At 64.7% G+C, this 42,271-nt stretch carries 34 protein-coding genes and 1 pseudogene; 2 read left to right on the top strand and 33 right to left on the bottom strand.

Going from position 1 to position 42,271, the window contains the following annotated elements:
* Nucleotides 1-259 precede the first annotated feature (259 nt).
* Nucleotides 260-2,173 carry a tetratricopeptide repeat protein gene (locus ACYP5B_RS07120; protein WP_459569106.1) on the bottom strand — a complete coding sequence of 638 codons (1,914 nt, stop codon included), beginning with the start codon at nt 2,171-2,173 and terminating at the stop codon, nt 260-262.
* Nucleotides 2,174-2,538: 365 nt separating this feature from the next.
* Here ACYP5B_RS07120 and ACYP5B_RS07115 point away from each other — a divergent pair, with 365 nt between their 5' ends.
* Nucleotides 2,539-2,697 carry a hypothetical protein gene (locus ACYP5B_RS07115; protein WP_459569105.1) on the top strand — a complete coding sequence of 53 codons (159 nt, stop codon included), beginning with the start codon at nt 2,539-2,541 and terminating at the stop codon, nt 2,695-2,697.
* Between the two features lie 176 nt (nt 2,698-2,873).
* Here the strand turns inward: ACYP5B_RS07115 and ACYP5B_RS07110 are convergent, their stop codons facing one another.
* The 22 genes from ACYP5B_RS07110 to ACYP5B_RS07005 all read right to left on the bottom strand — a co-directional run bounded on the left by ACYP5B_RS07110 (nt 2,874) and on the right by ACYP5B_RS07005 (nt 30,119).
* Nucleotides 2,874-4,025: a branched-chain amino acid ABC transporter substrate-binding protein gene (locus ACYP5B_RS07110; protein ID WP_267604770.1), complete on the bottom strand. Its 1,152-nt coding sequence runs from the start codon at nt 4,023-4,025 to the stop codon at nt 2,874-2,876.
* Between the two features lie 145 nt (nt 4,026-4,170).
* Nucleotides 4,171-8,172, bottom strand: a complete 4,002-nt coding sequence (putA, locus tag ACYP5B_RS07105; protein ID WP_400091700.1) for a trifunctional transcriptional regulator/proline dehydrogenase/L-glutamate gamma-semialdehyde dehydrogenase — start codon at nt 8,170-8,172, stop codon at nt 4,171-4,173.
* A 182-nt stretch (nt 8,173-8,354) separates the two neighbouring features.
* A complete protein-coding gene (locus ACYP5B_RS07100) occupies nt 8,355-10,664 on the bottom strand; it encodes a primosomal protein N' (RefSeq protein ID WP_459569104.1) in 2,310 nt (769 codons plus the stop codon).
* Between the two features lie 571 nt (nt 10,665-11,235).
* Entirely contained in the window at nt 11,236-12,333 is a 1,098-nt protein-coding gene (gene hemE / locus ACYP5B_RS07095; protein WP_400091695.1) for a uroporphyrinogen decarboxylase, read from the bottom strand.
* A 47-nt stretch (nt 12,334-12,380) separates the two neighbouring features.
* Nucleotides 12,381-13,337: an alpha/beta hydrolase gene (locus tag ACYP5B_RS07090; protein ID WP_400091694.1), complete on the bottom strand. Its 957-nt coding sequence runs from the start codon at nt 13,335-13,337 to the stop codon at nt 12,381-12,383.
* 59 nt (nt 13,338-13,396) lie between these two features.
* A complete protein-coding gene (locus ACYP5B_RS07085) occupies nt 13,397-13,819 on the bottom strand; it encodes a CoA-binding protein (RefSeq protein WP_459569107.1) in 423 nt (140 codons plus the stop codon).
* Between the two features lie 5 nt (nt 13,820-13,824).
* Nucleotides 13,825-14,847: an RsiV family protein gene (locus ACYP5B_RS07080; RefSeq protein ID WP_459569103.1), complete on the bottom strand. Its 1,023-nt coding sequence runs from the start codon at nt 14,845-14,847 to the stop codon at nt 13,825-13,827.
* Nucleotides 14,848-15,596: 749 nt separating this feature from the next.
* Nucleotides 15,597-16,013, bottom strand: coding sequence for a F0F1 ATP synthase subunit epsilon (locus tag ACYP5B_RS07075; protein WP_267604782.1), 417 nt, complete (start codon nt 16,011-16,013; stop codon nt 15,597-15,599).
* A gap of 141 nt (nt 16,014-16,154) precedes the next feature.
* On the bottom strand, nt 16,155-17,558 hold the full coding sequence (gene atpD / locus ACYP5B_RS07070; protein ID WP_267604783.1) for a F0F1 ATP synthase subunit beta: 1,404 nt from the start codon (nt 17,556-17,558) through the stop codon (nt 16,155-16,157).
* Between the two features lie 33 nt (nt 17,559-17,591).
* Nucleotides 17,592-18,467: a F0F1 ATP synthase subunit gamma gene (gene atpG, locus ACYP5B_RS07065; protein ID WP_318233575.1), complete on the bottom strand. Its 876-nt coding sequence runs from the start codon at nt 18,465-18,467 to the stop codon at nt 17,592-17,594.
* A 74-nt stretch (nt 18,468-18,541) separates the two neighbouring features.
* The gene (gene atpA / locus ACYP5B_RS07060) at nt 18,542-20,083 is read right to left on the bottom strand and encodes a F0F1 ATP synthase subunit alpha (protein ID WP_459569102.1); all 1,542 of its coding nucleotides are present in this window, start codon (nt 20,081-20,083) and stop codon (nt 18,542-18,544) included.
* A gap of 49 nt (nt 20,084-20,132) precedes the next feature.
* Nucleotides 20,133-20,672, bottom strand: coding sequence for a F0F1 ATP synthase subunit delta (locus ACYP5B_RS07055; protein ID WP_459569101.1), 540 nt, complete (start codon nt 20,670-20,672; stop codon nt 20,133-20,135).
* A 2-nt stretch (nt 20,673-20,674) separates the two neighbouring features.
* Nucleotides 20,675-21,145 carry a F0F1 ATP synthase subunit B gene (locus tag ACYP5B_RS07050; protein WP_043350775.1) on the bottom strand — a complete coding sequence of 157 codons (471 nt, stop codon included), beginning with the start codon at nt 21,143-21,145 and terminating at the stop codon, nt 20,675-20,677.
* Nucleotides 21,146-21,244: 99 nt separating this feature from the next.
* Complete coding sequence (gene atpE / locus ACYP5B_RS07045) at nt 21,245-21,511, bottom strand: F0F1 ATP synthase subunit C (RefSeq protein ID WP_006157246.1); 267 nt, start codon at nt 21,509-21,511, stop codon at nt 21,245-21,247.
* Nucleotides 21,512-21,574: 63 nt separating this feature from the next.
* Nucleotides 21,575-22,438: a F0F1 ATP synthase subunit A gene (gene atpB / locus ACYP5B_RS07040; RefSeq protein ID WP_459569100.1), complete on the bottom strand. Its 864-nt coding sequence runs from the start codon at nt 22,436-22,438 to the stop codon at nt 21,575-21,577.
* A 241-nt stretch (nt 22,439-22,679) separates the two neighbouring features.
* A complete protein-coding gene (locus tag ACYP5B_RS07035) occupies nt 22,680-23,180 on the bottom strand; it encodes an ATP synthase subunit I (RefSeq protein WP_459569099.1) in 501 nt (166 codons plus the stop codon).
* Between the two features lie 435 nt (nt 23,181-23,615).
* A complete protein-coding gene (locus tag ACYP5B_RS07030; RefSeq protein WP_267604789.1) occupies nt 23,616-24,518 on the bottom strand; it encodes a ParB/RepB/Spo0J family partition protein in 903 nt (300 codons plus the stop codon).
* 52 nt (nt 24,519-24,570) lie between these two features.
* The gene (locus ACYP5B_RS07025) at nt 24,571-25,344 is read right to left on the bottom strand and encodes a ParA family protein (RefSeq protein ID WP_400091683.1); all 774 of its coding nucleotides are present in this window, start codon (nt 25,342-25,344) and stop codon (nt 24,571-24,573) included.
* Between the two features lie 68 nt (nt 25,345-25,412).
* Nucleotides 25,413-26,120, bottom strand: a complete 708-nt coding sequence (gene rsmG, locus ACYP5B_RS07020) for a 16S rRNA (guanine(527)-N(7))-methyltransferase RsmG (RefSeq protein WP_318233570.1) — start codon at nt 26,118-26,120, stop codon at nt 25,413-25,415.
* Nucleotides 26,121-28,061, bottom strand: a complete 1,941-nt coding sequence (mnmG, locus tag ACYP5B_RS07015) for a tRNA uridine-5-carboxymethylaminomethyl(34) synthesis enzyme MnmG (RefSeq protein ID WP_400091681.1) — start codon at nt 28,059-28,061, stop codon at nt 26,121-26,123.
* A gap of 196 nt (nt 28,062-28,257) precedes the next feature.
* Complete coding sequence (locus tag ACYP5B_RS07010; RefSeq protein WP_459569098.1) at nt 28,258-29,118, bottom strand: N-formylglutamate amidohydrolase; 861 nt, start codon at nt 29,116-29,118, stop codon at nt 28,258-28,260.
* A gap of 5 nt (nt 29,119-29,123) precedes the next feature.
* A complete protein-coding gene (locus tag ACYP5B_RS07005; RefSeq protein WP_267604795.1) occupies nt 29,124-30,119 on the bottom strand; it encodes a tripartite tricarboxylate transporter substrate binding protein BugE in 996 nt (331 codons plus the stop codon).
* A 127-nt stretch (nt 30,120-30,246) separates the two neighbouring features.
* Here ACYP5B_RS07005 and ACYP5B_RS07000 point away from each other — a divergent pair, with 127 nt between their 5' ends.
* Nucleotides 30,247-31,191, top strand: a complete 945-nt coding sequence (locus tag ACYP5B_RS07000; RefSeq protein ID WP_459569097.1) for a LysR substrate-binding domain-containing protein — start codon at nt 30,247-30,249, stop codon at nt 31,189-31,191.
* A 263-nt stretch (nt 31,192-31,454) separates the two neighbouring features.
* Here ACYP5B_RS07000 and ACYP5B_RS06995 read toward each other — a convergent pair whose 3' ends face one another.
* The 10 genes and pseudogenes from ACYP5B_RS06995 to ACYP5B_RS06950 all read right to left on the bottom strand — a co-directional run.
* On the bottom strand, nt 31,455-32,198 hold the full coding sequence (locus ACYP5B_RS06995; RefSeq protein WP_267604798.1) for an ABC transporter ATP-binding protein: 744 nt from the start codon (nt 32,196-32,198) through the stop codon (nt 31,455-31,457).
* Between the two features lie 10 nt (nt 32,199-32,208).
* Nucleotides 32,209-33,996, bottom strand: a complete 1,788-nt coding sequence (locus tag ACYP5B_RS06990; RefSeq protein WP_459569096.1) for a branched-chain amino acid ABC transporter ATP-binding protein/permease — start codon at nt 33,994-33,996, stop codon at nt 32,209-32,211.
* Between the two features lie 10 nt (nt 33,997-34,006).
* On the bottom strand, nt 34,007-35,059 hold the full coding sequence (locus tag ACYP5B_RS06985; RefSeq protein WP_459569095.1) for a branched-chain amino acid ABC transporter permease: 1,053 nt from the start codon (nt 35,057-35,059) through the stop codon (nt 34,007-34,009).
* Between the two features lie 417 nt (nt 35,060-35,476).
* Nucleotides 35,477-36,628: an ABC transporter substrate-binding protein gene (locus ACYP5B_RS06980; protein ID WP_318233563.1), complete on the bottom strand. Its 1,152-nt coding sequence runs from the start codon at nt 36,626-36,628 to the stop codon at nt 35,477-35,479.
* 406 nt (nt 36,629-37,034) lie between these two features.
* The gene (locus ACYP5B_RS06975; protein WP_459569093.1) at nt 37,035-37,793 is read right to left on the bottom strand and encodes a TSUP family transporter; all 759 of its coding nucleotides are present in this window, start codon (nt 37,791-37,793) and stop codon (nt 37,035-37,037) included.
* A 73-nt stretch (nt 37,794-37,866) separates the two neighbouring features.
* Nucleotides 37,867-38,385: a hypothetical protein gene (locus tag ACYP5B_RS06970; RefSeq protein WP_459569092.1), complete on the bottom strand. Its 519-nt coding sequence runs from the start codon at nt 38,383-38,385 to the stop codon at nt 37,867-37,869.
* Between the two features lie 311 nt (nt 38,386-38,696).
* A complete protein-coding gene (locus tag ACYP5B_RS06965; protein WP_267604806.1) occupies nt 38,697-39,725 on the bottom strand; it encodes a branched-chain amino acid ABC transporter permease in 1,029 nt (342 codons plus the stop codon).
* A complete protein-coding gene (locus ACYP5B_RS06960; protein ID WP_043350832.1) occupies nt 39,725-40,609 on the bottom strand; it encodes a branched-chain amino acid ABC transporter permease in 885 nt (294 codons plus the stop codon). The genes ACYP5B_RS06965 and ACYP5B_RS06960 overlap by 1 nt, the downstream gene beginning before the upstream one ends.
* A 213-nt stretch (nt 40,610-40,822) precedes the next feature.
* Complete coding sequence (locus ACYP5B_RS06955; protein ID WP_459569091.1) at nt 40,823-42,031, bottom strand: ABC transporter substrate-binding protein; 1,209 nt, start codon at nt 42,029-42,031, stop codon at nt 40,823-40,825.
* Between the two features lie 95 nt (nt 42,032-42,126).
* Nucleotides 42,127-42,271 (bottom strand): annotated as a pseudogene (locus tag ACYP5B_RS06950) (ABC transporter ATP-binding protein); the annotation flags it as partial.

The raw sequence follows: 42,271 nt of genomic DNA, 5'->3' as shown, positions 1-42,271 counted from the left end.
TCGCAACGTAGCGGGTTGGTTACCGCTTTGCCTGGTCAACCCGAGCTTGTTCAGTTGCCTTTGCAAGCTCCGGCCTTTAGGCCGGGGTAGTTGACGGCTTATATGGTAGCGGAGGCACATGACATTCCATGTCGGAGTTTGTCCGACAAGGCACGGAAGTTGCTGCCAACGTGATGTGTTCACACGTAAAAAAACGCCATCTTACAGGGATGGCGTTTTATTATCGTGACTGAGCCGCGGATGCGGCTGGCTCCCGAGGCTACACGCCCCAGAACTTCCATCCCGGCCGGGTAGCGCGCAGGCCGGTTTCCATGCGGGCATACAGCGAGCGCGTCTTGCCCTCCGCGGCACCGCTTGCGCGGGCCTTGTCGAAGTAGCCCAGCGCGGTCTCGCGCTGCTCCAGCCCTAGCGCGGCCTCGACGGCGCCGAGGTAAGCCTCGCCGTCCCAGCGGTCGCGCGCGGCAAAGGCGGCCTCGAAATCGGTCAGCGCCTGCGCGTATTGCTTCTCGCCGTTGCGGATCAGCGCGCGCTGCAGGCGCGGGAAGGCCTGGTCCACGGGATCGTCGGCGGTCAGCGCGATGGCTTGCTCGAACAGCGGCAGCGCACGCTCCGGCGCGCCCAGGTCGCGCCAGATCATGCCGAACTGATTGCACAGCCACGCGTCCTCGATCAGCAGCGCGCGGCGCTGCAGGGCCTCGATCTCGGCCTTCGCGTCGGTGCGGTCGTGCTGGTCCATGCTGCCGATCGCGTCGCGCAGCAGGCTCGCGAAGTGCGCGCGGGCGTGAGCCAGCGCGTGGGCGGTCTGGCTACGTTCCTCCACCGGCAAGGCGTCGGCGCGGGCATCCATGTGCGCCAGCGCATCACGGGCCGCCGACGTCACTTCCGCGCCGCCGATGGCCTTCCAGCTGCTCATCAGCCGGCTGAAGATCCAGCCCACATTGGCGGGGTCGCGCTCCAGCGGATAGCGGTTGAGCACATCGCCGGCGACTTCCACGGCTTTGCCGTGCTGCCCGGCTGCCTCGAGGCATTCAAGCAGGTCGATCCAGTGCTCGATGAATTCGCTGACCGCGATGCCCTTCTCGTGCAGCGCGATGCGCTCCGCGCGGTTGCCGTCGCCTTCCAGCCGGGTGGCCAGGTTGTGGCACAGCAACGAAAAAATATGGGGATCGGCGTCATCGTAGCCGCCCTCGCCGGTGGCGAAGTAGGCCTCGAAGCGCGCCAGGCCCAGGCGGTAGGCCTGGATCAGGTGCGGGGTCAATGCGGCCTCGGCGGCCGGCACCGCGTCCATGAACTCGGCCAGCGCCACGCCAGCGTTGTAGTAGCCGGTCGCGTCGGTGGCCTTGTCCACAAAGGAGAAGCGCAGCCACGGCTCGGCCTCGCCGGACTGGTGGCGCCATTCCAGCTCGCGCACCTGCGCCTTCGGGTCCGGCGCGTGGCGCTGGTAGGTGGCAAAGTCGTCCCAGGCGCCGTCCAGCTCGCCAGCCCGGTAGCGCAACGGCGCGCGGATGCGGCGGGCGTGCGGGTGGTCCGGCTGGCTGGCCAGCACGATGGCGGCCTGCTCCGCGGCCAGGGCGTCGCCCGCGGCTTCGTCCAGTTCGAGCAGGTCCGGGTTGTCCAGGCCGATCCGCGCCAGGCACAGGCGCAGCATCGGCTCGGCCTGCTCGCCGGCGGCATTCACATGCGCCAGGGCCTGGGCCAGGATGTCTTCGACGCCAAGGTCCGGCGCGCGATAGAGCAGGTCATACCAATAGGCGCCGGCCGCGGCGAAATTGCCCAGCCGGTAATGCACCAGCCCGGCATGCAGGCGGGCGCTCCACTCGCCGGAGGACAAGCCGTTGCGCAGCGCGGCTTCTTCCAGCCAGGGCAGCGCCTCCTGGAAGCGCTCCATCGCCATCAGCAGCATGCCGTAGCGGTGCGCGATCACGCCGCGCGAGGACCAGCGGTGCGCCGGGTGCAGCGGCAGCCCGGGCAGCTTGGCCAGCGCCGCATCGAGCACGGCAAAGGCGGCTTGCGCGTCGCCGCGATCGAAGTGCACGCGTGCCCGCAGGCAATCGAAATCCACCACTTGAGGCTGCGCCTGCGAAAGCTGGTCGAGAATGACCAGCGCTTCATCGTAGCGCTCTGCGTTGGCTAGCTCGATGGCGTGGTCGTAGCTGACTTCCTGCACGGACACGGACTGCTCCTTCGGGGTGGATGTGCGAGTGCGGGATTATGCGCCATGGAGGCCCCCTCCCGCTTGTGAGAACAAGGGGCCATTCCGGCCGCAAGCGCAGCACTAGACATCGGCCTGCTCCCCATGTATGTCACAAACGACAACGCCGCCCGCCAGCCTTGGGAATGCAGAAATAGGGCGTAATATAGGTCTGAATTTAGACCTATCCGGAGCTTTTGATGGAAATCATCCATAGCCTGCTGACCGTCAGCATCTCGGAATTCAAGCAAAATCCCAGCAAGGTTCCCAAGGCCAGCCTGTGGCTGTCCTGAACCACAACCGGCCCGCGTTCTACACGGTATCTCCGGAATTCATGGCCAATCAAGTTGCGTGGCGTCGGGTACCGACTGGTCTACCTGGTCCGCGACAACGAAAACCCGCCCGACATCATCGTTCTGGCGGTAGGCCGGCGCGATGGTGGCATCTACGAGGATGCAGCGGCTGCGTGGGAGGGTGGCCGGGACTTCGACGTCGAGGAGGACTGAGGGCATGTGGCGTCAGGACAGGCCCGCCCCCCTGGGTCACGGCAGATCCTACCTTGGGAAAAGAAACGCCCCAGTCGTTGACTGAGGCGTATTGCGCCCCCTCGAGGGCGCGATCAACGCTTTGACCGAGCGGCTAAGCCAGCAGGCTGGCGTTGTCGTTCCATGGAGAGGATGGCTTACTTGCCGCCCACCGTCTCCAGCACGGTCCATTTCCCGCCAACCACCTTGTAGACGGTAATGCCGCCGTCCTTCAGGTCGCCGCGCGCGTCGTAGGCCAGGGTCTTGGTGGTCACGCCTTGCATGTTGGTGGCCGCCAGCACCGGCAGGTACCGCGCCGGATCGGCCGAGCCGGCCTTGACCATGGCGGTCATCATGGCCGTGGCACCGTCATAGGCGTACGGCGAGTAGGTCTGCACCTTGCCGCCGAAGCGCTTCTCGTACTTCTTCTCGTAGGTGGTGCCACCGGGCATCTGCTCCAGCGGCAGGCCGGCCAGCGACACGACCGTGCCCTCGGCAGCAGGGCCGGCCAGCTTCAGGAAGTTGTCGGTCTTCGACATTTCGCCCGACACCACCGGCGACTTCATGCCGAGTTCCTTGACCTGCTTGGCCATCGGTGCGGATTGCGTCTCGGCGCCGCCGAAGAAGATCACGTCCGGGTTGCTGCGCTTGATGTTGGTCAGCACGGCCTTGAAGTCCACCGCCTTGTCGTTGGTGAACTCGCGGCGCACGATCTTGCCGCCGGCAGCCTTGGCGGCCTTCTCGAACTCGTCTGCCAGGCCTTGGCCGTAGGCAGTGCGGTCGTCGACGATGGCGATGCTCTTGGCGCCCAGCTTCTTCACCACGAAGGCACCGATCACCGAGCCCTGCTGGGTGTCGGAGGTCATCATGCGGAAGGTGGTCTTGAAGCCCTGGCGGGTGTACTCAGGCGCCGTTGCCATGGCGATCTGGGGGATGCCGGCGCGGTTGTAGACCATCGAGGCGGGGATGCTGGTGCCGGAGTTGAAGTGGCCCAGCATGCCCTGGATGCCGTTGTCGACCAGCTTCTGCGCGACCACCGAGCCGGTCTTGGGGTCAGCTGCGTCGTCCTCGGAGAGCAGTACGAACTTGACGTCCTTGCCGCCGATCTTGGGCTTGGTCGCGTTCATTTCCTCGATGGCGAGGACGACGCCGTTCTGCATGTCCTTGCCGTATTGCGCTTGGCCGCCGGTCATCGGCGCGGCAAAGCCCAGCTTGATTTCCTGCGCCTGGGCGAAGGCAGCCGAGGTGGCGCAAAGGCCAGCGACGGACAGGGCAACGGTCAGGGCCGTCTTGTGGAAAGTCGAGTTCATCTGTTCTCCTTGGTGGCTATTCTCTATAGCCTTTGCTGCGTTTTTGGACGCGTCCGGGTGTGGCGCGAAACGCTTCCCGATTTTCAAATACGCGAGGTCTGCGGGATCGCCGCTGCCTCGCGTCGCTTCGATCAACGCCCGGCGGTTAGCCGATCGTCATCAAACTGGCATTGCCGCCCGCTGCCGCCGTATTGACGGACAGCGAACGCTCGATCAACAAACGCTCGATGGCTACATTCGGTTCACCGTGCGCCAGGCCTTGCACCGAAATAATGGGGCCCGGGCGCGTGGCCAGCTGCTCGCACACGGCGCGCAACTGGTCGGAATCGCCATGGTGCAGGACCGCGTCGAAGCCGGTGTCGCTGGCCGACCAGTCGGCCACCAGGCGGACGCGCGATTGTACTGCCTTGGGCAGGCGGGCAAACAGGGCCCGGGCCATGGGGCTTTCAACCCACACAGCCTGGCTGCCGGCCGCCAGTACCGCCGCCAGCTGGACGGCCAGGTCGGCCTCCTGCTGGGCCAGGCACAGCACCGCTGCACGCGGCAGCAGGGTATAAGTGTTGCGCTCTCCGGTGGGGCCGGGCAGCGTGACCGACAGGCCGGCCGCCGAGGCCGTGGCAAAGCGCTCGCACGCCGCCGCCAGTTCGGGCAGCGCCGCGCTCTCGCGCTGCGCCCATTCCTTGAGCGTACCCAGTGCCTCGGTCAGCGTGCGGCGCACCGGGCTGGTCTCGTCGGCGCCGCCGAGGGTGTCGGAGGCGCGCACCACGCGGGCCACGGCGTCCTGCGGGCAGACCGACAACAGGCGGTGCAGGTACAGCGGGCCGCCCGCCTTGGGGCCGGTGCCGGACAGGCCTTCGCCGCCGAAGGGCTGCACGCCCACCACCGCGCCCACGATATTGCGGTTGACGTAGAGGTTGCCCACTTCCGCGCGCTCGACGATGTGCTCGATGGTCTCGTCGATGCGGGTGTGGATGCCCATGGTCAGGCCGTAGCCGGTGCCGTTGATCTGCTCAAGCAGCGTGTCGAGGCCGGCGCGCGGGTAGCGCACCACGTGCAGCACGGGGCCAAAGACTTCGCGCTGCAGCTCTTCGATGCTGTCGAGCTCGATCAGCGTCGGCGAGACGAAGGTGCCATTGCGGCAGGCCGCGCTGGCCGCGCCATCCGGGTCGGCCTGGTGGACACGGCGGCCCTTGGCACGCATGGCGTCGATATGGCGCACGATGTTGCCGCGCGCCTCCTCGTCGATCACCGGGCCGACGTCGGTGGACAGGCGGTCCGGGTTGCCCATGGTGAGCTCATTCATGGCGCCTTTGAGCATTTCCAGCACGCGGTCGGCCACCTCTTCCTGCAGGCACAGCACGCGCAGCGCGGAGCAGCGCTGGCCGGCCGAGTCGAAGGCGGAGTTCACCACGTCGCCAACCACCTGCTCGGCCAGTGCGGAGGAGTCCACGATCATCGCGTTCTGGCCGCCGGTCTCGGCGATCAGCGGCACCGGGCGGCCGGCAGCGTCCAGGCGGCCGGCCACGCTGCGTTGCAACAGGCGCGCCACTTCGGTGGAGCCGGTGAACATCACGCCCTTGACACGGGCGTCGCCCACCAGCGCTGCGCCCACGGTTTCGCCACGGCCCGGCAGCAGTTGCACCGCGCCGGCCGGCACGCCGGCCTCGCGCAGCAGGCGCACGGCCTGGGCGGCAATCAGCGGGGTCTGCTCGGCGGGCTTGGCCAGCACGGTGTTGCCGGCAGCCAGCGCGGCCGCGACCTGGCCGGTAAAGATGGCCAGCGGGAAATTCCACGGGCTGATGCAGACCACGGGGCCGAGCGGGCGATGGGTGTCGCTGGAGAACGTTTCACGCACCTGCGCGGCGTAATAGCGCAGGAAGTCCACCGCCTCGCGCACTTCGGCGATGGCATTGGAGAACGTCTTGCCGGCCTCGCGCATGATGATGCCCATCAGGGACTGCATCTGCGCTTCCATCAGTTCCGCGGCGCGTTCCAGCGCGGCGGCGCGCACATCGGCCGGGGTCGCCTGCCAGATCGGCGCGGCGTTGACGGCGGCCTGCAGCGCGGCTTCCACTTCGGCCATGCTGGCTTCGGTGACATGGCCGACCACGTCGCGCAGGTCGGATGGGTTGCGCACGGGCGCCGGCTGGTTGGCGTCCTCGCCGGTGGCGGCTTGCGTGCCCAGCAGCGGCACGGCGGTGACCGCCTCGCTGGTGCCGGCCAGCAGCGCGGACGACAGCGAAGCCAGGCGATGCTCGTTGGACAGGTCGATGCCGGCGGAATTGGCGCGCGACTCGCCGTAGAGGTTGCGCGGCTGCGCAATGCGCGGGTGCGGCAGGCCCAGCGTGCCTTCCTCGGCGTGCATCTGCTCGACCACGGCGACCGGATCGGCCACCAGCTCGTCCAGCGAGATGGTGTCGTCGGCGATGCGGTTGACGAAGGATGTGTTGGCGCCGTTTTCCAGCAGGCGGCGCACCAGGTAGGCCAGTAGCGTCTCGTGCGTGCCGACCGGCGCGTAGATCCGGCACGGGCGGTTGAACTTGCCGTCGGCCAGCGGGCCGACCACCTGGTCGTACAGCGGCTCGCCCATGCCGTGCAGGCACTGGAACTCGTACTGGCCAGGATAGTAGTTGTGGCCGGCGATCTGGTAGATGGCCGCCAGCGTGTGGGCATTATGGGTAGCGAACTGCGGGTAGATCACGTCCGGCACCGACAGCAGCTTGCGCGCGCAGGCCACGTAGGACACGTCGGTATAGACCTTGCGCGTGTAGACCGGATAGCCCTCCAGCCCGTCCACCTGGGCGCGCTTGATCTCGCTGTCCCAGTACGCGCCCTTGACCAGGCGGATCATCAGGCGGTGGCGGCTGCGGCGGGCCAGGTCGATCAGGTAGTCGATCACGAACGGGCAGCGCTTCTGGTAGCCCTGCACCACGAAGCCGATGCCGTTCCAGCCGGCCAGCTCGGGCTCGAAGCACAGGCGCTCGAGCAGGTCGAGCGAGATTTCCAGGCGATCGGCTTCCTCGGCGTCGATATTGATGCCGATGTCGTACTGGCGGGCCAGCAAGGTCAGCGACTTGAGGCGGCCGTACAGCTCGCTGATGACGCGCTCGTGCTGCGCGCGGCTGTAGCGCGGATGCAACGCCGAGAGCTTGATCGAGATGCCCGGGCCTTCATAGATGCCGCGCCCGCGCGAAGCCTGGCCGATGGCGTTGATGGCCTGCTGGTAGGAGGCCAGGTAGCGCTGCGCGTCGGCCTCGGTCATGGCCGCCTCGCCCAGCATGTCGTAGGAGTAACGGAAGCCCTCGGCCTCGTACTTGCGCGCGTTGGCGAGCGCCTCGGAAATGGTCTCGCCGGTGACGAACTGCTCGCCCATCAGGCGCATCGCCATGTCCACGCCCTTGCGGATCAGCGGCTCGCCGCCCTTGCCGATGATGCGGGTCAGCGCCTTGGACAGGCCGGCCTCGGTATGGGTGGCCACCAGCCTGCCGGTAAACAGCAAGCCCCAGGTGGCGGCGTTGACGAACACCGACGGGCTCTGGCCCAGGTGGGACTGCCAGTTGGCGCCGCTGATCTTGTCGCGGATCAGCGCGTCGCGGGTGGCCTTGTCGGGAATGCGCAGCAGCGCCTCGGCCAGGCACATCAGCGCCACGCCTTCCTGCGACGACAGCGAGAATTCCTGGATCAACCCCTGCACCAGCCCTTCGCGGCCGGTGCCGACCTTGCGCTCGCGCAGCCGCGTGGCCAGGGTCCGGGCCATGGCCAGCGCGGCTTCGGCCTGCTGATGCGGCAGCCGGGCCTGCTCCAGCAGCACCGGCACGCACTCGGACTCCGGGCGGCGGTAACCGGCTGTGATCGCCGCGCGCAGCACCGACTGCGGCTGCACGCTCTGGGCGAATTCCAGGAAAGGCTGCACGGCGCCGTCGCCGGTGGCGCCGTCAAAGCCATCGGCGCCATCCGCCGCACCCTCGCTCCCCGTACCGGCGGCACTGGTCTCATGCGGGATGTGGCCCCGCTCGACTTGCTCAAGGTAGGTGAAGATCGCCTGCTTGATCAGCCAGTGCGGCGTGCGGTCGATCGACTGGGCAACACGCTTGAGGCGCTCGCGGGAGGCGTCGTCGAGTTTGACGCCGAGGGTGGTGGTGGCCATGCGCTTGATTCTCCGTAAGACGCGGACGCTGGTTTCCGTTACCGCGGGGAAACCTGCAGATTGGCGCGATCATACTCCGGGGCAAACCAAAGGTGCAACTAGGTACAACCACTCATGTCCTGTTGAAAATGTGGTTGCACCGTACCATGTGCTGCGCTGGCCCGAGCGCTTCCGAACGTCACTCAGATTCGCAAGGGATCAATCTCCAGTTGCCAGCGAACGCCCTTGGCATCGGCCAGCGCCTCGCCGAAAGTTTGCACCCACTCGCTGATGAATCGTTGCAACGCAAGGCGTGAAGTGCTTTCCACCAACATCTGCGCCCGCTCCCGGTTAGCCACCCGCACCATCGACATCGGTACCGGATCATGGAGTTGCACCTCCGGCGCCATCCGGCACGCATCGGCACGATTCCGTGCGCTCTGGAGGAACGCCAGCGCACGCTCCAGCTCGGCATGGTCGGCCGTGACGAGCACCTGGTAGGCAAACGGGGGCAACCCGGCCTGGCGGCGCTCGCGCAACTGGGTCGCCGCGAATCCATCATAGTCATGGCGTACCAATGCCTGCAATGCCGATGCATCGGGATAGCGGGTCTGGATCAGCACCTCGCCTGCCAGCCCCGCCCTTCCGGCGCGCCCTGCCACCTGCATCAGGGAGGCAAACAAGTGCTCGGCCGCGCGGAAATCGTGGCTGAACATGGCGGCGTCCGGATGGACGATGCCGACCAGGGTCACGCGCTGGAAGTCGTGCCCCTTGGCCACCATCTGGGTGCCGACCAGGATGTCGACCTCGCCCGCGTGGACCTCATCGAACATGGCCTGGGCACTGCCCTTGCGGCGCGTGGAATCGGCATCGATGCGGGCAATGCGGGCTTGCGGGAAGCGGGCGGCCAGGGCTTCCTCGATGCGCTGAGTGCCTCGTCCAAGCGGCGCTACGTCCACATTTCCGCAATCCGGGCAGTGATGCGGCACCGGGGATTCCAGGCCGCAATGGTGGCAGCGCAGGCGGCGCTCAGGCCGGTGCAGCACCATATAGGCCGAGCAGCGCGGGCAGCCGGAGAGCCAGCCGCAGCTGTCGCAAGCGAGCACCGGGGCGTAGCCGCGCCGGTTCAGGAACAGCAGGCTCTGTTCGCCGCGCTGCAGGCGGGCCTCGATGGCGTTGAGCAACGGCACCGACAGGCCTTCGTAGAGAGCGCGCTGGCGCTGACGTTCCTGGTTGATATCGATCAGGCGTACCGTGGGCAGCGTGGCGTCGGTCTGGGCACGCTCGCGCAGCACCAGCTTGCGGTAGGTGCCCTGCTCCGCGCGCCACCAGGACTCCATGGACGGCGTGGCGGAGCCCAGCACCACGGCCGCGCCGAGCTGCTTGGCCCGCCATACGGCCAGGTCGCGTGCGGAGTAGCGCAGGCCTTCCTGCTGCTTGTAGGAGGTGTCGTGCTCCTCGTCGACCACGATCAGCGCCAGGTGCGGCAGCGAAGCCAGCACCGCCAGCCGCGTGCCCAACACGATGCGGGCCTCGCCGCGGTGCGCGGCCAGCCACTGCAGGGTGCGCTCCTGGTCGGCCAGGCCGCTGTGCAGCACTGCGAGCGGCAGATGGGGGAAGCGCGAGGCAATCCGGCCTTGCAGCTGCGGGGTGAGGTTGATCTCGGGCACCAGCATCAGCACCTGCGCCTGCGCATCGCGCGCCAGCACTTCGGCCATGGCGTGCAGGTAGACCTCGGTCTTGCCGCTGCCGGTGACGCCATGGAGGAGGAAAGGCGCAAATCCCTTGGCCTGCCCGATCGCCTCCACGGCCACGCGCTGCTCTTCGTGCAGCGGCGGCGCGGTGGACGGCTCGGCAGCCGAGGGCGCGCCCAGCAAGGGCTGGTCGGCCCGCTCGGAGGTCACCCAGCCGGCCTCGGCCCACTCCGCCAGGCGCGACGGCGCCGCGCTGCAGAGCACGCGCGCCTCGGCGGCGGATACCGCCTGCCCTTGCCTGGCTGCAGCCACCAGCGCCTGAGCCAGCGCCAGCACGGTGCGGGCGCGCGGCGGCACCGCCGCCAACAGCGCCTCGCCCTGCCCCGGGGCTATGCGGTAGTGTTCGCTGCGGGCACGCAGTGCCAGCCGCGCCCAGCCGTCGGCCTCGCGCAATGCGGGGGGCAGCGCGGGCAGCATGACTTCGCCGAGGCAGCGGTGGTAATAGCGAGCGGCAAAACCCGCCAGCGCGATCCAGTGGGCGCCAAGCGGCGGCAGCCAGTCCAGGCGCTGCGCCACGGCGCGCAGCTTGTCGGCGGGTACATCGGAGTGCGCGCAACGCGATACGGCCACGCCGACCAGCGTACGGCGGCCGAACGGCACCGTGACCAGTTCGCCGGGCTGCACTTCCGGGCCAGCAAGGTAATCGAAGACATCGTCAGCCGGCGTATCGAGCGCCACCTGCACCACGGCAAGCGGTGCTCGGCCGGAGGGCTCTGTGGCGGCCGCCCCGGCTTCGTCGGGGATCGCCGGCGACGTCACGCCGCGCCTCCCGGGCCGATCGTCCAGCGCAGCGGTGGGTACGGTCCAGATTGGGGCGAGCAAGCCCAATGTGTGTGCAGACCGGGACTGAGCCGCTTTCCAGACAAAATAAGTGTGCGGTGCAACATCAACTTAAAGTAACGCTTCAAATGTGCCCCTAAGTCGATGATAGATGGCTGGTTTTCCCGGCCCCGGGCACCGCCTGTGGATAACTTTGTTGAAAACTCGTCCGGAGTTCCCGCCAAGCCCCGTAAAACAAGGCTCCCACGGGCATTCCAGCCTGTGCGTGGCTAGATGCAATGCCTTGTAAATCAAGGACTTGGCGACCTCCCTCAGATGAGTTAAGGACTAACCCGGTCTTGCACTGCGGAAAACCCATTGATGTGCATAAGTCAAGCCTTGACAAGCGCGAACCGGCACCGAAAGGGCGAAATATTGCAAAATAGTTTACTTGACAGCGCTTCGGGCAAGCCTCCCCCGGCACCCGAGCGTCCCGATGCGGCGCGCGAGGCTGGCTCGCTGCGCCGCACAGGCGGTACCCCCGGGAGGGAGGGAAGACGTGCATCCGCTGTCACCTTGCCGCGGTGCGCAGCTGCCGGCTGTAGCGATGCACCTCGTCCACCAGCACCGTCACATTCTCCGGCGGGGTGAACTGGGAGATGCCATGGCCGAGGTTGAAGACGTGTCCGTCGCAGCCGCCGCCGGCGGCGTAGCTGTCGAGCACGCCACGCACCTGCTCGCGAATCGCGGCTTCCGGCGCAAACAGCACATTGGGGTCGATGTTGCCCTGCAGGGCCACCTTGCCGCCAGTGCGGCGGCGCGCCTGCGCCAGGTTGACCGTCCAGTCCAGGCCGAGCGCATCGGCGCCGATCTCGGTGAGCGCTTCCAGCCACAAGCCGCCGCCCTTGGTGAACACGATGGCCGGCACCTGCTCGCCGTTGTGCTCGCGCTTCAGTCCGGCCAGCACCTTGCGCATATAGGCCAGGGAGAACGCCTGATACATGCCGTCTGCCAGCGTGCCGCCCCAGGTATCGAACAGCATCACGGCCTGGGCACCTGCCTCGATCTGCGCATTCAGGTAGGCCGACACGGCCTGCGCGTTGATCTCCAGGATGCGGTGCATCAGGTCGGGGCGGCTGTACATCATGGCCTTGACCGTGCGGAAATCGGAGGAGCCGGCGCCCTCGACCATGTAGCAGGCCAGCGTCCAGGGGCTGCCCGAGAAGCCGATCAGCGGCACGCGCTGGCGGCCGTCCTGCACCAGCGCCCGGCGAATCTCGCTGACCGCGTCGAACACGTAGGACAGCGAGGCCATATCCGGCACCGCCAGCTTCTTGACGTCGCCCTCGGTGCGCAGCGGGTGGGCAAAGCGCGGGCCTTCGCCCTGCGCGAACGACAGCCCGAGCCCCATGGCATCGGGCACGGTCAGGATGTCGGAGAAGAGGATGGCCGCGTCGAGCGGATAGCGCTCGAGGGGTTGCAGGGTAACCTCGGTCGCGTAGGCCGGGTTCTTGGCCAAGCCCAGGAAGCTGCCGGCGCGAGCGCGCGTGGCATTGTATTCGGGCAGGTAGCGCCCCGCCTGACGCATCAGCCACAGCGGGGTGTACTCGGTCGGTTGCCGGCGCAGCGCGCGCAGGAAGGTATCGTTCTGCAATGCGGTCATGGTCATCCTCGTAAGACCGCCATTTTACGGGATGGCCGGCCGCTGCCGGCAGCTTAGATATCCGCCGCCAGTTCCTTGAAGGCCTGCGCGGCGCGGCGCATCCATTCGCGCGCGCGCGGGGCGTCGGGCTGCAGGCGGGCAAAGCCGTGCGTCATGCCGCTTGCCTCCAGCGTGATCACCGGCGCGCCGTAGCGCACCAGGTAGTCGGCGTAGGCCAGGCCGTCGTCGCGCAGCACGTCGTGGGCGGCAACCATCACCACGCTGGCCGGAGGCAGGTGCTGTGGCGCGGCGCCCATCAGGTGGATGCGCGTGTCTTCGATGGCGGCGCCGGCGGCAAGGCGCTCGGCGCCGATGAATGCCGTCCAGAACCAGGCCATCTCGTCGCGGGTGAGTCCGGGGCCATCCGCGAAGGCGCGATAGCTTTCGCTGGCCAGCACCGGCGCGGCCACTGGATAGATCAGCAACTGGGCGTTGACCAGGCCGGGGCGCCCGTGCGCATTGGCCCAGCGCGCGGCCTGCGCCGCCAGGTGCCCGCCCGCGCTGTCGCCCGCCACGGCCAGGAAGCCTGCGTCCAGGCGCAACCGGACACGTTGCTCGGCAAACCACAGCACCGCCTGCAGCGCGTCATCGCACGGTGCGGGGAACGGATGCTCCGGCGCCAGCCGGTAGTCAACGCTGGCCACCGCGCAGCCGGTGTCGGCGGCGAGCATCGCTGCCACGCTGTGATGCGTGTCATGCGAGCCCAGCACCCAGCCGCCACCGTGGAAATAGACGATCAGGCGCGGCTCGGCCACGCCCCCCGGGCGGAACAACCGCGCCGCCAGCGTGCGGCCGGGCAACGCCAGCTCCATGTCGGTGGCCTGGATGCCTTCCGGGTCGGGCACGACCGAAGTTGCCGCGATCTCGGCGAAGCGCGCGCGGCGGCCCGCGGCGTCGGCCGGCTCGGGCTGGCCGGCGTAGCGTTCGGAGAGCCGGCGGTAGTAGTCGAGAAGCTGGGGATCGATGGCCATGGCTGCTTGGGGCTGGATTGGGAGCGGGATTGGGAGCTAGGGTGGCTAGTTTAGCGGGATCAGGCAACCTGGCGCATCAGCTCGATCTTGCTGCAGCGATCCTGCACCGCCAGCAACCCGGCGGCAGTGGCCCGGGCAAAGGCCTCGTCGTTGACGATGCCGAGTTGCAGCCAGACGCCTCGCGCGCCGATCGCGATGGCATCCTCGACCACCGGCGGCACATCGGGGGCGCGGCGGAAGATATCGACCCACTCGATCCGCTGCCCCGACTTGGCCAAGGCCGCAGCAGCCTCGGCCAGGCTGGCGTGGCAGGTCTCGCCCAGGATGTGCTCGCCCGCATGGCGCGGATTGACGGGGACAATGCGATAGCCGTGGCGCTGCAGGTAGGCGGCGACTTCATGGCTGGGCCTGTCCGGGTGCCCGGACAGGCCGGCCACGGCTACCGTCTTCATCGCCAGCATGCCGCGTATGGCAGTCTGCATCTCGCTCACGTCGATTCCTTCTCGTTGGGTTCGGGGGACTGATCGCGGCCGGTGCCCCCCGGGCGGGCACAGCTGCCCAGCCGCGCGAACGGCACCGCCACCTGGTAAGAGCCCTGTGCAAACGGGCCGACCGCATAAGGGGCGTAGTGCAACACCACGCCACCGCGGTACAGGGTAAACGGGACGCGCGATTCGTGCAGGGCAGGTGCGTCGAACACGCCACGCGCGGGCTCGGCTGCGCCCTGCCGCTTCAGTGCGGCCTGTATCTCGTCGTTGAATTTTTGCAGGCAGGCCTCGCCCGGCTGCAGGAGATCGGCCAGCCCGACCGGGCGATAGACCGGCCGGGCAGCTGGCGCGGATGCCGTTGCACTCTCAGGGGCATGACGCCGCGAGGTGCCACTCACGTAGTCGAGGCTGCCATGCGCGCCACCGCTGTAGCGCCAGGTGGTACGCAGCAGGCTGACATTGCCGGCATCCAGCCGCATCAGCTCGATCGCGCTGCGGCACTCCTGCTCTCCCTGGCCGCAGCCGCCGGCACGCAGTGACGTAATCAGCGCGTCCAGGCGTGGGCGGCCGGTTTCGGGATAACGTTCGGTAAGACGCGCACCAGCCACATCCATGGTGCGCTCGCGATAGATTGCCTTGCGCGTGAGCGTCAACGCCTGGCGGCGGGTACCGTCGGTATTCATCCATTCCCCGCTGACACTCAACCCATCGGAGGAGACGATGCCCTCGAAACGTGCACCATCGCGGGCTTCGGGATACTCAACAGGCGCCTGGCCGGTAGCGCGCTCGTGCACACTCAACCGTCCATCGGATGTCAATTGGCCATCGAGTTGACGCGGCGCGGCGGCGAGCATTGAATCGTAACGGGCCGTGCCGTCGATCCCGCCAGTCCCCGCGCGTGGAAATATCGTTAGCGATACCTGTACGTGGCCGTCGAGCTCCCCCTGCCAAAGCACACCGGCGGGCGCTTGCGGCTCGGCCGCGCCAACCTGGCCAGCCGCGATGAAAGACGTGGCCAGCAACGCCGCCAGCCTATGCTGGACAAGGCCTCTCGCGATATGGCCGGGGGCCTGGGCAAAGGGGCAAAAGGAGTAAAAGGGGAAGGAAAGCGGCATGGCAGTCGGTGGCCGGACCGCAAGGCGGATGGCAGGATCAGCGAATGCTATCGGACCCGCGCCGCATGGTGATGTTCCCGCCGCCTGGCAGCGAGCGCGGTGACATGTGGTCTAACATGCCTATTTAGACACTTATTTAGTTACCGCGCTTTCAACTTCTTGCAAACCGATACATTTTGTTACTGCCATCCCCAAAAGTTTCCCCCACAATGCTTTAACACAATCAGTTTTTGTGAAAGGCGTTCCCTCCCCCAAACAGAAAGGGAGGGCGTCAGTGAAGAAAGCCTAAGGAAGCATTCCCACCCAGATTGACCGGATCGCAGGCGATGCCTGTGATCGGTGTACCAGGTTGAGATGATGTTGGCGCTTGCCGGTTCCGGCTGGTTGGATCGTCTGAATGCGATCAATGCCGCCTGACCGGGTGCTGGGCCACAAAGAATGTGGTTAGCGCCTGTTGGTTGACCTGGACCTTACCCGTTCCTTCGAATTGACCCCTCGAAGGGATTTTCCCGTCCGCGCGGAGCCTCCCCGGCCCGCGCGCTTTTTTTTTGTCCTGAGCCGACAGAATAGTCGTTGGCATAAAAAAAAGGCAGCCTCGCAGCTGCCTTTTTTTCGCCGCCGCCAAAAAAACAACAGCTGCGGCGGCCCTGCTTTTCTTACCGTTTCCGGCGCAGGCGCGCGATGGCAGCCAGCTGCGCAGTAGCCACAGCCAGCTCGCCCTGCGCACGTGCCAGGTCGAGATCGCCGCTCTGGTTCTGCATCAGCTCCTCAGCGGCGCGCTTGGCTTGCTGCGCCTTGGCTTCGTCGAGGTCGCTGCCGCGGATAGCGGTGTCCGCCAGCACGGTGACGTGCTTGGGCTGGACTTCGAGAATGCCGCCGGCCACGAACACGAACTCTTCGCTGCCGTCTTCCTTCTCGATGCGCACCGCGCCCGGCTGGATACGCGTAATCAGCGGCGTATGGCCCGGCAGGATACCCAACTCGCCCGACTCGCCCGGCAGCGCCACGAACTTCGCCTGACCGGAGAAGATCGACGATTCGGCGCTGACGACGTCTACAAGAATGGTTGCCATGTGAATTCCTTTAGTCCCTGAAAGCTTCGGCTCCCTGTTGCCAGGAAGCAAGTATTCCGCTGGCAGGCTGAGCGCGGCCGCCCCGGACATTGCTGTCCGTGGCTAGACCGCCACTACGGCGCCGGCAGCGAAAAACGCCGCTTACTGGAGCTTCTTGGCCTTCTCGAAGGCTTCGTCGATCGAGCCGACCATGTAGAACGCTTGCTCCGGCAGGTGATCGCACTCGCCGTCCACCAGCATCTTGAAGCCGCGGATGGTTTCCTTCAGCGTGACGTACTTGCCCGGCGAACCCGTGAACACTTCCGCAACGTGGAAGGGCTGCGACAGGAAACGTTGGATCTTACGAGCGCGCGACACCGACTGCTTGTCTTCCGGCGACAGTTCGTCCATGCCCAGAATCGCGATGATGTCGCGCAGTTCCTTGTAGCGTTGCAGCGTTTGCTGCACGCGACGGGCCACGTCGTAGTGCTCTTGACCCACGACTTGCGGGTCCAGCTGACGCGAGGTCGAGTCGAGCGGATCGACTGCCGGGTAGATACCCAGCGCGGCGATGTCACGCGACAGCACGACGGTCGAGTCCAGGTGCAGGAAGGTGGTGGCAGGCGACGGGTCGGTCAAGTCATCCGCAGGCACGTACACGGCCTGGATCGACGTGATCGAGCCGGTCTTGGTCGAGGTGATGCGCTCTTGCAGCTTGCCCATTTCCTCGGCCAGCGTCGGCTGGTAACCCACTGCGGAAGGCATACGGCCCAGCAGTGCGGACACTTCGGTACCGGCCAGCGTGTAGCGGTAGATGTTGTCGACGAAGAACAGGATGTCACGGCCTTCGTCGCGGAACTTCTCGGCCATGGTCAGGCCGGACAGTGCCACGCGCAGACGGTTGCCCGGCGGCTCGTTCATCTGGCCGAACACCATGGCCACCTTGTCGAGAACGTTCGAGTCCTTCATTTCGTGGTAGAAGTCGTTCCCTTCACGGGTACGCTCGCCCACGCCGGCGAACACCGACAAACCGCTGTGCTGCTTGGCGATGTTGTTGATGAGCTCCATCATGTTCACGGTCTTGCCGACGCCGGCGCCACCGAACAGGCCAACCTTACCGCCCTTTGCGAACGGGCAGACCAGGTCGATCACCTTGATGCCGGTTTCCAGCAGGTCGACCGAAGGCGACAGTTCGTCGAACTTCGGGGCCTTCTGGTGGATCGAGCGCAGCTCGTCCGATTGGATCGGGCCAGCTTCGTCGATGGGACGACCCAGCACGTCCATGATCCGGCCCAGCGTGCCGTGACCGACGGGCACCGAGATCGGGGCGCCAGTGCCCTTCACTGCCATGCCGCGGCGCAGGCCGTCCGACGAGCCGAGGGCAATGGTACGCACCACGCCGTCACCCAGCTGTTGCTGCACTTCGAAGGTCAGGCCCTTCTCGGCGAACGAGGCTTCGTTGCTGTCTTCCAGCACGAGCGCTTCGTACACCTTCGGCAGCGCGTCGCGGGGGAACTCGATGTCCACCACGGCGCCAATACACTGCACAATATTTCCGATACTCATTTCGTATCTCCGATAGCTTGAATACTTGACGCCTTAGACGGCTGCCGCACCGCTGACGATTTCCGACAGTTCCTTGGTGATCGCTGCCTGACGGGTCTTGTTGTAGACCAGTTGCAGTTCGCCGATCACGTTCTTGGCATTGTCGGATGCCGCCTTCATGGCCACCATGCGCGCCGACTGCTCGGACGCCATGTTCTCGGCCACGGCCTGGTACACCAGCGCTTCGACGTAGCGGACCAACAGTTCTTCCACTACGGTCTGTGCGTCGGGCTCGTAGATGTAATCCCACGAGTAGGCGCGCTTTTCATCTTCGGTCTGGGCAAACTTGTCGGCGGGGAGCGGCAGCAGCTGCTCCACCATCGGCTCCTGCTTCATCGTATTGATGAACTTGGTGTAAGCCAGGTACACAGCGTCCACCTCACCATTGGTGAAGGCGTCGAGCTGGACCTTGATCGCACCGATCAGTTTTTCCAGATGCGGGGTGTCACCGAGGTGCACCACGTGCGAAACCACCTTGGCGCCGATGCGGCCCAGGAACTGCATGCCCTTGGAGCCAATGGCGGTGCTTTGCACCTGCACGCCGCGGCCTTGCAGCTCACGCAGTTCATTGGTCACCGCGCGCAGCACGTTCGTGTTCATGCCGCCGCACAGCCCCTTGTCGGTCGTCACCACGATCATGCCGGCGCGCTTGACTTCGCGTGCCACCATGAAGGGGTGCTTGAACTCGGGGTTGGCTTCAGCCAGATGCGCCGCGATATTGCGCACTTTCTCGGCGTAAGGACGGGCGTTACGCATCCGTTCCTGCGCCTTGCGCATCTTGGACGCGGCGACCATCTCCATCGCCTTGGTGATCTTGCGCGTGTTTTGCACGCTCTTGATCTTGGTTCGAATTTCTTTCGTTCCGGCCATATCTTCCTCTCCATTCGTGCTGCCCCGGCGCCGTCATGGCAACGGCACCGGCGCAGTTTCGTGGAATTGCGCGGTTAGAACGCGGCGGACTTCTTGAAATCCTCGATCGCGGCACGCAGCGTGGCTTCATCTTCCTTCGAAAGATCCTTGGTATCTTCGATGCGGTTGATGAGGTCGGCGTACTTGGTCTTCAGATGGTCGTGCAGGCCCTTCTCGAACGGGAGAATGTCCTTCACTTCCACGTTGTCGAGGAAGCCGTTATTGGCTGCGTACAGCGACGCGGCCAGCTGCCACACCTGCAGCGGCAGGTATTGAGCCTGCTTGAGCAGTTCCGTCACGCGGCGGCCGCGCTCCAGCTGCTTGCGGGTGGCATCGTCCAGGTCGGAAGCGAACTGCGCGAACGCAGCCAGTTCACGGTACTGGGCCAGGTCGGTACGGATACCGCCGGACAGCTTCTTGATGACCTTGGTCTGGGCGGCACCACCAACGCGCGACACCGAGATACCGGCGTTGATTGCGGGGCGGATACCAGCGTTGAACAGGTCGGTTTCCAGGAAGATCTGGCCGTCGGTGATCGAGATCACGTTGGTCGGCACGAAAGCGGACACGTCGCCAGCCTGCGTTTCGATCACGGGCAGCGCGGTCAGCGAGCCGGTCTTGCCGGTCACGGCGCCCTTGGTGAACTTCTCGACGTAGTCGGCGTTCACGCGGGCTGCGCGCTCGAGCAGACGCGAGTGCAGGTAGAACACGTCGCCGGGGTAGGCTTCGCGGCCCGGCGGGCGGCGCAGCAGCAGCGACACCTGGCGGTAGGCCCAGGCTTGCTTGGTCAGGTCGTCATAGACGATCAGCGCGTCTTCGCCGCGGTCGCGGAAGTACTCGCCCATCGTGCAACCGGCGTAGGCAGCCAGGTACTGCATGGCGGCGGAGTCCGAAGCCGTGGCTGCGACGACGATGGTGTATTCCATCGCGCCCAGTTCTTCGAGCTTGCGCACCACGTTGTTCACGGTCGAAGCCTTCTGACCGATTGCCACGTAGACGCAGAAAACGCCCTTGCCCTTCTGGTTGATGATGGCGTCGACAGCGACGGCGGTCTTGCCGGTCTGGCGGTCGCCAATGATCAGCTCGCGCTGGCCACGGCCGATCGGCACCATCGCGTCGATCGACTTCAGGCCGGTCTGCACCGGCTGGCTCACCGACTGACGTGCGATCACGCCAGGGGCAACCTTTTCGATCACGTCGGTTTCTTTGGCGTTGATCGGGCCCTTGCCGTCGATCGGCTGACCCAGCGTGTTGACCACGCGGCCCAGCAGTTCCTTGCCAACCGGCACTTCCAGAATGCGGCCGGTGCACTTGACCGGGTCGCCTTCCGAAATGTGTTCATACTCGCCCAGCACCACGGCGCCGACAGAGTCGCGCTCGAGGTTCAGTGCGAGACCGAACGTGTTGCCGGGAAATTCCAGCATCTCGCCCTGCATCACGCCGGACAGGCCGTGCACGCGGCAGATACCATCGGTCACGGAGATTACCGTGCCGGTGTTGCGCACTTCAGCGGCGGCGCCAAGACCCGAGATGCGGGACTTGATCAGCTCGCTGATTTCTGAGGGGTTCAGTTGCATCACAATGCTCCTAATTCTTCAATCCGTCGGCTGGTGCGCTTCTCGCGCATCATGCGGTCAGCGCCACTTGCATTGCTGCCAGGCGCGCACGCACGGAGGTGTCGAGCACTTCGTCGCCGACCTTGACGCGCACGCCGCCAATCAGCGACGGGTCCACCGCAACCGAAGGCTGCAGCTTGCGGCCGAACTTGCGTTCGAGCGCGGCGACGAGGTCGGTCAGGCTTGCGCCCTCAAGGGGGAAGGCACTCGTGATCTCGACATCAGCCGACCCTTCACGGTCGTTCTTGAGCGCATGGAACTGCTCGGCGATTTCCGGCAATACCGACAGGCGGTGGTTAGCCACCAGCAGGCTGACGAAGCGCTTGGCTTCGTCGTTGACCGGAGACTTCAGGGCCGACAGGAACAGTGCGCTCAGCTTGTCGCCGTGCATGTTCGGATCGCCAGCCACCGCCTTCATGTCGGGATTGGCGGCAACGTGCCCCATTTCCGACACCAGCTCGGACCATGCATCCAGATTGCCGCTCGATTCGGTCGCGACGCGGAACAGCGCCTCGGCGTAGGGACGGGCAATGGTTGCGGTTTCAGCCATGATTAGAGCTCAGCCTTGAGTTGATTGAGCAGATCCGCGTGGACCTGCGCGTTCACTTCGCGCTTGAGGATCTGCTCGGCACCCTTGACGGCCAGCACGGCGACCTGGTCGCGCAATTGCTCGCGCGCGCGGGTAACCTGCTGTTCGGCTTCGGCCTTGGCCTGGGCAATGATGCGTGCGGCTTCCGCCTGGGCGTTTTGCTTGATCTCGTCAGCGGTCAGCTGAGCGCGCTTTTCGGCGTCGGCGACGCGTTGAGCACCTTCGGTGCGGGCTTCGGCCAGGGCCTGGTCCACACGCTTGTTGGCGAGTTCGAGCTCAGCCTTGCCTTTTTCGGCGGCGGCGAGGCCATCGGCGATCTTCTTTGCGCGTTCGTCGAGCGCCTTCACCAGCGGCGGCCAAATGAATTTGGCAACTACCCACCACAGGATGAAGAACACGACCATCTGCGCAAAAAACGTTGCGTTCAGATTCATGGTGTGTTCCTTTCGGTAATCAAACTACAGATAAATGCGCAAGGGCGGCCAGGCTAAGTGGCCCGCGCCGCCCGTCAGCATCATGCAGACCGAAAAGAATTACTTGATGACAGCCAGCAGCGGGTTGGCGAATGCGAACAGCATTGCAACGCCCACGCCGATCAGGAATGCTGCATCGATCAGGCCAGCCAGCAGGAACATCTTGGTTTGCAGCGGGTTCATCAGTTCAGGCTGACGTGCGCACGCTTCGATGTACTTGCCACCCATCAGGGCGATACCCAGGCAGGCGCCGATTGCGCCCAGACCGATGATGATGCCGATACCGATGGCGGTCAGACCCTGGATGTTGGCGAGATATGCTTGCATGACTACTCCTTTAATTGAGAAGAGACTTAGAACCAAAAAACCGAAAAACCGAAAATCTAAAAATCAGTGGTGATCGTGTGCCTGGCCGATGTACACCAGCGTCAGCATCATGAAAATGAAAGCCTGGAGCAGAACGATCAGGATGTGGAAGATCGCCCATACCGTACCGGCCAGCACATGACCGACGAAGCCCAGCGCGGAGAGATCCGCACCGAACGTCCAGATGGAACCCAGCAGCGCGATCAGCAGGAACACCAGTTCGCCGGCGTACATGTTGCCGAACAACCGCATGCCCAGCGAAACCGCCTTGGCCAGGAATTCAATCAGGTTCAGGATCAGGTTGAACGGGGCCAGGTACCACTTGGCGCCGAACGGGGCCGACAGCAGTTCGTGGACGAAACCGCCCGCGCCCTTGATCTTGAAGCTGTAATAGATCATCAGCACCAGCACGGCGCACGACATGCCCAGCGTACCGTTCAGGTCGGCCGTGGCAACCGCGCGGTGGTGCGGCAGATGGATGTGGAAGATGCCCAGCAGGCCGTTCAGGCCGGTGACCCAGTCGACCGGGATCAAGTCGATGGCATTCATCACGGTGATCCAGCAGAACACCATCAGTGCCAGCGGGGCGATGAAAGAGCGGTCGCCGTGGATGATGCCCTTTGCTTGGTCGTCGACCATCTCGACGATCATTTCCACGAAAGCCTGGAAGCGGCCCGGCACGCCGGCGGTCGCGCGGCGAGCGGCAGCGAACAGGAAAATCACGGCGATGGCACCGCACAGCACCGACCAGAATACGGTGTCATAGTTGAGGACGCTGAAGTCAACGACGGCGGCTTGCTTGCCACCAACCGTGTTGAGGTTCTGCAAGTGTTCGGCGATATAGCCGGAGGGGGTGAGGGCCTGTTCGGCGCCTTGAGCAGCTGACATGTCGAAACGAACCGTAATATTGCGAAACCAGTTGCCGGCATCTTGCCGGTACGCTTCTTGCACCGCCTGCAGCACACTCTGCTGGTCACCGCGGGCAAGCTCGTTTGAACCTTATCCACGCCGCGCTTCACTGGTGTGACGCGCCACGCAAAAAAATCTTGATATTCTGTTTTCGTGCCCCACTTCGACGAGAAGCACACTTATCCGACCTACCGCGCCTGGCCTGCCCTGGGGCACACCCTCAGCGAATCGCCAGCGCGACCCAATAAGTCTTGAGCGCAAGCACGAACGTGACCAGCATCGGTACCCAGTGCAACTCGCTGTACAGCACCACTACCAGGACGAACAGTCCGGCGGTGGCAAACACCTTGATCGCCTCGCCGACCACCAGTCCGCTGATCGAGGGACGCTCGCGCGCCATCCAGAGTCGCAGCGCGAAGAAACCGCTGGGCACGAAACACACCGCGCCACCGAATAGTGCCGACCAACCCGCCGCGCCGGCGTTGCCGCCAGCAAACAGTCGCCAGGCAATGGCCGACAACAAAGTAACCGCAACCTGCGCCAGCACGACCCTGCCGGGCGTCATGCGCGAAGGGCGCAGCGCGCGCTCGCCGAACAGCGTTTCCGCCTCGACGCGCGACAGCGGATCGACCGCCTCTTCTTCGCGTTCTGCCTCATCTTCCCAGGCATCACGCGCCTGCCGGTCTTTCTTCTGACCAGCATCCTGACGATCTGAAACCACCTGCTCTTGCCTTTGCTTATCGCTTTGCGTCGTTTTGCTTCCCGCTCGGCTTATCGCTTTACTTACTCGTTACTTACTCTTTGCTTATCGCTTAATCCGCCCCGGAACTTTTCTGGACCGGCCGGAATTCAAACCGCACGATTTTACGAGGAATGCACCATGCGAGTCAATCTGCTTACAGACACCTTGCAACAGTCCGCATTTCGCTTGCAATCGCCACGAACCCATAGTGCGCGCGCAGCCGACGCATACCAATAACGCGCCAGGTAATTGAGCTGCCTTGGGCTAGCGGCGCACCATGGTCGTTTATCGGCCTTGCACAGACCTTACACAGGCGTGCGCGCGCCAAGCCAAAACCGGCCGGCACCAAATTGCACCAAGCCGTGGCACAGCCGCACCGACCGTTAATCGCGCACTATTTTTGGGAAATCCCGCTCAGGCGGGTGACTGGCTTTCGCCGGGCTCGCGCAGGCGTGTCAGCACACCGTCGAGCGCATCATTGCTGGTGAAGTGAATGGTGAGCTGGCCTTTGCCCCGCACGCCCAGCTTGATCTGCACCGGCAGGCCAAGCGCGTCGGATAGTTCTTCCTCCAGGCGGGTCACGTCGCGCGCCGGCGCGCCGTTGTTCGGCTTCTGCAACCTGAGGTCAAAGGGCTTGAGGGTGGAGGCTACCAGCTTTTCGGTCTCGCGCACCGATAAACGTTTGTTGACGATCTGATTGGCGAGCGTGATCTGGTTGGCGCCGTCGGCGGAGAGCAGCGCACGGGCGTGGCCCATGTCGAGATCGCCCGCCATCAGCATGGTCTGGACCGGCTGGGCCAGGTTCAAGAGACGCAGCAGGTTGGACACCGCACTGCGCGAGCGCCCTACCGATTCCGCCGCCTGCTCGTGCGTGAAATTGAATTCGCGCACCAGGCGCATGATGCCTTGCGCTTCTTCCAGCGGGTTGAGGTCTTCACGCTGGATATTCTCGATCAGCGCCATCGCGGCCGCGGCTTCGTCGGCCACGTCCTTGACCAGCACCGGCACCTCTTCGAGCCCTGCGATCCTGGATGCGCGGAAGCGGCGCTCACCGGCAATGATCTCGTAGCGGTCCGGCTCGGCAACGCGGCGCACCAGGATCGGCTGCATCAGCCCTTGGGCGCGGATGCTCGCGGCCAACTCCTGCAGCGCGCCTTCGTCCATGCGCGTGCGCGGCTGGTATTTGCCGGGCTGGAGCTGGTCCAGGCGCAGCACGGAGGGCGCGCCCTCCTGCTTGACGGCATCGACAATCTCGGCCGGACCACCCAGCAGTGCTTCCAGTCCGCGGCCCAGGCCCTTCTTCTTCGCGGTGCTCATCTCGGTATCCTGTATTCGGTGACTCTCAACCCGGTGACTCTCAACCCGGTGCTCAGTCGAGTTGCTTGACGCGTGCGATCATCTCGGCGCCGAAATCCAGGTAGGCCTTGGCCCCCTTTGACGACGGATCGAATGCCACGCCCGGCACGCCGTACGACGGCGCCTCTGCCAGCCGCACATTGCGCGGGATGACGGTCTTGAACACTTTGTCGCCAAAATGCGACTCGAGTTGGGCCGACACCTGTTGCTGCAAGGTGACACGTGGGTCAAACATCACACGCAGCAAGCCAATCACCTTCAGGTCGCGATTGAGGTTGGCGTGCACCTGCTTGATGGTATTGACGAGATCGGACAGCCCTTCCAGCGCGAAGTACTCGCACTGCATCGGCACGATCACGCCGTGGGCCGCGCACAGGCCGTTGAGGGTCAGCAGCGAGAGCGACGGCGGGCAGTCGATCAGCACGAAATCGTATTCGGCATCGACCTCGGCAATGGCGTTCTTGAGACGTTTCTCACGCTGGTCCAGCTCGACCAGCTCCACTTCCGCGCCGGCCAGCTCGCGGTTGGCGGGCAGCACGTCGTACTTGCCGGACTCGGAATGCTGGCGTGCCTGGCTCACCGTCGACAAGCCAACCAGCACCTGGTAGATGCTGTGCTCGAGCGACTGCTTGTCGATGCCGGAACCCATCGAGGCATTGCCCTGGGGATCCAGGTCGATCAGCAACACACGCTGGTCCTGTGCCGCGAGGCCTGCGGCAAGGTTCACCGTGGTGGTGGTCTTGCCGACGCCGCCCTTCTGGTTTGCGATCACGAATACCTTGGCCATATGCTCCTGCTGCTCCTGCTTGATTTCTACCTGCCGGGGGTGGGCGCCGGCGACAACCACCGGCCGGGTCAGCGGCGCGACAGCACCACCAGGTGACGTTCTGCGTCCAGCTCCGGCACGGTCAGGCGCGGTATCGCCTCGACCTGCCACCCGGCCATCAACCCGGCCGCTTCCATGCGATCGAGTTCGGGCTGAGGATAAACGCCCTTCATTGCAATCAGCTTGCCGCCCGGCGCCAGCAGGTGGCCGGCGAGCGAAACGAAATCGCTCAGCTCGGCAAACGCACGCGACGTGATGACTGCATACCCCTTGTCGTCTTCCAGCTTCTCCACCGGCCCCCAATGGGCGGCGGCGTTGGACAGCCCGAGCTGCGCCCGGCACTGCGTCAGGAAGGCGGTTTTCTTTTGCACGATGTCGACCATCAGCACCGACAGGTCGGGGCAAGCGATGGCCAGCGGCAGGCCCGGCATGCCACCGCCAGAACCCACATCCAGCACCCGGCCGCGCGCGCCCTCCTCCACCCCTGCGGCGCGTGCCGCTTCCGCCAGCGCCGGCACGGCGGCCAGCGAGTCGAGCATGTGGTGGGTCAGCATCTCGTCGGGATGACGGATGGCGGTCAGGTTATAGATGGCGTTCCATTTGCGCAGCAGTGCCAGGTAGGCAAACAACTGATCGATCTGGCTCGCGGAGACCGCCAGGCCAATGGCGGACAAGCCGGCCTCCAGGCGACGGCGCTGATCGGCATCATCCACGGCCGCGTAACGTTGGTTCCTCACTCAGGCGGCCTCTTGGCTAGGGTCGGACTTGGTACGCCCCATGCCCTTCTTTTTCAGATGGACCAGCAGCAGCGAAATCGCGGCCGGCGTCACGCCGGAAATACGCGACGCCTGGCCGAGGGTCTCGGGCCGGTGCTGATTCAGCTTCTGGCCCACCTCGATGCCAAGGCCGCGCACTTCCGTGTAGTCGAAGTCCTCAGGCAGGCGGGTGGATTCGTTGGCTTCCAGCTTATCCACCTCTGCGGCTTGCCGGGCGATGTAGCCGTGGTACTTGATGCCGATCTCGATCTGCTCGCGAATCTGCCCGACCAGCAGCGGGTCGGCATCGAGTGCCTGGGCGGGTGCGAACTTGCCACCTTGCAATGCCATCAGCGCTTCGTAGGTGACAGCAGGACGGCGCAGCAGATCGGCGAGGTTGTACTCGCGCTCGATCGCCTTGCCCAGCAGCGGCACGGCGTCGGCTTCCGGCAGGATGCTCGGATTGACCCAAGTTCCCTTCAGTCGCTCTGTTTCACGTGAAACAGCATCGCGCTTCCGGTTAAAGGCATCCCAGCGCACATCATCGACCACGCCAAGCTCCCGGCCTGCCTCGGTCAGTCGCATATCGGCATTATCTTCACGCAGGCTCAATCGGAACTCAGCACGGCTGGTGAACATTCGGTACGGTTCCGAGACCCCGCGGGTGATCAGGTCGTCGACCAGAACCCCAAGATAGGCCTGGTCTCGCCGGGGAGTCCAGGCGTCGCGCTCCCGCACGAAGCACCCCGCGTTGATGCCAGCCAGCAGGCCCTGGGCCGCAGCTTCTTCGTAGCCGGTGGTGCCGTTGATCTGGCCGGCGAAGAACAGGCCGCTGATGGCCTTGGACTCCAGCGAGGCCTTCAGGGCACGCGGATCGAAGTAATCGTACTCAATGGCATAGCCGGGACGCAGGATGTGCGCGTTCTCCATGCCACGGATCGAGTGCACCAGGGCAAGTTGCACGTCGAACGGCAGGCTGGTCGAGATGCCGTTGGGGTAAAACTCGTTGGTGGTCAGTCCTTCCGGTTCCAGGAAGATCTGGTGGCTGTCCTTGCTGGCAAAACGATGGATCTTGTCCTCGATGCTGGGGCAGTAACGCGGCCCTACCCCTTCGATCACGCCGGTGTACATCGGCGAACGATCCAGGCCGCCACGGATGATGTCGTGGGTCTGGCTATTGGTATGCGTGATCCAGCACGGCAGTTGCTGCGGGTGCTGTTCGGCACGCCCCAGGAAGGAGAACACCGGCACCGGATCGAGATCGCCAGGCTGCTCGTCCATCACGGAGAAATCGATGGTGCGTCCGTCGATACGCGGCGGCGTACCCGTCTTCAGGCGGCCCTGCGGCAGCTTGAGCTCCTTCAGGCGCGCCGAAAGCGATACCGAGGCAGGGTCACCCGCACGGCCGCCAGTGTAGTTATCCAGCCCCACGTGGATCTTCCCGTCGAGGAAGGTACCAGCGGTCAGTACCACGGCGCGTGCGCGAAAGGTGATGCCAACCTGCGTGACGGCACCGACCACGCGGTCGCCCTCCACCACCAGGTCATCCACGGCCTGCTGGAACAGCATCAGGTTGGGCTGGTTTTCGAGCCGCGTGCGAATCGCCTTGCGATACAGCACGCGGTCCGCCTGAGCGCGGGTGGCACGTACGGCCGGACCCTTGCTGGAATTCAGGATACGAAACTGGATCCCCGACTCATCCGTGGCCGCCGCCATGGCGCCGCCCATTGCATCCACCTCCTTGACGAGATGGCCCTTGCCAATGCCGCCGATGGACGGATTGCAGCTCATCTGGCCAAGGGTCTCGATGTTGTGGCTCAGCAGCAGCGTCTGGCAGCCCATACGCGCAGCAGCGAGTGCAGCTTCAGTGCCGGCGTGGCCGCCACCGACAACAATGACATCGAATTCTTTTGGGTAAAGCATGGAGGCACCTCCTCCGGGAGGCTAGCGGAAATAAATCGGGATGCCGAATTATAACGGCAATCTCCGGAGCTTCCCTGGGCCGCAGCATGTTTCACGTGAAACATGCTGCATGAATAACCTGGGTGTGTTCCACGTGAAACAAAAAAGCCGGGCGCAATGGCCCGGCTTGGTCGCTACCTTGATCGGCTCCTACGCCTCATCCCCTGCCCTGCTCTTCCAGGTAGACAGCGATGCGCTCGATCAACCGCCCCAGATCGGCCTGAAGCTGGTCGAACCCTGCATTGCGCTCGCGCGTCACTTCGTCCATGTACAGCGGGCGCCGAATCTCGATCTGCAGGCTGTTGCGCCGTTCGGCAGGGCGACCGATTTGTGCGATCAGTTGCACGCCCTTGTACGGATCATTGCGCGCCACGGTGTAGCCGAGCGAACGCAATTCAGCATCCACCAAATCGACAAAGGCAGGCTCGCAGGTCGTGCCATCCCGGTCGCCCAGCACAAAGTCGGCCAGCGGATGGGCGATCTGGATCTTCAACCGCTCGTAAGCGTTGTTGGGCATCGAGTGCAGGTTGAGATGCCAGACCGCGCCGAAGCGCCGATACGTTTCCTCGACCGCGCCTGACAGCGCCTGGTGGTACGGGCGGTAGTAGCGATCGATCCGGTTGCGTACCTCTTCCAGCGAGAGTTTGCGGTCATAGATGGGCGTGGCGGCATCGATGTTGCGCCAGATCAGCCCATACCCCAACCGCGTTTTCTCGCCTGGGGCCAGCGGCTCGGGCCAGGTGCCGTCCAGCAGGCTGGGATCGAGATCGTCCAGCGTACGGTTGGGATCGATGTAGACACGCGGGAAATTGGCGGCAATCAACGTGCCGCCAGACCGGGGCACGGCTTCCCACAGCGCTTCCACGTGGGTGTCCTCGCCGCCGCGCAGGCGCTGCGCTGGGACGGCTGCCCGGAAATCCTGCGGGTATTGTGTGCCGCTATGCGGCGAGTCGCACACCAGCGGCAGCGTCTGGGCCAGGGGCGCGAAGTGGACGAAGGGCTCGAAGTTGTCGCTCATGGCCGTCAGTCCAGCTTGATATTGGCGGCCTTGGCCACGCGTGCATAGCGCGCCATCGCCTGCTGGATCTGCACCTTGAAGCCGTCCGGCGTGGTCGGCACCAGCGTGCCGCCCGACTCCTCCACCTTGCGCTTGAACTCGGGGTTCAGCATCGCCTTGTGGATAGCGCTGTTGAGCTTGGCGACGACGGCTGGCGGCGTGCCGGCGGGCGCGACTATGCCGAACCAACCGCCATCGCCCATCTCCTTGTAGCCCAGTTCCGCGTAAGTCGGCACGTTGGGAAGCTGCGGCGAACGGGTGGCGCCCAGCACGGCCAGCGCCCGCAGCCGGCCCGATTTCACGTGGGGCAGCGTGGACGACAGGTTGTCGGTGATGGCATTGACCTGCCCTGCCACTGCATCGTTGAGCGCCAGGCCGGCGCCCTTGTACGGCACGTGCAGCATGTCGATCTTGGCCAGCATCATGAAGTTCTCGATATTCACATGGCCTAGCGAGCCAGCGCCGGGAGAGGCGAAGCTGTACTTGCCGGGGTTGGCACGGACCAGCGCGACGAACTCCTGCATGGTCTTGGCCGGCACGCTGGGATGCACCGCGAACACGCTCGGGATGGCGACCACGTTGGTGACCGGCGCGAAATCCTTGATCGGATCGTAGTTCAGCTTGGGGTACACGGCCGGGTTGGAGCCATGCGTGCTGACCGTCGCCATGCCGATGGTGTAGCCGTCCGGCGCCGCGCGCGCGACCTGCTCCATGCCCAGCGAGCCACCGGCGCCACCCTTGTTCTCCACCACGATGGACTGGCCCAGCTCGCGCCCGCCGAACTCCGCAACCAGGCGTGCCGACAAATCGGTAGAGCCGCCCGCGGCAAAGGGCACGATCAGGCGAATCGGCTTGTTCGGATAGTTGGCCTGCGCCAGCGCGCCGCCGGCTGCGGCAAGGCTGGCGCATGCCGCCAGGCAAGACAGGACAAAATGCCGGCGCGGCAGTTGGGCTCGGATCATGCGGACTTCTCCTTGGATTTCTATGAGTTGGCTCGCCAAGTGTCGGGAGTTTACCGAGTCCGCACAAACGACTATATTGCACGGTTGCATTACCAAAGTGCATTCTCGGCCCACCCTCCCCCACCTCATGCGGCTACGCTCACCCTCGATGTCCGAACTGCATGCCTTTGCCGCCGCCGCGCGGCTGGGCAGTTTCACGCGCGCGGCCGAGGACCTGTGCGTGACCCAGGGCGCGATCAGCCGTGCCATTGCCCGGCTCGAATCGCACTTTGGCCAGCCCCTGCTCCAGCGCAATGCGCATCGCCTGACGCTGACCGATGCCGGCAAGCAACTGCTGGAGGCCGTGGCCGGCCCGCTGGCAGCCATTGAAAACGCCAGCGCCGCCCTCCTCGCCCGTGACCGCCAGCACCACCTGACGCTATCGGCCGTGCCCACGCTGGCCAGCGTATGGCTGGTGCCAAGGCTGCCGGATTTCCACCGCCGCTACCCCGACGTCCGCCTGGACTTTGTGCCCTACCGGCGCGACGAGGACTTCTCAGGCCCCGCGCCCGATGCCGCCATCCTGCCCGGCACCCCGGACCGCTGGCCCGGCCTGCAATGCGACTACGTGATCGGCAGCGAGATGGTGCCCATCTGCCACCCCGAGCGCGCCCGCGCGCGCCTTGAGGCAGGCCGCTGGTCCGAGCCCGCCGAACTGCTCGATGAGCCCCTGCTCTATCACACTACCGCGCCGGCAAACTGGCAGCACTGGCTGTGGGCCGCGGGCGTACCCAGTGCTGCGCCAACGCTCTCGAAAGGCTTCGACCAGGTCTCGATCCTGGTGCAGGCGGTCAAGGCGGATATGGGCGTGGCGGTATTGCAGCGCTGCCTGGTACGCGATGAGATCGCCGCGGGCCGCGTGGTGGCGCCGTTTGATCTGCCGATCCGGCTGACGCGTGGCTACTTCCTGTGCGCGCCGCGGGAGCGGCGGGACCATCCGGCGTTTGCGCAATTTCGGGCATGGTTGCTAGGCGTGGCGGCACAGGACCCGGATGTGCTCGAACTCAATTCGGAAAATTCATGGGACAAATAGAAATGTGCTTCATTTGCCAACTTACATCCATTAGGCGCATTCTTTTTACTTCCCGGCAATCATAACATCCATATTAGGAATACCAACCCGATATACCTGGATAGATATATTCATATCATGAATTGAAAGCGTACCAACCGCTGCGCTATCCAACCGCCACCAAAGCCAACAAACTGGCTTCACTAGAAAATGCATCTCAGAAATAATAACGGCGAGCAAAGCTCGCCGTTATTCATCCAGAGAATTCTACAAAGCGGGAAGCGCTAAGCCGCCTTCTTCGCCAACCCCAGATACGTCTCAATCACCTTCGGATTCGCCGCCAGCTCCGCCGCCGGCCCCTCCATCGCCATATCCCCCGTCTCGATCACGTACCCGTAATCCGCCACCTGCAGCGCCGCCCGCGCGTTCTGCTCGATCAGCAGCGTCGCCACGCCCGTCTTGCGCAGGTCATTGATGATGTGAAAGATCTCTTTCACGATCAGCGGCGCCAGCCCCAGGCTCGGTTCATCCAGCATCAGCAGTTGCGGCTTGGCCATCAGCGCGCGGCCCACCGCCAGCATCTGGCGCTCGCCACCGGACAGCGTGCCGGCATCCTGCTTCGCCCGCTCCTTCAAGCGCGGGAACAGCCCGTAGACCACTTCCATCTGGTCGAGGAAATTCTTCTCGCCGGCGCGCTTGCGGCGATAGGCGCCCAGCACCAGGTTGTCCGCCACGCTCATCGAGCCGAACAGTTCGCGCTTCTCCGGCACCAGGCACATGCCGCGCGCCACGCGCCCTTCCACCGGCAGGCCGGCGAGGTCGTGACCGAGGTAGGTCACCGCGCCGTTGGACGAACCGCTCACCGGCAGCGCGCCCATGATGGCGTTGAGCATGGTGGACTTGCCCGCGCCGTTGGGGCCGATCACCGTGACGATCTTTCCCGCCTCCACTTTCAGGTTGGCGCCGTGCACGGCTTCGACCTTGCCGTAGCGCACGTGGAGGTCCTTTACTTCCAGGATCAGGCTCATTGTTCTTTCCTTACTCCACGCCGCCGAGGTAGGCCTCGAGCACCGCCGGGTCCTTCTGCACGTCCTCGGGCACGCCCTGCGCGATGCGCGTACCAAATTCCATCACCACCAGGCGGTCCGTCAGGTTCATCACGAAGTCCATGTCGTGCTCGACCAGCAGCACGCTCATGCCCTCGCCCTTGAGCTTCTTCAGCAGCTCGGCCAGCGCCTGCTTTTCCTTGTAGCGCAGGCCTGCGGCGGGCTCATCCAGCAACAGCAGCGCGGGATCGCAGCACAGCGCGCGCGCGATCTCCAGGATGCGTTGCTGGCCCAGCGCGAGGCTGCCGGCTTCCATGTACATGCAGTCGGCCAGGCCCACGCGTTCGAGCTGGCGCGCGGCTTCGTGCAGCAACTTCGCTTCCTCGTGCTTGTTCATGCGCAGGATCGCCGCCGTCACACCGCCCTGCGGCGCAAAGTCGCCGCGCAGGTGCGCGCCGATGGCCACGTTCTCCAGCACGGTCATGGTGGGCAGCAGATGCACGTGCTGGAAGGTGCGGCCGATGCCACGCTTGACGATCTCGCGCGAGGGCAGCCCGGAGATCTGCTCGCCGCGGTACAGCACCTCGCCGCGCGTGGCCGGCAGCACGCCGGTGACGAGGTTGAAGGTGGTGGATTTGCCCGCGCCGTTGGGGCCGATCAGGCCGATGATCTCGCCGGCGCGCACCTGGAAGCTGACGTCGTTGACCGCCACCAGCCCGCCGAACTCCTTGCGCGCCGCTTTCACGTCGAGGATCAGTTCGCCGGCGTGCGGCTTCGCGCGCAACGGTAATGCGGGCGCTTGCGCCGGGGCCACCACCGGCGGGCCGTTGGGGAACAGCTTCTTGATAAACGGCCAGATGCCATCGCGCGCGTATTGCAGCAGCAGCACCATCAGCACGCCGAACACGATGGTTTCGAAGTTGCCGTTGGCGCCCAGCAACTTGGGCAGCACGCCCTGCAGTACGTCCTTCAGGATGGTGAGGATGCCGGCACCCAGCACCGCTCCCCACACGTGTCCCACGCCGCCGACCACCGCCATGAACAGGTACTCGATACCGTAGTTCAGCCCAAATGGCGTGGGGTTCACCGCGCGCTGCAGATGTGCGTAGAGGAAGCCCGAGATGCAGGCCAGCATCGCCGCCACCACGAAGATCACCACCTTCATCCACGCGGTGTTCACGCCCATCGCCTCGGCCATGGTGCCGCCGCCCTTCAACGCGCGGATGGCGCGGCCCGGGCGCGAGTTGAGCAGGTTCTGCATGGCGATCACCGACACCAGCACCACGCCCCAGATCAGGTAGAACATCGAGCGCCCGGAGGCGAGCTCGATGCCGAGCACGTGCAGCACGGGAATGCCGTTGAGGCCATCGTACTTGCCGAGGAACTCCAGGTTGCCGAACAGGAAGAACAGCGACAGGCCCCAGGCGATCGTGGCCAGCGGCAGGTAGTGGCCGGACATGCGCATGGTGACGAGGCCGATCACGTAGGCCGAGGCCATCGTGATCACCAGCCCGACCAGCAGGCCAAACCAGGGCGACAGCCCGAACTGCGTGGTGAGATAGGCCGTGCTGTAGGCGCCCAACCCGACGAAGGCAGCCTGGCCGAAGGAGGTCATGCCGCCCACGCCGGTGAGCAGCACCAGACCGATGGCGACGATGCTGTACAGGCCGATGTAGTTGCCCAGCGTGATCCAGAATTCGGGCGTGGGCAGCACCGGCAACAGTGCCAGCACTACCGCGAAGGCCAGCAGGAAGATGCGGTTCTTGAGGTTAGTGTTCATGGCGTGTCCGTTATTCCTCGTCTTCCACATGCTTGCTGGTGAGCGAGCGCCACAGCAGTACGGGCAGGATCAGGGTGAACACGATGACCTCCTTGAACGCACTGGCCCAGAAGGACGAATAGGACTCGAGCAGCCCCACCAGGATGGCGCCCGCGGCCGCCACGGGGTAGCTCACCAGGCCGCCCACGATCGCGCCGACGAAGCCTTTCAGGCCGATCAGGAAACCCGATTCGTAGTACACCGTGGTCAGCGGCGCGATCAGGATCCCGCACAGCGCGCCCATTGCCGCGGCAAGCGTGAACGACAGGCGCCCGGCCTGCGTCGTGCCGATGCCAACCAGCCGCGCGCCCAGCCGATTGACCGCCGTGGCACGCAGCGCCTTGCCGGCAATCGTGCGTTCGAAGTAGAAATACAGCCCCGCGATCAGCAATGCCGATACGCCGACCACCCAAAGGCTCTGCCCGGAGATGGTCAGGCTGCCCACTTCAAAGCGCGCCTCCGAGAATGGCGTGGTGCGCGAGCCCTCGGCGCCGAACATGACCAGCCCCAACCCCACCAGCGCAAAGTGCACGCCCACCGAGACGATCAGCAGCACCAGCGTGCTGGCTTCGGCCAGCGGCTGGTAGGCCAGGCGATACAGCATGGGCCCGAGCGGGATCACGATCAGCAGCGTCAGCGCGATCTGCGCCAGCATGGGCATCGACTGCCCGTCGAAGTTCTGCGCCAGCAGATGCACGGCCAGCGGGAAGAGCAGGTATTTGCCGGCCAGCACCGCGACTCGCCTGGGCGCGGTCCGGCGCAGCTCGGCGCTGCGCAGGATGGTGACCGTCTCGTACAGAAAGGTCAGCACGCCCATGACCAGCAGCAGCCAGCTGCTTTGCGGCGCATGGCCGGACTGGATCGCCGCCAGGGTCAGCCCGCCATAGGCGACGAACTCCCCTTGCGGAATGAAGATGACGCGGGTCACCGAGAACACCAGCACCAAGGCTAGCGCGAGCAGCGCATAGATGGCGCCCGAGGTGATGCCGTCCTGCGCCAGGATGGCGGCGATCGAGAGGTCCATTGTCTCCTCGTATTGTTGGTGAGTCCGGCCGGCGGAGGGAGGCCGGCTAGCTTGTGAAACTACAAATTACGAAATATGAAACAACTTACGCATAGCGGAAATCCCGAGGAACCCTTAGCTTGCGCAGTGCCGCATCGGTGATTTGGCACGAGAGGCGGGAAACTCTGTGTATGACGGGTGCAGCATATCCGCAGCGCACCATGACCGTCATCTCGTTTCGCTCGCCCGGACCAACGCCAAATTAATTAACACGTTAAAGATCGTGCATGGCGGATGCGGTGTCAAGTACGGGATTGCCTGTAGTAGCGCAGAAGTGCAGTGGCGTGGCGTGGGACCGCGTGGGATGGCGCGCGCAACAAAAAAGGCGCATGGCTGGCCATGCGCCCTCGTTGCATCAATGCAGCCAGTCTTTGCCGCCTACTTGGTCTGCAGCTTCCACTTGCCGTCAGCGATCTCCACCATCACGCGCGCGCGCTGGTCCAGGCCAAGGTGGTCGGTCGGCGTCATGTTCATGATGCCGTGCGAGATCGGCAGCTCCCTGGTTTGCTCCATGGCATCGCGCAGCGCCTTGCGGAACTCCTTGGTGCCCGGCTGGCCCTTCTTCAGCGCCTCGGGAATGGCTCGCTGCAACAGCAGGCCGGCATCCCAGGCATGGCCGCCAAAGGTTGAGACCTGGCCGCCAAACGCCTTCTCGTATGCCGTCTTATAGCTGATGGCAGGCTTCTTCACCGGGTTGGTATCGGGCAGTTGCTCGGCCACCAGCAGCGGGCCGGCCGGCAGGAACGTACCTTCGCAATCCTTGCCGCACACGCGCAGGAAATCGGCGTTGGCCACACCATGGGTCTGGTAGATCTTGCCCTTCCAGCCACGCTCCTTGAGCGCCTTGGCAGGCAGCGCAGCGGGCGTACCCGAGCCTGCGATCAGGACCGCGTCGGCGTTGCTGCCCATCATCTTGAGCACCTGGCCGGTGACCGAAGTGTCGGTGCGCGCAAAGCGCTCGTTTGCCACCACCTTGAGCTTGCGCATCTCGCCGACCTTGGCGAACTCCTGCGCCCAGCTATCGCCATAGGCATCCGCGAAGCCGATAAAGGCAACCGTCTTCACGTTGTGGTTGGTCATGTGCTCGGCAATGGCGGTCGCCATGTGCGAGTCGTTCTGCGGCGTCTTGAAAACCCAGGCGCGCTTGGCATCCATCGGCTCGATGATGCGGGCCGAGGCGGCCAGCGTGATCATCGGCGTCTCGTTCTCGGCGACGACGTCCACCATGGCCAGCGAGTTGGGCGTGACGGTCGAGCCCACGATCACGTCGACCTTGTCTTCGCTGATCAGCTTGCGCGTGTTCTTGACCGCGGTGGTGGTGTCCGACGCATCGTCGAGCACGATGTACTCGATCTTCTTGCCAGCGATCTCCTTGGGCAGCAGCGAGATGGTGTTCTTCTCGGGGATGCCCAGCGAGGCCGCGGGCCCCGTGGCCGATAGCGTTACCCCGACTTTGACCTGTGCGCTGGCGGTGCCGGCGCACAGGCTGGCGGCAGCGAGAGCCAGCAGGCTGGCGCGCTTGAATGTCATCGTGTCTCCCTCCATTGCGGCAAACGGAAGAGGAATCCGTGTCGGCTCGCGGCCGGTCGGATGCCTCAATCTGGTCTTCTGGTCTGTCTTGTCCTGGCGGATCTTATTGTGCCGGTGCCCTTTCGTTGCATTTCAGGCCCGTATCCAGGCGCAACGCCGGCGCCTGCCTGCAACCACGGGGCGATGGGCGAATCCGAATCCGCCCTGCCCCATCTCCCGTCCTGCGCGTGATCCCCGGCGGCGCTCGGCAAGGCTCGCCAAACAGTTCCATGGCGCGCCACGCCGGCCGCCCATTCACCGACCGCTCGGTCGGGAATGCGTAGCGAGTCTAGCAACAGGCATATCCCCGGGCTAGCGGGATTAACCCGCATCGCAGCATGCAAGCGACACGGCTGCATCTTGACGCTCATCGGCCGAACGCATCCCAGGCAGTCTTCACGATCAATCCGGCCACCACCACGATGAACACGCGCCGCACGAAGGCGCTGCCGTGCTTGAGCGCGAGGCGGCTGCCGATATGGCTGCCGGCCACGTTGGCCAAGGCCATGACCAGCCCGAGCTGCCACCAGACATGCCCCTTCGCCGCCAGCAGCAGCAAGGCCGCCAGGTTGGTGGCGAAGTTGACCACCTTGGTCGATGCCGAGGCGTGCAGGAAATCGTACCCGAACACGCGCACGAACACGATCATCAGGAAACTGCCGGTGCCCGGCCCGAACACGCCGTCGTAAAAGCCGATCACGGCCCCCGCCAGCAAAGCCGCGGCGCGCTCCTTGGCGCCCGAGAGCGACGGTGCGTGCTCGGTACCCAGGCTCTTCTTGGCCACCGTATAGACCAGCAGGGTCACCAGGATAAAGGGCAGCGACTTGCGCAGCGGCTCCGCGGGGATCAGCGTGAGCGCGTAGGCGCCCGCCATCGAGAAGGCAAAGGCCGACAGCATCGTCGGCAAGGTCGCGCCCCAGTAGATGCGCACGCTGCGCCCATAGCGCAACGCCGCATTGGTGGTACCCGCCAGCGACGCCACCTTGCTGGTGCCGAGCAGCGTGGCCGGCGGCATATTGGGATAAGCCGAAAACAGCGCGGGGATCTGCACCAGGCCACCACCGCCGGCGACAGCATCGATCAAGCCGGCAAGAAAAGCGGCAACAGCAAGAAACGCGAATTCCATGGACGCGGGGAGACGAAAGAAGAGAAAACGGAGGAAAGGCGGTGAAACAAGCGCGGCAGGCGCGCTGAACGCGTCAGCCCAGCATCTTGGTGGCTGGTGACAAATTGCGATGCCACAGGCCGCTGGCATGCGGCTCGAAGCCCGCCGCCGCTGCCTGCGGCGCAGCCAGCAGCGCCGGCGCCAGCAACAGGTGGCGCACGCCGTGCGCGCGGCACCAGTCGGCCAGCAGGCCGCAGCAATCCAGCAGCATGGCGGCGCCCCTGTCCACCGGCACGTCACCTGCCCACCATTCGGTGGCAAGCGCCGCGAGGCCGGCAAGTTCGAGGTGAGGCATCAGCGTAACGGGCAGGCAACCGAGCAGATCCGCGCCGGCGCTGTCCTGTGCCACCACACAGGCCCCACGCTCAGGCCGGGCAAGCAGCCCCTCCAGCAGCACCTGCCGGGCACGCGCCGCCGGCACGGGCAATGCGTGCCGTGATTGCAGCCAGGCGCCAAGGCTTTGCGCATCGGCAGTACCGGCCAGGCGTATCGAGGCCGGGGGAATGGCGAATTCAGGCGAGGAAGGAATTGGAGAGGGGGAATCTGAAGGCATGGCGGGCCCGATGGCAAGGCCGCATTGTCGCATGCGCAGTCGGTGTCATTTATCGGCGATTCCGCATGGCGAAAACGTCACGCACCAGAAACGAGCATAAAAAGCGGGCATTAAAAAAGGCGTTGCCGAGGATCACCCAGCAACGCCCTTATCTTATATTGACACTGCAGCCTAGTGACTGCGCGCCTGTCGTCTCCTCGCTTCCGCCTCCATTTAACCTGCGAAAACCGTATATGGAATGTAACGAAGCGGTGCGTTTCGAGCAAGCTAGAAGAAACCCTAGCCCCAAAATCGGGCATGTCGCCCCACGATCACTCCCGGGGCTTCCCAAAGCGCGCAAGAAGCTCGCCCATGATGCCGCGGCGGAACGTCAGCACGCAGATCACGAAGATCACGCCTGTCACCATTGTGACGGATTCGCCCAGTGAGTTGAACCACTCGATGCCCGTCGTCGAGGCCAGGAAGCTGCCGATGTCGCCGAGCTTGTTTTCCAGGGCCACCACCACGAAAGCGCCGACCAGCGGGCCGGAAAGCGTGCCCAGGCCGCCCACCAGCGTCATCAGGATCACCGAGCCCGACATCGACCAGTGCACGTCGGTCAGCGTGGCAAAGCCCAGCACCAGCGCCTTGATCGATCCCGCCAGCCCGGAAAGCGCCGCCGACAGCACAAACACCATCAGCTTGAAGCGATCCGTATCGTAGCCCAGCGAAATGGTGCGCGGCTCGTTTTCCTTGATCGCCTTGAGGATCTGCCCGAACGGCGAATGCACGGTCCGCACGATCAGCGCGAAGGCCGCCACGATGATCGCCAGCGCCACGTAATACAACGTCAGATCGTTGGCTAGGGACAACACCCCGAACAGCTTGCCACGCGGAATGCCCTGCAAGCCATCCTCGCCCCCGGTGTAGGGGACCTGCAGGCAGAAGAAGAACAGCATCTGCGCCAGCGCCAGCGTGATCATCGAGAAGTAGATGCCCTGCCGGCGAATCGCGATGTAGCCGACCACATACCCGATCAAGGCGCCCGCCAGCGTGCCCAGCACCAGCCCGACCTCCGGCGTGACGCCCCACACCTTCATCGCATGCCCGGCCGTATAGGCCGCGCCGCCGAAGAAGGCCGCATGGCCGAACGACAGCAGCCCGGTATAGCCGATCAGCAGGTTGAAGGCGCACGCGAACAGCGCGAAGCACAGCACCTTGAGCACGAACACCGGATACGCCCCGGCCACCGGCGCCAGGATCAGCGCTGCCAGCAACAATCCGTACAACAGTTTCTTCTGCACGCCCCGCCCCTGTCTTGTCTGCCCCGCGGCCACTGCCGCGCCGGTTGGTTGGTTCATCACTTCTCCCTCCCGAACAGCCCCGCCGGGCGCAGCATCAGCACGATCACCATGATGAAGAACACGACCGTGGAGGAGGCCTCCGGATAGAACACCTTGGTCAGGCCCTCGATCACGCCCAGGCCGAGGCCGGTGAGGATCGAGCCCATGATCGAGCCCATCCCGCCGATCACCACCACCGCGAACACGATGATGATCAGGTTCTGCCCCATCAGCGGCGAGATCTGGATCACCGGCGCCGCCAGCACGCCGGCAAACGCCGCCAGCGCCACACCGAAGCCATAGGTCAGCGTCACCATCAGCGGCACGTTGACGCCGAACGCCTCAACCAGCTTGGGGTTCTCCGTGCCGGCGCGCAGGTAGGCGCCCAGCTTGGTCTTCTCGATCAGGTACCAGGTGGAGAAGCACACCACCAGCGAGGCAGCCACCACCCACGCGCGGTAGTTCGGCAGGATCATGAAGCCGAGATCCGTGGCGCCGCTGAGCGCCTCGGGCGCCGAGTACGGCAGCCCCGACACCCCGTAGATCGAGCGGAAGATGCCTTCGATCACCAGCGTGATGCCCAGCGTCAGCAGCAGGCCGTAGATATGGTCGAGCTTGTAGATCCAGCGCAGCATGGTGCGCTCGATCACGATGCCGATCAGCGCCACCGCCAGCGGCGACAGCACCAGCATCACCCAGTAGTTGAGCCCGGCGTACTCCATGCCCATCCAGGCCAGGACCGCGCCGAGCATGAACAGCGCCCCATGGGCAAAATTGATGACGTTGAGCAGCCCGAAGATGACCGCAAGGCCAAGGCTCAACATCGCATAGAAGGCACCGTTGACCAGTCCCAGCAATAACTGGGACAGCATGGCGGGCAGAGGAATACCGAAGATGTCCATCGCAGGCGTTACCGTTTGCGCACCAGCCGGGATTGGTCGTTCCCCGCCAGGCAGGCGCTGTCAAAATGAAGCGAAGAAAGACACTGGCCCCCGCCCTCGATCCCGCTTACTTAACAGTCAACAGTCAACAGCCAACAGCCAACAGCCAGCGGTCAACGGTCTCGGGCAGGGGCGCCATACCTCAATCAACTCAACGCAACTCAGTTCACATGCTTACTTCTTTATCATCGCGCACTTCGATTCCGCCACCGTGGTGAAAGCCTGCTCACCCGGGATCGTGGCCACCACCTTCAGGTAGTCCCACGGCTTCTTCGAATCGGCCGGCGACTTCACCTGCATCAGGTACATGTCATGGATGCCGCGGCCGTCCTGGCGGATGTAGCCCTTGGTGTAGAAGTCGTTGATCTTCATCTTCTTCAGTTCGGCCATGACCTTGTCCGGGTCATCCGTCTTGGCTGTCTCGACGGCCTTCAGGTAGGTATGCGCAGCGGAGTAGTCGGCGGCCTGCAAGCTGCTCGGCATCTTCTTCATCTTCGCGAAGTAGCGCGTGGCGAACTTGCGGGTATCGTCGTTCATGTCCCAGTACCAGCTGTCGGTCATCAGCAGGCCTTCGGTGTTCTTCAACCCCAGGCTGTGGATGTCGTTGATGAACATCAGCAGGCCGGCGATCTTCATCGTCTTGGTGATGCCGAATTCCTTGGCCGCCTTGATCGAATTGATGGTGTCGCCGCCGGCATTGGCCAGGCCGAGGATCTGTGCCTTGGACGATTGTGCCTGCAGCAGGAAGGACGAGAAGTCGGAAGCGTTCAGCGGGTGACGAACCGAACCCACCACCGTGCCGCCGTTGGCCTTCACGACGGCCGCGGTATCGCCCTCCAGCGAGTGGCCGAAGGCGTAGTCGGCGGTCAGGAAGAACCACGACTTGCCACCCTGCTTGACCACCGCGCTGCCGGTACCCTTGGCGAGCGCCACGGTGTCATACGCATAGTGCACGGTGTACGGCGAGCACTCTTCGTTGGTCAGGCGAGCCGAGCCGGCGCCGATATTGAAGTAGACCTTCTTCTTCTCCGAGGCCACCTTGTTCATGGCCAGGCCAGTGGCGGAATTAGTGCCGCCGATCAGCGCGTCCAAGCCCTGCTGGTCCATCCACTCGCGTGCCTTCGATGCGGCGATGTCAGCCTTGTTCTGGTGATCGGCCGAAACCAGTTCGATCGGCTTGCCCAGCACCTTGCCACCGTTGTCCTCGATCGCCATCTTGATGGCTTCGAGGCCGCCCGGGCCGTCGATGTCGGCGTACAAGCCCGACATGTCGGTGATGTAGCCGATCTTGACGGTATCGCCCGAGACCTGCGCCGACGCCGAACCCATTGCCACGCCCGTTACGATAGCCGCCAGAGCGACCGCCAGCCGAGTCATCTTCATTGCCTGTCTCCTTAGTTTCGGCGGCACCTGACGCCACCCGTTCCTGCCCTAAAACAATGCCTGCGATTCATGACAGCGCCGCGCGCCGATACGAATCAGACCCCAAGCAGTTCGTTCAGCACCGGCATCTTGGCCTGCAGCTCAGCGGCCGCGAAGCGCTCGACGATGGTGCCGTGTTCCATCACATAAAAGCGATCTGCCAGCGGCGCGGCAAAGCGGAAGTTCTGCTCCACCATCACC

The organism is Cupriavidus sp. 8B, assembly GCF_054589115.1.
The sequence above is the reverse complement of the archived record's forward strand: the minus strand, read 5'-3'. Positions and strand labels throughout refer to the sequence as shown.

Coding starts and splice junctions, on each gene's coding strand:
- ACYP5B_RS06995 (WP_267604798.1), bottom strand. CDS start 32,198: ATGAGCCTGATCCTGGAAGTAAAGGACCTCCACGTGCGCTACGGCAAG.
- atpB (WP_459569100.1), bottom strand. CDS start 22,438: ATGTCAGCTGCTCAAGGCGCCGAACAGGCCCTCACCCCCTCCGGCTAT.
- ACYP5B_RS06990 (WP_459569096.1), bottom strand. CDS start 33,996: ATGAACACTAACCTCAAGAACCGCATCTTCCTGCTGGCCTTCGCGGTA.
- ACYP5B_RS07000 (WP_459569097.1), top strand. CDS start 30,247: ATGCGGCTACGCTCACCCTCGATGTCCGAACTGCATGCCTTTGCCGCC.
- ACYP5B_RS07075 (WP_267604782.1), bottom strand. CDS start 16,013: ATGGCAACCATTCTTGTAGACGTCGTCAGCGCCGAATCGTCGATCTTC.
- ACYP5B_RS06970 (WP_459569092.1), bottom strand. CDS start 38,385: ATGCCTTCAGATTCCCCCTCTCCAATTCCTTCCTCGCCTGAATTCGCC.
- ACYP5B_RS06960 (WP_043350832.1), bottom strand. CDS start 40,609: ATGGACATCTTCGGTATTCCTCTGCCCGCCATGCTGTCCCAGTTATTG.
- atpD (WP_267604783.1), bottom strand. CDS start 17,558: ATGAGTATCGGAAATATTGTGCAGTGTATTGGCGCCGTGGTGGACATC.
- ACYP5B_RS07025 (WP_400091683.1), bottom strand. CDS start 25,344: ATGGCCAAGGTATTCGTGATCGCAAACCAGAAGGGCGGCGTCGGCAAG.
- atpA (WP_459569102.1), bottom strand. CDS start 20,083: ATGCAACTGAACCCCTCAGAAATCAGCGAGCTGATCAAGTCCCGCATC.
- ACYP5B_RS07085 (WP_459569107.1), bottom strand. CDS start 13,819: ATGCAGACTGCCATACGCGGCATGCTGGCGATGAAGACGGTAGCCGTG.
- putA (WP_400091700.1), bottom strand. CDS start 8,172: ATGGCCACCACCACCCTCGGCGTCAAACTCGACGACGCCTCCCGCGAG.
- ACYP5B_RS07050 (WP_043350775.1), bottom strand. CDS start 21,145: ATGAATCTGAACGCAACGTTTTTTGCGCAGATGGTCGTGTTCTTCATC.
- ACYP5B_RS07010 (WP_459569098.1), bottom strand. CDS start 29,118: ATGAGCGACAACTTCGAGCCCTTCGTCCACTTCGCGCCCCTGGCCCAG.
- ACYP5B_RS07090 (WP_400091694.1), bottom strand. CDS start 13,337: ATGGCCATCGATCCCCAGCTTCTCGACTACTACCGCCGGCTCTCCGAA.
- ACYP5B_RS06965 (WP_267604806.1), bottom strand. CDS start 39,725: ATGAACCAACCAACCGGCGCGGCAGTGGCCGCGGGGCAGACAAGACAG.
- ACYP5B_RS07030 (WP_267604789.1), bottom strand. CDS start 24,518: ATGAGCACCGCGAAGAAGAAGGGCCTGGGCCGCGGACTGGAAGCACTG.
- ACYP5B_RS06975 (WP_459569093.1), bottom strand. CDS start 37,793: ATGGAATTCGCGTTTCTTGCTGTTGCCGCTTTTCTTGCCGGCTTGATC.
- atpE (WP_006157246.1), bottom strand. CDS start 21,511: ATGCAAGCATATCTCGCCAACATCCAGGGTCTGACCGCCATCGGTATC.
- ACYP5B_RS06980 (WP_318233563.1), bottom strand. CDS start 36,628: ATGACATTCAAGCGCGCCAGCCTGCTGGCTCTCGCTGCCGCCAGCCTG.
- mnmG (WP_400091681.1), bottom strand. CDS start 28,061: ATGCTTTACCCAAAAGAATTCGATGTCATTGTTGTCGGTGGCGGCCAC.
- ACYP5B_RS06985 (WP_459569095.1), bottom strand. CDS start 35,059: ATGGACCTCTCGATCGCCGCCATCCTGGCGCAGGACGGCATCACCTCG.
- ACYP5B_RS07110 (WP_267604770.1), bottom strand. CDS start 4,025: ATGAACTCGACTTTCCACAAGACGGCCCTGACCGTTGCCCTGTCCGTC.
- ACYP5B_RS06955 (WP_459569091.1), bottom strand. CDS start 42,031: ATGAAGATGACTCGGCTGGCGGTCGCTCTGGCGGCTATCGTAACGGGC.
- hemE (WP_400091695.1), bottom strand. CDS start 12,333: ATGACCATGACCGCATTGCAGAACGATACCTTCCTGCGCGCGCTGCGC.
- ACYP5B_RS07005 (WP_267604795.1), bottom strand. CDS start 30,119: ATGATCCGAGCCCAACTGCCGCGCCGGCATTTTGTCCTGTCTTGCCTG.
- ACYP5B_RS07055 (WP_459569101.1), bottom strand. CDS start 20,672: ATGGCTGAAACCGCAACCATTGCCCGTCCCTACGCCGAGGCGCTGTTC.
- atpG (WP_318233575.1), bottom strand. CDS start 18,467: ATGGCCGGAACGAAAGAAATTCGAACCAAGATCAAGAGCGTGCAAAAC.